The 55,010-nt window shown below is 68.1% G+C and carries 59 protein-coding genes (1 of these 59 cut by a window edge); 29 read left to right on the forward strand and 30 right to left on the reverse strand.

Annotation, left to right across the window (positions count from 1 at the left end; translation table 11 throughout):
- The first annotated feature begins 96 nt into the window (after positions 1–96).
- Together phoU and E0H92_RS41415 are read left to right on the forward strand one after the other, a co-directional pair.
- Complete coding sequence (gene phoU / locus E0H92_RS41410; RefSeq protein ID WP_131500165.1) at positions 97–804, forward strand: phosphate signaling complex protein PhoU; 708 nt, start codon at positions 97–99, stop codon at positions 802–804.
- Positions 805–901: 97 nt separating this feature from the next.
- A complete protein-coding gene (locus E0H92_RS41415; RefSeq protein ID WP_131500166.1) occupies positions 902–1,135 on the forward strand; it encodes a hypothetical protein in 234 nt (77 codons plus the stop codon).
- A 170-nt stretch (positions 1,136–1,305) separates the two neighbouring features.
- Here the strand turns inward: E0H92_RS41415 and E0H92_RS41420 are convergent, their stop codons facing one another.
- The 4 genes from E0H92_RS41420 to E0H92_RS41435 all read right to left on the reverse strand — a co-directional run bounded on the left by E0H92_RS41420 (position 1,306) and on the right by E0H92_RS41435 (position 5,074).
- The gene (locus E0H92_RS41420; RefSeq protein ID WP_131500167.1) at positions 1,306–2,052 is read right to left on the reverse strand and encodes a phosphoglyceromutase; all 747 of its coding nucleotides are present in this window, start codon (positions 2,050–2,052) and stop codon (positions 1,306–1,308) included.
- Positions 2,053–2,061: 9 nt separating this feature from the next.
- A complete protein-coding gene (locus tag E0H92_RS41425; RefSeq protein ID WP_131294132.1) occupies positions 2,062–2,550 on the reverse strand; it encodes a type III secretion system chaperone family protein in 489 nt (162 codons plus the stop codon).
- Positions 2,547–3,797, reverse strand: a complete 1,251-nt coding sequence (gene mshA / locus E0H92_RS41430) for a D-inositol-3-phosphate glycosyltransferase (protein WP_131460970.1) — start codon at positions 3,795–3,797, stop codon at positions 2,547–2,549. Before mshA ends, E0H92_RS41425 begins: the two co-directional genes overlap by 4 nt.
- A 77-nt stretch (positions 3,798–3,874) precedes the next feature.
- Positions 3,875–5,074 (reverse strand): metal-dependent hydrolase family protein, encoded by a 1,200-nt coding sequence (locus E0H92_RS41435; RefSeq protein ID WP_131460603.1) that lies wholly within the window; start codon positions 5,072–5,074, stop codon positions 3,875–3,877.
- 94 nt (positions 5,075–5,168) lie between these two features.
- Between E0H92_RS41435 and E0H92_RS41440 the strand changes: the two genes are divergently transcribed.
- From E0H92_RS41440 to E0H92_RS41460, 5 genes are all read left to right on the forward strand, one after another.
- A complete protein-coding gene (locus tag E0H92_RS41440) occupies positions 5,169–6,164 on the forward strand; it encodes a hypothetical protein (protein WP_202874100.1) in 996 nt (331 codons plus the stop codon).
- Entirely contained in the window at positions 6,161–6,910 is a 750-nt protein-coding gene (locus E0H92_RS41445) for an SDR family NAD(P)-dependent oxidoreductase (protein WP_131460604.1), read from the forward strand. The genes E0H92_RS41440 and E0H92_RS41445 overlap by 4 nt, the downstream gene beginning before the upstream one ends.
- Positions 6,911–7,043: 133 nt before the next feature.
- Positions 7,044–7,430 (forward strand): helix-turn-helix domain-containing protein, encoded by a 387-nt coding sequence (locus E0H92_RS41450; RefSeq protein ID WP_202874101.1) that lies wholly within the window; start codon positions 7,044–7,046, stop codon positions 7,428–7,430.
- Between the two features lie 32 nt (positions 7,431–7,462).
- Positions 7,463–7,996, forward strand: a complete 534-nt coding sequence (locus tag E0H92_RS41455; RefSeq protein WP_131460605.1) for a hypothetical protein — start codon at positions 7,463–7,465, stop codon at positions 7,994–7,996.
- 114 nt (positions 7,997–8,110) lie between these two features.
- Complete coding sequence (locus E0H92_RS41460; protein WP_131460606.1) at positions 8,111–8,455, forward strand: DUF2516 family protein; 345 nt, start codon at positions 8,111–8,113, stop codon at positions 8,453–8,455.
- 2 nt (positions 8,456–8,457) lie between these two features.
- Here the strand turns inward: E0H92_RS41460 and E0H92_RS41465 are convergent, their stop codons facing one another.
- Entirely contained in the window at positions 8,458–9,249 is a 792-nt protein-coding gene (locus E0H92_RS41465) for a L,D-transpeptidase family protein (protein WP_165550266.1), read from the reverse strand.
- 89 nt (positions 9,250–9,338) lie between these two features.
- On the opposite strand from E0H92_RS41465, the gene E0H92_RS41470 reads away from it, so the two are divergent.
- A complete protein-coding gene (locus E0H92_RS41470) occupies positions 9,339–9,842 on the forward strand; it encodes a macro domain-containing protein (protein WP_131500168.1) in 504 nt (167 codons plus the stop codon).
- Between the two features lie 23 nt (positions 9,843–9,865).
- Here the strand turns inward: E0H92_RS41470 and E0H92_RS41475 are convergent, their stop codons facing one another.
- The 3 genes from E0H92_RS41475 to typA form a co-directional block, all read right to left on the reverse strand.
- A complete protein-coding gene (locus tag E0H92_RS41475) occupies positions 9,866–10,453 on the reverse strand; it encodes a L,D-transpeptidase (protein WP_131460610.1) in 588 nt (195 codons plus the stop codon).
- A 181-nt stretch (positions 10,454–10,634) separates the two neighbouring features.
- Positions 10,635–12,296, reverse strand: a complete 1,662-nt coding sequence (locus E0H92_RS41480; RefSeq protein ID WP_238152549.1) for a glutamate--tRNA ligase — start codon at positions 12,294–12,296, stop codon at positions 10,635–10,637.
- Positions 12,296–14,158 carry a translational GTPase TypA gene (gene typA / locus E0H92_RS41485; protein WP_131500169.1) on the reverse strand — a complete coding sequence of 621 codons (1,863 nt, stop codon included), beginning with the start codon at positions 14,156–14,158 and terminating at the stop codon, positions 12,296–12,298. The genes E0H92_RS41480 and typA overlap by 1 nt, the downstream gene beginning before the upstream one ends.
- A gap of 226 nt (positions 14,159–14,384) precedes the next feature.
- Between typA and E0H92_RS41490 the strand changes: the two genes are divergently transcribed.
- A complete protein-coding gene (locus E0H92_RS41490; RefSeq protein ID WP_238152550.1) occupies positions 14,385–15,074 on the forward strand; it encodes a TetR/AcrR family transcriptional regulator in 690 nt (229 codons plus the stop codon).
- Between the two features lie 43 nt (positions 15,075–15,117).
- Here E0H92_RS41490 and E0H92_RS41495 read toward each other — a convergent pair whose 3' ends face one another.
- Positions 15,118–16,263 carry an FAD-dependent monooxygenase gene (locus E0H92_RS41495; protein ID WP_131500170.1) on the reverse strand — a complete coding sequence of 382 codons (1,146 nt, stop codon included), beginning with the start codon at positions 16,261–16,263 and terminating at the stop codon, positions 15,118–15,120.
- Between the two features lie 111 nt (positions 16,264–16,374).
- Between E0H92_RS41495 and E0H92_RS41500 the strand changes: the two genes are divergently transcribed.
- A complete protein-coding gene (locus tag E0H92_RS41500) occupies positions 16,375–17,622 on the forward strand; it encodes an erythromycin esterase family protein (protein WP_131500171.1) in 1,248 nt (415 codons plus the stop codon).
- Between the two features lie 166 nt (positions 17,623–17,788).
- Here E0H92_RS41500 and tgmC read toward each other — a convergent pair whose 3' ends face one another.
- From tgmC to tgmA, 3 genes are read right to left on the reverse strand one after another with little or no spacing between them, the layout of a single operon-like run.
- Positions 17,789–19,006 carry an ATP-grasp peptide maturase system methyltransferase gene (tgmC, locus tag E0H92_RS41505; RefSeq protein WP_131460613.1) on the reverse strand — a complete coding sequence of 406 codons (1,218 nt, stop codon included), beginning with the start codon at positions 19,004–19,006 and terminating at the stop codon, positions 17,789–17,791.
- Positions 19,003–19,980 carry an ATP-grasp ribosomal peptide maturase gene (tgmB, locus tag E0H92_RS41510; RefSeq protein WP_131460614.1) on the reverse strand — a complete coding sequence of 326 codons (978 nt, stop codon included), beginning with the start codon at positions 19,978–19,980 and terminating at the stop codon, positions 19,003–19,005. The genes tgmC and tgmB overlap by 4 nt, the downstream gene beginning before the upstream one ends.
- A 7-nt stretch (positions 19,981–19,987) precedes the next feature.
- A complete protein-coding gene (tgmA, locus tag E0H92_RS41515; protein WP_131460615.1) occupies positions 19,988–20,302 on the reverse strand; it encodes a putative ATP-grasp-modified RiPP in 315 nt (104 codons plus the stop codon).
- 629 nt (positions 20,303–20,931) lie between these two features.
- On the opposite strand from tgmA, the gene E0H92_RS41520 reads away from it, so the two are divergent.
- Both E0H92_RS41520 and E0H92_RS41525 read left to right on the forward strand, forming a co-directional pair.
- A complete protein-coding gene (locus E0H92_RS41520; protein ID WP_131500172.1) occupies positions 20,932–21,795 on the forward strand; it encodes a GntR family transcriptional regulator in 864 nt (287 codons plus the stop codon).
- Positions 21,792–22,697, forward strand: coding sequence for a GNAT family N-acetyltransferase (locus tag E0H92_RS41525; RefSeq protein WP_165550267.1), 906 nt, complete (start codon positions 21,792–21,794; stop codon positions 22,695–22,697). Before E0H92_RS41520 ends, E0H92_RS41525 begins: the two co-directional genes overlap by 4 nt.
- Positions 22,698–22,710: 13 nt before the next feature.
- Here E0H92_RS41525 and E0H92_RS41530 read toward each other — a convergent pair whose 3' ends face one another.
- Positions 22,711–23,712 carry an asparaginase gene (locus E0H92_RS41530; protein WP_131460618.1) on the reverse strand — a complete coding sequence of 334 codons (1,002 nt, stop codon included), beginning with the start codon at positions 23,710–23,712 and terminating at the stop codon, positions 22,711–22,713.
- A 198-nt stretch (positions 23,713–23,910) separates the two neighbouring features.
- Between E0H92_RS41530 and E0H92_RS41535 the strand changes: the two genes are divergently transcribed.
- From E0H92_RS41535 to E0H92_RS41555, 5 genes are read left to right on the forward strand one after another with little or no spacing between them, the layout of a single operon-like run.
- A complete protein-coding gene (locus tag E0H92_RS41535; protein WP_131460619.1) occupies positions 23,911–25,212 on the forward strand; it encodes an ABC transporter substrate-binding protein in 1,302 nt (433 codons plus the stop codon).
- Positions 25,212–26,099, forward strand: coding sequence for a carbohydrate ABC transporter permease (locus tag E0H92_RS41540; RefSeq protein ID WP_131500173.1), 888 nt, complete (start codon positions 25,212–25,214; stop codon positions 26,097–26,099). Before E0H92_RS41535 ends, E0H92_RS41540 begins: the two co-directional genes overlap by 1 nt.
- On the forward strand, positions 26,099–27,007 hold the full coding sequence (locus E0H92_RS44855; protein WP_131500174.1) for a carbohydrate ABC transporter permease: 909 nt from the start codon (positions 26,099–26,101) through the stop codon (positions 27,005–27,007). The genes E0H92_RS41540 and E0H92_RS44855 overlap by 1 nt, the downstream gene beginning before the upstream one ends.
- Positions 27,004–29,448, forward strand: coding sequence for a beta-galactosidase (locus E0H92_RS41550; RefSeq protein ID WP_202874103.1), 2,445 nt, complete (start codon positions 27,004–27,006; stop codon positions 29,446–29,448). The genes E0H92_RS44855 and E0H92_RS41550 overlap by 4 nt, the downstream gene beginning before the upstream one ends.
- A gap of 9 nt (positions 29,449–29,457) precedes the next feature.
- On the forward strand, positions 29,458–30,705 hold the full coding sequence (locus E0H92_RS41555; RefSeq protein WP_131460623.1) for an ROK family transcriptional regulator: 1,248 nt from the start codon (positions 29,458–29,460) through the stop codon (positions 30,703–30,705).
- Position 30,706: 1 nt separating this feature from the next.
- On the opposite strand, the gene ygfZ is transcribed toward E0H92_RS41555, so the two are convergent.
- Positions 30,707–31,699, reverse strand: a complete 993-nt coding sequence (gene ygfZ / locus E0H92_RS41560) for a CAF17-like 4Fe-4S cluster assembly/insertion protein YgfZ (protein ID WP_131500176.1) — start codon at positions 31,697–31,699, stop codon at positions 30,707–30,709.
- A gap of 110 nt (positions 31,700–31,809) precedes the next feature.
- Here ygfZ and E0H92_RS41565 point away from each other — a divergent pair, with 110 nt between their 5' ends.
- Entirely contained in the window at positions 31,810–32,631 is an 822-nt protein-coding gene (locus E0H92_RS41565; protein WP_131500177.1) for an LLM class flavin-dependent oxidoreductase, read from the forward strand.
- 166 nt (positions 32,632–32,797) lie between these two features.
- Here E0H92_RS41565 and E0H92_RS41570 read toward each other — a convergent pair whose 3' ends face one another.
- On the reverse strand, positions 32,798–34,165 hold the full coding sequence (locus tag E0H92_RS41570) for a cation:dicarboxylate symporter family transporter (protein WP_131500178.1): 1,368 nt from the start codon (positions 34,163–34,165) through the stop codon (positions 32,798–32,800).
- A 123-nt stretch (positions 34,166–34,288) separates the two neighbouring features.
- Here E0H92_RS41570 and E0H92_RS41575 point away from each other — a divergent pair, with 123 nt between their 5' ends.
- Entirely contained in the window at positions 34,289–35,545 is a 1,257-nt protein-coding gene (locus E0H92_RS41575; RefSeq protein WP_131500179.1) for a sensor histidine kinase, read from the forward strand.
- A complete protein-coding gene (locus E0H92_RS41580) occupies positions 35,538–36,215 on the forward strand; it encodes a response regulator (RefSeq protein ID WP_131500180.1) in 678 nt (225 codons plus the stop codon). Before E0H92_RS41575 ends, E0H92_RS41580 begins: the two co-directional genes overlap by 8 nt.
- Here the strand turns inward: E0H92_RS41580 and E0H92_RS41585 are convergent.
- A complete protein-coding gene (locus tag E0H92_RS41585; protein WP_131460629.1) occupies positions 36,212–36,706 on the reverse strand; it encodes a heme-binding beta-barrel domain-containing protein in 495 nt (164 codons plus the stop codon). The two genes, E0H92_RS41580 and E0H92_RS41585, sit on opposite strands and share 4 nt — an antisense overlap.
- A 211-nt stretch (positions 36,707–36,917) precedes the next feature.
- On the opposite strand from E0H92_RS41585, the gene E0H92_RS41590 reads away from it, so the two are divergent.
- On the forward strand, positions 36,918–37,280 hold the full coding sequence (locus E0H92_RS41590; RefSeq protein ID WP_131500181.1) for a DsrE family protein: 363 nt from the start codon (positions 36,918–36,920) through the stop codon (positions 37,278–37,280).
- A gap of 294 nt (positions 37,281–37,574) precedes the next feature.
- Here the strand turns inward: E0H92_RS41590 and E0H92_RS41595 are convergent, their stop codons facing one another.
- Together E0H92_RS41595 and E0H92_RS41600 are read right to left on the reverse strand one after the other, a co-directional pair.
- Positions 37,575–39,488 carry a coiled-coil domain-containing protein gene (locus tag E0H92_RS41595; RefSeq protein ID WP_131500182.1) on the reverse strand — a complete coding sequence of 638 codons (1,914 nt, stop codon included), beginning with the start codon at positions 39,486–39,488 and terminating at the stop codon, positions 37,575–37,577.
- Positions 39,488–40,045: a nucleoside hydrolase gene (locus E0H92_RS41600; RefSeq protein ID WP_238152552.1), complete on the reverse strand. Its 558-nt coding sequence runs from the start codon at positions 40,043–40,045 to the stop codon at positions 39,488–39,490. The genes E0H92_RS41595 and E0H92_RS41600 overlap by 1 nt, the downstream gene beginning before the upstream one ends.
- Positions 40,046–40,210: 165 nt before the next feature.
- Between E0H92_RS41600 and E0H92_RS41605 the strand changes: the two genes are divergently transcribed.
- Together E0H92_RS41605 and E0H92_RS41610 are read left to right on the forward strand one after the other, a co-directional pair.
- A complete protein-coding gene (locus E0H92_RS41605) occupies positions 40,211–41,362 on the forward strand; it encodes a molybdopterin-dependent oxidoreductase (protein ID WP_131500183.1) in 1,152 nt (383 codons plus the stop codon).
- A complete protein-coding gene (locus E0H92_RS41610; RefSeq protein WP_131500184.1) occupies positions 41,359–41,799 on the forward strand; it encodes a hypothetical protein in 441 nt (146 codons plus the stop codon). Before E0H92_RS41605 ends, E0H92_RS41610 begins: the two co-directional genes overlap by 4 nt.
- On the opposite strand, the gene E0H92_RS41615 is transcribed toward E0H92_RS41610, so the two are convergent.
- A complete protein-coding gene (locus E0H92_RS41615; RefSeq protein ID WP_131500185.1) occupies positions 41,742–42,566 on the reverse strand; it encodes a beta-keto acid cleavage family enzyme in 825 nt (274 codons plus the stop codon). The two genes, E0H92_RS41610 and E0H92_RS41615, sit on opposite strands and share 58 nt — an antisense overlap.
- Before the next feature lie 93 nt (positions 42,567–42,659).
- Between E0H92_RS41615 and dtd the strand changes: the two genes are divergently transcribed.
- Positions 42,660–43,085, forward strand: coding sequence for a D-aminoacyl-tRNA deacylase (gene dtd / locus E0H92_RS41620; RefSeq protein WP_131500186.1), 426 nt, complete (start codon positions 42,660–42,662; stop codon positions 43,083–43,085).
- Positions 43,086–43,169: 84 nt separating this feature from the next.
- Here dtd and E0H92_RS41625 read toward each other — a convergent pair whose 3' ends face one another.
- The 7 genes from E0H92_RS41625 to E0H92_RS41655 all read right to left on the reverse strand — a co-directional run bounded on the left by E0H92_RS41625 (position 43,170) and on the right by E0H92_RS41655 (position 48,376).
- Positions 43,170–44,336, reverse strand: coding sequence for a choice-of-anchor P family protein (locus E0H92_RS41625; RefSeq protein ID WP_238152553.1), 1,167 nt, complete (start codon positions 44,334–44,336; stop codon positions 43,170–43,172).
- Positions 44,337–44,698: 362 nt separating this feature from the next.
- A complete protein-coding gene (locus E0H92_RS41630; RefSeq protein ID WP_131460637.1) occupies positions 44,699–44,995 on the reverse strand; it encodes a DUF1416 domain-containing protein in 297 nt (98 codons plus the stop codon).
- 3 nt (positions 44,996–44,998) lie between these two features.
- Positions 44,999–45,847 carry a sulfurtransferase gene (locus E0H92_RS41635; protein WP_131294192.1) on the reverse strand — a complete coding sequence of 283 codons (849 nt, stop codon included), beginning with the start codon at positions 45,845–45,847 and terminating at the stop codon, positions 44,999–45,001.
- A 15-nt stretch (positions 45,848–45,862) separates the two neighbouring features.
- Positions 45,863–46,303 (reverse strand): DUF4395 domain-containing protein, encoded by a 441-nt coding sequence (locus tag E0H92_RS41640; protein ID WP_131500187.1) that lies wholly within the window; start codon positions 46,301–46,303, stop codon positions 45,863–45,865.
- A gap of 279 nt (positions 46,304–46,582) precedes the next feature.
- Positions 46,583–47,425 carry an RDD family protein gene (locus E0H92_RS41645; protein ID WP_165550268.1) on the reverse strand — a complete coding sequence of 281 codons (843 nt, stop codon included), beginning with the start codon at positions 47,423–47,425 and terminating at the stop codon, positions 46,583–46,585.
- A gap of 60 nt (positions 47,426–47,485) precedes the next feature.
- On the reverse strand, positions 47,486–47,917 hold the full coding sequence (locus E0H92_RS41650) for a TlpA family protein disulfide reductase (RefSeq protein ID WP_131294198.1): 432 nt from the start codon (positions 47,915–47,917) through the stop codon (positions 47,486–47,488).
- A 45-nt stretch (positions 47,918–47,962) separates the two neighbouring features.
- Positions 47,963–48,376, reverse strand: coding sequence for an HIT family protein (locus E0H92_RS41655; protein WP_131460639.1), 414 nt, complete (start codon positions 48,374–48,376; stop codon positions 47,963–47,965).
- A gap of 85 nt (positions 48,377–48,461) precedes the next feature.
- Here E0H92_RS41655 and arfB point away from each other — a divergent pair, with 85 nt between their 5' ends.
- The 4 genes from arfB to E0H92_RS41675 are packed head-to-tail and all read left to right on the forward strand — an operon-like array spanning position 48,462 to position 50,644.
- Positions 48,462–48,833 (forward strand): alternative ribosome rescue aminoacyl-tRNA hydrolase ArfB, encoded by a 372-nt coding sequence (arfB, locus tag E0H92_RS41660; RefSeq protein ID WP_238173835.1) that lies wholly within the window; start codon positions 48,462–48,464, stop codon positions 48,831–48,833.
- A gap of 31 nt (positions 48,834–48,864) precedes the next feature.
- The gene (locus E0H92_RS41665) at positions 48,865–49,485 is read left to right on the forward strand and encodes a hypothetical protein (RefSeq protein WP_131500190.1); all 621 of its coding nucleotides are present in this window, start codon (positions 48,865–48,867) and stop codon (positions 49,483–49,485) included.
- Positions 49,482–50,048: a DUF4352 domain-containing protein gene (locus E0H92_RS41670; RefSeq protein ID WP_131500191.1), complete on the forward strand. Its 567-nt coding sequence runs from the start codon at positions 49,482–49,484 to the stop codon at positions 50,046–50,048. Before E0H92_RS41665 ends, E0H92_RS41670 begins: the two co-directional genes overlap by 4 nt.
- Positions 50,045–50,644 carry a hypothetical protein gene (locus E0H92_RS41675; RefSeq protein WP_131500192.1) on the forward strand — a complete coding sequence of 200 codons (600 nt, stop codon included), beginning with the start codon at positions 50,045–50,047 and terminating at the stop codon, positions 50,642–50,644. Before E0H92_RS41670 ends, E0H92_RS41675 begins: the two co-directional genes overlap by 4 nt.
- Here the strand turns inward: E0H92_RS41675 and E0H92_RS41680 are convergent.
- Together E0H92_RS41680 and E0H92_RS41685 are read right to left on the reverse strand one after the other, a co-directional pair.
- On the reverse strand, positions 50,607–51,971 hold the full coding sequence (locus E0H92_RS41680) for a hypothetical protein (protein WP_238152583.1): 1,365 nt from the start codon (positions 51,969–51,971) through the stop codon (positions 50,607–50,609). The two genes, E0H92_RS41675 and E0H92_RS41680, sit on opposite strands and share 38 nt — an antisense overlap.
- 63 nt (positions 51,972–52,034) lie before the next feature.
- On the reverse strand, positions 52,035–52,274 hold the full coding sequence (locus E0H92_RS41685) for a MoaD/ThiS family protein (RefSeq protein WP_131345109.1): 240 nt from the start codon (positions 52,272–52,274) through the stop codon (positions 52,035–52,037).
- 160 nt (positions 52,275–52,434) lie between these two features.
- On the opposite strand from E0H92_RS41685, the gene E0H92_RS41690 reads away from it, so the two are divergent.
- On the forward strand, positions 52,435–53,148 hold the full coding sequence (locus tag E0H92_RS41690) for a response regulator transcription factor (protein WP_131500193.1): 714 nt from the start codon (positions 52,435–52,437) through the stop codon (positions 53,146–53,148).
- Here the strand turns inward: E0H92_RS41690 and E0H92_RS41695 are convergent.
- Entirely contained in the window at positions 53,145–53,453 is a 309-nt protein-coding gene (locus E0H92_RS41695) for a hypothetical protein (protein WP_131294214.1), read from the reverse strand. The genes E0H92_RS41690 and E0H92_RS41695 overlap by 4 nt on opposite strands.
- Before the next feature lie 161 nt (positions 53,454–53,614).
- Positions 53,615–55,010, reverse strand: partial view of a bifunctional metallophosphatase/5'-nucleotidase gene (locus E0H92_RS41700; RefSeq protein ID WP_131500194.1) — the 3' portion only. The gene runs 437 nt beyond the window's last position; only the last 1,396 of its 1,833 coding nucleotides appear in the window; its start codon lies off the right edge, out of view; it ends in the stop codon at positions 53,615–53,617.

The raw sequence follows: 55,010 nt of genomic DNA on the forward strand, positions 1-55,010 counted from the left end.
CGTCCGGCAACCTCGACGCCGTACGGTCACCGATGAGCGGGGTACCGTGCTGGTCTCCTCCGCGGCACCGGACACCACAGATCGGAATCGAACACCATGCGTGACACGTACCACGAGCAGCTCGACGACATCCTCGCCGAGCTGGAGCGGATGACGCGGACGGTGTCCACCGCCGTACGCCGGTCGACGTCGGCCCTGCTGGAGGCGGACATCCGCAAGGCCGAGGAGGTCATCGCGGCCGATATCCAGCTCGACGCCGCCGGTGAAGGTGTCGAGGAGAAGGTCTTCGAGCTGATGGCGCGGCAGTCGCCGGTCGCCAACGAGCTGCGGATGCTGGTCGCCGCGCTGCGGATGGTCGCCGACCTGGAGCGGATGGGCGACCTGGCCGCGCACGTGTCGAAGATCGCCCGGATGCGGTACCCGGCGCCGGCGATCCCGGCCGAGCTGCACGACGTGATCGAGGCGATGGGGTCCGTGGCCGGCAAGATGGTCGACGCCGCCGGTGACGTGATCGCGTCCCGCGACGTCGAGGCGGCCGGGCGGCTCGAGGCCAGCGACGACGAGATGGACAAGCTGCGCACCAACCAGTTCCGCCTGATGATGGACGACACCTGGCCGCACGGCGTCGAGGTCGCCGTCGACATGGCGCTGCTCAGCCGCTACTACGAGCGCATCTCCGACCACGCGGTCGCCATGGCCCGCCGCGTCGTCTACCTCGTCACCGGCGAACTCCCAGTAGCCATCGGCGGCACCGCCGCCGGCTCCGGCGCCGGCGCCTCAACCCCCAACCCCAACGGCAACTGACCCAACCCAACAACGGCGCTCCCGGCAGAAGTTGCCGGGGGCGCCTTTCGCTTGCGCGGCAACCCGGTACTCGGGTGGGGCGGATAGGTTCAGCGGTATGAGCGACGAATCCGAGACCGACCGGCTGATCAACACCGACGTGTCGGCTCTGAGCGGGCCCGAGATGCGGGAGCATCTGGACGCGGTCGAGCGGCGGATGAAGGAGCTGCTGCGGGCCGAGCTCGAGCTCCTCGAGGGCAGCGCGCAGGTGCTTGCGGACCGGCCTGAGCTGCAGGCCAGGCTCGACTACCTCCGGAGCGTGGACCTCAACAACCCGCCGTCGCCAACCTGACGAAAGCCAGTGCTCGGGAAAGGGCGGGGTTGAACAGCAAATAGCCTGTTCAACCCCACCGCAACGCCGGCTCTGGCGCCAGAGCGTGCACGCAACAGACCATCCCGCGCCCCCGGCGGAGCCGGCAATAAGGCAGGCGCGCCGGAGGCGTGGCGTTTGCAGGTGCGGAGTTAGCGGCCCTGGTTTTTGACGGCTTCGATGGCTTCTTTGGCTGCTTGGGGGTCGAGGTATTCGCCGCCGGGGGTGAGGGGCTCGAAGTTGTCGTTGAGTTCGTAGTAGAGGGGGATGCCGGTCGGGATGTTGAGGCCGACGACGGTCTGCTCGTCGAGGTGGTCGAGGTGCTTGACCAGGGCGCGGAGCGAGTTGCCGTGGGCGGTGACCAGCACCGTCTTGCCGTCCCGCAGGTCCGGCACGATCGCGTCGTACCAGTAGGGCAGCATCCGCTCGACGACGTCCTTCAGGCACTCGGTCGCGGGCAGGATCTCCGGCGGGAGGGCGGCGTACCGCGGGTCGCCGGCCTGGTCGAACTCGGAGCCGCGCTCGATCGCCGGCGGCGGCGTGTCGTACGAACGGCGGAACAGCATGAACTGCTCCTCGCCGAGCTCCTCCAGGGTCTGCTTCTTGTCCTTGCCCTGCAGGCCGCCGTAGTGCCGCTCGTTCAGCCGCCAGGAGCGCCGTACGTCGATCCACTGGCGCCCGGCCTCCTCGAGCGCGATGTTCGCGGTGCGGATCGCGCGGCGCAGCACCGAGGTGTGCAGTACGTCGGGGAGCAGGTCACGCTCGAGCAGCAACTGACCGCCGCGATGCGCCTCCTCGACGCCCTGGGCGTTCAGGTCGACGTCGACCCAGCCGGTGAAGAGGTTCTTGGCGTTCCAGTCGCTGTGGCCGTGGCGGAGCAGGATCAGGCGATAGGTCATACCCGCATGCTATCGAGGCTCCAGCCAGCCCTTGAACGCGTCCAGGTTTCGGGTCGACTCGCCGCGTGCCACCCGCCAGTCGTACTCGCGCCGGATGGACGACGCGAAGCCCAGTTCGAGGATCGTGTTGAACGACGAGTCGGCGTACTCGAGCACCGCGCCGAGCAGCCGGTCGACCTCACCAGGTGTGATCGCGTGCAGCGGAACCCGTCCGTCCAGGTGGATGTCGCCCAGGTGGTCGACGGCGAACGCGACGCCGTACATCTTCAGGTTCCGCTCCAGCAGCCACCGGTACACGGCCGCGTGGTTCTCGTCCGGGTGCCGCGCGACGAACGCGTGCACCTGGACCGCCTGCGCGCCGACCGTCAGCGAGACCGTGGTCTTCAGCTTCCGCTCCCCCGGCAGGTCCGCGCTGAAGACACCCGGCTCACTCTCGGTGAACTCGAGCTCGTTCTCGGTCAGCACCTGGCGGATCACGTCCGCCGCTGAAACTCTCACCCGGCTACCTCCGCGGCGATCTCCGCCGCCATCGTCGTCGCGGCGGTCCGGTACGCCGCCAGCGTGTTCCGCGCGGTCAGCTCCCAGCCGAACCCCCGTGCGTGCCCGACCGCCGCGTGGCTCATGCTCTCGCGGACGGCCGGATCCGTCGCGATCCGCGCCAGCGCGTCGGCGAAGTCGTCGACCGCGTGCCCGCGGACCAGGAACCCGGTCCGCCCGTCCAGCACCGCCGTACTCAGGCCGCCGACGGCCGCCGCGACCACCGGCGTACCGCAGGCCTGGGCCTCCAGCGCGACCAGCCCGAAGGACTCCGAGTACGACGGAACGCACACGACGGACGCCGCGCGGTACCAAGAAGAGAGCCGAGAACGCTCCATCGGCTTCACGAATCTCGTCACGTCGGAGATCCCGAGCGCCCGCGCCAGCTCGGCGTGCGACTCGGGGTGCTCCATGCCGTTGCCGGACGGCCCGCCGATGATCGCGACCACCAGCCGCGACCGCAGCGACGGGTCCCGCTCGAGCATCCGCGCCGCCGCCCGGATCAGCAGATCGGGCGCCTTCAACGGCTGGATCCGACCGACGAACGCCAGTACGACGGCATCCTCGGGCAACCCGACCTCACGCCGCGCCAGGGCCTGATCCGCGGGATGGAACAGCTCCAAGTCGACCCCCGGGTTCACCACGCCGACCTTCGCCGGCTGGGCGCCGTACAGGTCGATCAGCTCGCGGGCCTCGTCGCCGGTGTTGGCCAGCAGGCGATCCGCGGCCTCGACGACCTGCTCCTCACCGATCAGCCGCGCGGGCGGTTCGGGTACGTCGTCGTCCGCGAGGCTGGCGTTCTTCACCTTGGCCATCGTGTGCATGGTGTGAACCAGTGGGACCGCCCAACGGTCGCGGGCGAGCAGGCCGACCTGCCCGGACAACCAGTAGTGCGAGTGGATCACGTCGTACCAGCCGGGCTCGTGGATCGCCTCGGCGCGCAGGACGGCGCGCGCGAACGTGCACAGCTGGGCCGGGAGCTCGTTCTTCGTCAGGCCCTCGTACGGGCCGGCGGCGACGTTGCGGACGGTCACGCCGGGCATCAGCTCGACCCGGGCCGGCAGCGCCGACGCGGTCGCCCGGGTGAAGACGTCGACCTCGATCCCCAGGCCGGCCAGCTGTTTGGACAGCTCCACGACGTACACGTTCATCCCGCCGGCGTCCCCGGTCCCCGGCTGGTCGAGCGGTGACGTGTGCAGGCTGATCATCGCGACCCGCCGGAGGGGAGATTCGATCACCCGGTCAGCGTAACTCCGCACCGTCAGCCGGGAATCGGGACTTCTCCCTATCCCCCGGGCGTGACCTCCCAGCCGGCGAGGTAGACGACTGTCGGGCGGGCCAGCGTGGTGATGTCGCGGGTCGGGTCGCCTGGTACGACGAGGAGGTCCGCATCCGCACCGGGCCGGATGCGGCCCTTGTTCACGCGGAGCGCGTCCGCGGCGGAGGAGGTGCCTGCGACGAGCGCGGCTGTGGGCGGAAGGCCGGCCTCCACGTACTCGGCGAGGGTGGCGGGGAGCAGCCCGTGCGGTTTCGCGGGACCGATACCGCCGTCCGATCCGGCGATGATCCGAACCCCGCCGTCGTACAGCCGGCGCACCGCCTGCTGCAGGCCGGCTTCGCTGATACCGGCTTTCGCCACCATCTCCAGGATGTGCGGCGGTACGACGATCGACCGGTCGGAGCCGAGCGTGCCACACACGGCGATTCCGTCGAGCGCGGTCAGCAGCTCGTTGTCGATGACGACGCCGTCGGGCGTGAGGCACGTGCAGTGCTCGATCCCGTCGACGCCCATTTCCGCCGCCTGACGGACGGCCGCGAGGGCGTGTGCGTGCGCCGTGATGGGCAGACCGATCGCGCGTGCCTCGGCGACTGCGGCCGCCAGTTCGTCGTCGGTGAACTGCGGGCTCATCGTGTCGGTGCCCGGTGTGAACGCGCCGCCGCTCGCCATGATCTTGATGACGTCCGCGCCGTTCTCGGCCCTTGCGCGCACGGCGGCCCGGATCTCGTCGACGCCGGTGACTTCGCCGCCGAGTGACCAGCAGTGCCCGCCTTTTCTGGTGAGCGGCGTACCGGATGCGACGACCGCCGGGAGGCTGGCCGGTGCCTGCTTGCGCCATTTGAGGACGGCGTCAAACGGGTCGCCGAGGTCGCGGACGGTGGTGACGCCGGCCGCGAGGTGGCGGCGCAGCGACTGCTCGATGGTTGCGGCGAGGGCGCGCCTGGTCGCGGCCAGCCCGGCGGTCTCGGCGGCGATGCGCAGGCTGCCGAGGCGGTCGAGTGCGCCCGGTCCGGCATCGGCCGTGAGGTGGACGTGGGCGTCGATCAGGCCCGGGAGGATCGTCGTACCGGGCAGGTCACGCACCGGCACGTCCGGTGGGACGTCGTCGCGAGTGACGGCGACGACCTTGCAGTCGTCCAGCAGTACGACGTTCTCGTCGAGGAGCTGTTCGCCGTCGAAGATCCGGTCCGCCCGCAACGCGATCATGTCCCGCAGTCTCTCTCAGGGTGGGTCTACGTCCACCCCAGGAGGCGGATTCGCACCACTGCTTCGCGCGCTGCTCCCGGACAGCATGAATCACATGCGTACAGTCCTCGAAGAAGTCAGGTCCTGGCACCGCCCGTTGATGCTGATGGTGCTCGCCATGTCGGGTCTCGTCCTGACCGCCGGCGTCGGTCTCGCGCTCGACGGCCGGGAGATCCTCAACGAGTCCGTGTGGCTCAAACCGTTCAAGTTCGGCCTGTCGTTCGTCCTGTACGGAGCGACGCTCGCGTGGCTGCTTTCCAAGCTGCGGAAGGCGAAACGCTTCGGCTGGTGGACCGGGACCGTGTTCGCGGTCACCGGGATCGTCGACGTCGGGTTCATCGCCGTCCAGGCCGCGCGCGGGACGTTCAGCCACTTCAACGCGAACACCGACACCTTCAACCAGGTCGGGCAGCAGGTGTTCATGTCCGGCGTCATGGGGCTGTTCGGGGCGAGTCTGGTGATCGCGATCATGCTGCTGTTCCAGCGGATCGGCGACGCGCCGCTGAACCGGGCGATCCGGGTCGGCATCGGGCTGGCGGTCGCCGGGATGGCGCTCGCGTTCTACCTGGTGGGTTCGAACGGTGCGCGGCAGGAGGTCACGGACGCCTACGGCCACCCGGTCACGCTCGGCGGCAGCCACGGGATCGGCGTCGAGGCGGGCGGTCCGGGGATGCCGCTGACGAATTGGAGTACGGTCGGCGGCGACCTGCGGATCCCGCACTTCGTCGGGCTGCACGCGATCCACTTCCTGCTGCTGACGGTCCTCGCGCTGAGCCTGCTCGCCGCGCGGGTCGAGTGGCTGCGTCCGGAGCGTGTCCGGCACCGCCTGGTCGGCGTCGCGGCCTTCGGGTACACCGGCGTGATGATCACCGTGACCGTCCAGGCGTTCCGCGGGCAGGCGCTGATCCACCCCGACGTACAGACGCTGGGTCTCCTGGGCGGATTCCTGGCCGTGAGCCTGGTTGCGCTGGCCGGTGTGATCACGGCGGCACGGCGACCCGTGAGACGGCCCGTCGAGCGCGCCGAGGGCTTTGAGAAACTTGGGGTATGACTTCGAGCGATCGTCCTCTGGCAGTGGTGACCGGTGCTAGCAGTGGGATCGGGGCCGCATCGGCGCGGTACCTCGCCCGCGAGGGGTTCGAGGTGATCTGCGCCGCCCGGCGGCTGGACCGGATCGAGGCGCTGGCCAAGGAGATCGACGGCCGCGCGGTGCAGTGCGACGTCACGTCCGCCGAGGACGTCGCCGCACTCAGCGCGGCGGTCGGCGACGAGTTGCAGGTGCTGGTGAACAACGCCGGTGGGGCGTTCGGTTTCGAGCCGGTGGCCGACGCCGATCTGGATGCCTGGCGGCGGATGTACGAGGTGAACGTGATCGCGGTCGCCGCAGTCACGAAGTCGTTGCTTCCGGCACTGATCGCCGGGCACGGCACGATCATCGTGATGGGGTCGACGGCCGGCCAGGTCGCGTACGAGGGCGGCGGCGGGTACGTCGCCGCGAAACACGGCGCGAAGGCCGTCGTCGACACGCTCCGCCTGGAGCTGTACGACCAGCCGGTCCGGGTCAGCGAGATCGCGCCCGGGATGGTCCAGAGCGAAGGCTTCGCCCTGACCCGCTTCGGCGGCGACCAGTCCAAGGCCGACGCCGTGTACGCCGGTGTCCGCGAACCGCTCACGTCCGACGACGTCGCCGACATCGTCGCCTGGATCGCCACCCGCCCCGCCCACGTCAACATCGACCGCATCACCGTCCGCCCCCGAGCCCAGGCCGCCCAGCACAAGGTCCACCGCGAGCAGTAGTCCCCGCCGACTTTGTGCACCACGTCCGCACCGCGGGCGCCACGTCGTACGGATCTGATGCACAAAGTGGGGGGTGAGCGGGGTCACGGGTGGGGTGCTTGCAATTGCAAGCAGCTGCTAGCAGACTGGGGGTGTGGCCAAGTTGAGTGATCGGGCAGCGGGGGCGGTGGGCTCCGTCGGGGAGTACCTCGCCGAGCAGCGGCGGAACGCGCAGCTGTCGTTGCGGCAGTTGTCCGACCTGGCCGGAGTGTCGAACCCGTACCTGAGCCAGATCGAGCGCGGTCTGCGGAAGCCGTCGGCCGACGTACTGCAGCAGCTCGCGAAGGCGTTGCGGATCTCCGCGGAGACCCTCTACGTACGGGCCGGCATTCTCGATCCGGACGAGAGCCAGGAGGGCAAACAGCCCTCCGGTGTGGTCGACGCCGTCCTGCTCGACCCGGCGCTGAACGAACGGCAGAAGCGTGTACTGCTGGACGTCTACGCGTCGTTCGTCCGCGAGAACACCCCATCTGCTGACTAGCACCTGCTGAAAACACCCCGAGGAGAAGCCTGATGGCTACCCGTACGCCTGTTACCCCGTTCTACGCGATCGCCGGCGCCGGCGACCTCGCGGTCGAGAAGGTCCGCGCCGTCGGCGAGGACGTGACCGCCCGGTTCGCGAAGCTCGACCAGAAGAACCTGCAGACCGAGCTCACCAAGGAGCTCACCAAGGCGCAGGCCGAGCTGACCAAGCGCTTCGAGGCGATCGTCGCCGACGCGCGCACCGCCCCGGCGAAGCTGCGTGAGCTGCCGAAGACCGCGCAGGCCGGTTTCACCGTCGTTCTCGGCCAGGCCGAGGAGACCTACGAGGACCTGGCCGGCCGCGGCAAGGACCTGGTCGAGCGGATCCGCCACCAGCAGGCGACCGAGGACCTGGTCAGCACCGCCAAGACCACGGTGAGCAAGGCCAAGGCCACCCGCACCACCGCGAAGAAGACCGCCACGAGCGCCACCCGCAACGTCAAGGCGACCGCGACCAGCGCCCGCAAGACCGCGAAGGCCGCCGCCAAGGCCGCCGAGTCCGCGGCCGACAAGGTCGGCGACTGATCACACCACAGACGGTGACGATTCACCCCACTCCGGGTGAATCCTGGGACCGGGCGGTCCACAGCTGCGACCGAGCAGAGGTGGGCCGCCCGTTCTGTCGGTTAGGCTCGTAGCATGATCACCTTCCGGAGCCTGATCCCCGGGTTCGACGATCCGCTGTCGGTCATCTGGTGGGTGCTGCTTGCGATCAAGCTGGTCGCGCTCGCCGACGCGGTCTTCCGGCCACGGGCGGTGTTCATCGCCGCCGACAAGCTCACCAAGCCCGGCTGGGTGCTGATCCTGGTCGTGTTCACGCTGAGTCAGGTGTTCCAGGGCTGGCTGAGCTTCTTCGGCCTGATCGGCATCGTCGCGTCCGCCGTGTACCTCGTGGACGCCCGCCCGGCCCTGCGCGCCGCCACCGGCCGTGGCCGCGGCGGCTGGGGAGCGATCCGCCGGCGGCGGGGCCCGCGCCCGCTGTAAACCTACGAGCGGTAGACGATCACCTTGTCGCCGACGTGGATCTGGTCGAACAGCACCTTGATCTTGGCCAGGTCGCGGACATTCACGCAGCCGTGGGACGCGCCGTTGTAACCGCGGGCCGCGAAGTCCGACGAGTAGTGCACCGCCTGGCCGCCGCTGAAGAACATCGCGTACGGCATCTTCGAGTCGTACAGCTTCGAGACGTGGTTCCGGCTCTTCCAGCCGACCGTGAAGCTGCCTTCCCGGGTCGCGGTCTTCACCGCACCGAACCGGACGTCCATCTGCATCTTCACCACGCCGTCGACGACGTACCGCAGCTTGCGGGTGGTCTTGTCGATGCACAGCGCGACACCGGTCGCGCAGCGGGCGTCGAGCTTCTTGCCGTTCACCACCGGCACCGGCGGGAACAGCTCGGTCTGGGTCGGCTCGTGGGTGACCTTCACCAGCTGGTTCCAGGTGTTCTGGTCGATGTACCCGAGCTGGGGAATCCCGTGAGACTTCTGGAACTTCTTCACCGCGGACCGGGTCATGGTGCCGAACTCGTTGTCCAGGTAGCGCTTCTCGAGCAGCTTCAGCTGCACCAGCCGCGCCTCGACCTTGCGGACGTTGGTCCCGCTGGACCCGTTCTTCCAGAGCGCCTTCGGGTAGATCGGCAGCTCACCGCTGACCTCGAACGGCACCGTCTTCAGGTCCTGCGGGGCCGCGGTCGCGCTCGTTCCGGTACTCAGGAGTGCCGCAATCGCGCCCCCGACCACCAGCCCGCTCAGCAACTTGCGAATCAACAGCCCGCGCATCGGACACCCCTCACATAGACCCCGTCCCTACACTTGTAGGACGTCCTCACCGGCCATCTGGTTGGCTCAGCGTACCGGAGGAGCTGCGCATGGAGATCCTGCTGAGCGCGGCGGACATCACCACGGTGCCCGCGGACGCGATCGTGAACGCCGCCCATCACGCGTTACGCGGCGGTGGCGGCGTCGACGGCGCGATCCATCGGGTGGGCGGGCGCGAGATCCTCGCGGAGCTCATCGAGCGGTACCCGAACGGCACTCCCACCGGTACGGCGGTATGGACCACGGCCGGCGCACTACCGGCGTCGTACGTGATCCACGTGGTCGGGCCGAACTTCACCGCGGGGCAGCGAGATCCGACGCTGCTCGAGTCCTGCTACCGCAACGCGTTGCGGATCGCGGACGAGCTCGACGTACGCACGATGACCTTGCCCGCGGTCTCGGCCGGGATCTACGGCTGGCCGGCGCAGTCCGCCGCGGACATCGCCGTACAGACGCTGCGCCGTACGCCGACGAACATCACCAAGGCCACCTTCTGCCTGGTGGAACCACGGCTCTACAAGGCGTTCGGAAACGCAACAGCGGCCGGGGAGTAGGCTCCCCGGCCGCTGCGCTCAGATCACTTGCTGTAGACGACGACGCGGTCGCCGACCTTCACCCGGGCGAAGACCCAGGCGATCTTCTTCTTGTCGCGGATGTTCGCGCAGCCGTGCGAGGCGCCGTTGTAGCCGCGGGCCTTGAAGTCCGAGGAGTAGTGCACCGCCTGGCCGCCGCTGAAGAACATCGCGTACGGCATCTTGGTGTGGTACAGCGACGACACGTGGTTCTTCGACTTGCGGTAGACGCGGAAGACGCCGTTGCGCGTCGGGGTCCGGCTGGAGCCGAACCGGACGTCCATCACCTGCACCGGCTTGCCGTTCACCATGTAGACCAGCTTGCGGGTCTTCTTGTTGATGCACAGCACGCGACCCTTGGTCATGCAGCGGCGGTCGATGCGGTACTTGGCGATCAGCTTGCTGTTCGAGGTCGCCTTCTTCGCCGTGGCGGCCTTCGGCGGCTGACCGACCGGACGCGGCGCCGTCGTCGAATTCTGCGCCGACGTCACAACCTGAGGCGCGGCCTCGGCCGAAGTGGTCGCCGACAGTGCGCCGACGCCCACGAACGCGGCGGCCGTCAGGGTAGCGCCGAACTTACGCAGAATGCCCATGTTTCCCTTGTCCTTCCCCCAAAGAGTGCTTCCACAAGACAGACGTCGCTACTTCACGTCTGGTTGGTAACGAATCAAAACTTTCTTCCCCCGCCACTGCCCCACCAGTGGCCGAGAAAGTGTGTATCACACCGACGGAGGCGGAGGCACGCTCCGTCAACCACCGTGTCCAGTTCGTGCCCTAGGACGTCAGTGCACGCAGCCGGCGCAGTACTTCGGACGCGCCCAGGGCCTGCGCGGTTGCGTGCAGGTCGGGGCTGCGGGTGGCGCCGGTGATCGCGACGCGAACGAGCTGCGAGGCCTCGCGGATCGAGCCGACGTACGCGTCCGGATTCTTCTTGTATTCCTTGGCGTTCGGCGCGAACCGGTGCTTGCCGGCGAGCGCGCGGATCTGGTCGAACCACTCCTGCGGGTCGTCGAGATGCTCGTACTGAGCCACCAGGTCCGCGGCGAACGCGGTGACGACCTCCGGCGCGACACCGAGCGGAACCAGCCGCTCGTCCGCCGGCCCGTCCACCGGGACGAACAGCTCGGTGAAGAAGAACCCGTACGCCGGCCGGAAGTCCGACCACTTGCGCAGGTCCTTGCGGGGGTTCTCGACACCGTCGCGCTCGACCGCGAGCGCCCGCAGCGCGAGGTCCTTCTCGTTGTCGAGCACGGGAACGAGCTCAGCGTCGTACTCCACGGCCCAGGCACGCACCGCGTCGAGGATCTGCTGCCCGCTCAGCGTCGCGATGTGGTCGGCGCTGAGGTCCTCCAGCTTCACCAGGTCGACCAGCGGGCCGGCGACACCGCACAGGCTCAGGTCGATCGGTGTCGCCAGCGCCTCGGCCAGCGGCACCTCCGCGAGCCGGCCGTTCGCCAGGCCGCGCAGGTAGTACAGAACCGCATCGGCCGGGTAACCCGCGCCGATGTAGAAGTCCACGCCGGCCTCAGGGTCCTTGCGCTTCGAGAGTTTCCGCTTGCCGCCCGGGATCTGCTTCATCAACGGCGCGATGTGCGCGTACGTGATCGGCTCGAACTCGAGCGCCGCGAACAGCTGCTGGTGCAACGGCACCGACGAGATCCACTCGTCGCCGCGGATCACCAGGTTCACCCGCATCAGATGGTCGTCGACCGCATGCGCGAAGTGGTACGTCGGGAGCCGCGGCGACTGGTCCGACGACTTCAGGATCACGGCGTCGTTGCGGTTCGCCTCGTGCTCGAGCCGGCCGCGGATCGCGTCCACGAAGCTGGTCCGCGTCTCGCCTTCAGGTGCCCGGAAACGCACGACGTACGGCGTTCCCTCGGCCAGCTTGGCGGCGACGTCGGACGGGTCCGCGTCGCGCCAGATCGCCCACTTGCCGTAGTACCCGGTGGGGACCTTCGAGGCCTGCTGGCGGGCGGTGATGTCGGCGAGCTCGTCCTTCGTCGCGAAGCACAGGTACGCCTTGCCCTGCCGGAGCAGGTGCCGCACGTAGGTGAGGTAGATCTGCTCGCGCTCGGACTGCAGGTACGGCCCGTACGAGCCGCGGTTGCGGTCCTCGTCGGAGCTGATGTGGAAGTACTCGAAGGCGCGGTCGAACTGCTCCAGCGCCCCCTCGACCTCACGTGCCTGGTCGGTGTCCTCGATCCGCACCACGTACACGCCGCCGGAATCGGCCGCGACGTCCCGGTCGATCATCCCGACGTAGATACCGCCGATGTGGATGAAACCGGTCGGCGACGGGCCGATCCGCGTGACCTTCGCACCCTCCGGCAGATCCCGTGCCGGATACCGCTCTTCCCAGTGCCCCGGCTCCGGGAGATCCGCCGGGAAGAGCCCGTCTACCACCGCGCGGTCGATCATCAGCTCGTCGACCATCAGCTCTTCGACTTGCGGCCGAGCTTGGCGCGCTCGATCTGGGTGAGGGCGACCTTGCGCATCCGGATCGCGTCCGGCGTCACCTCCACGCACTCGTCCTCGCGGCAGAACTCCAGCGACTGCTCGAGCGACAGCTTGCGGGCCGGCACCAGCTTCTCGAACTCGTCCGCGTTCGAGCGGACGTTGGTCATCTTCTTTTCCTTGGTGATGTTGACGTCCATGTCGTCGGAGCGCGAGTTCTCGCCGACGATCATGCCCTCGTACACCTCGGTGGCCGGCTCCACGAACATCGTGCCGCGCTCCTGCAGGTTGATCATCGCGTACGACGTGGCCGCGCCGGCCCGGTCGGACACGAGCGAACCGGACGGCCGCGTGCGCAGCTCGCCGAACCACGGCTCGTACCCCTCGAAGACGTGGTGCGCGATACCGGTACCGCGGGTGTCGGTGAGGAACTCGGTACGGAACCCGATCAGCCCGCGGGCCGGGACCAGGAACTCCATCCGGACCCAGCCGGTGCCGTGGTTCGTCATCTGCTCCATCCGGCCCTTGCGGACCGCGAGCAACTGGGTGACCGTGCCGAGGTACTCCTCGGGGCAGTCGATCGTCAGCCGCTCGACCGGCTCGTGCCGCTTGCCGTCGATCTCGCGGGTGACCACCTGCGGCTTGCCGACGGTCAGCTCGTAGCCCTCGCGACGCATCTGCTCGACCAGGATGGCCAGCGCCAGCTCACCACGGCCCTGCACCTCCCAGGCGTCCGGGCGCTCGGTCGGGAGCACCTTCAGCGACACGTTGCCGACCAGTTCGCGGTCGAGCCGGTCCTTGACCAGCCGCGCGGTCACCTTGGTGCCCTTGGTCCGGCCGGCCAGCGGCGAGGTGTTGGTGCCGATCGTCATCGAGATGGCCGGCTCGTCCACGGTGATCAGCGGCAGCGGCTTGGGGTTGTCCGGGTCGGTCAGGGTGTCGCCGATCATGATCTCGGGAATGCCCGCGATCGCGACGATGTCACCCGGGCCGGCCGAGTCGCCGGGGACGCGCTCGAGCGCCTCGGTGACCAGCAGTTCGGTGATCTTGACCTTCTGGATCGAGCCGTCGTGGCGGCACCACGCGACCTGCGAGCCCTTCTTCAGGGTGCCTTCGTGCACGCGGACCAGCGCGAGCCGGCCGAGGAACGGCGAGGCGTCGAGGTTCGTGACGTGGGCCTGCAGCGGTGCGTCCTCGGTGTACTCCGGGGCCGGAACGTTGTTCAGGATCGTCTCGAACAGCGGCTCGAGGTCCTCCGAGTCCGGCATCCCGCCGTCGGCGGGCTGGGTCAGCGAGGCGCGGCCGGCCCGGGCCGAGGCGTAGACGACCGGGAAGTCCAGCGCGGACTGGTCCGCGTCGTGGTCGAGCAGGTCGAGGAACAGCTCGTACGTCTCGTCGACGACCTCGGAGATCCGGGCGTCCGGACGGTCGACCTTGTTCACCACCAGGATCACCGGCATCTGCCGGGCCAGCGCCTTGCGGAGCACGAACCGGGTCTGCGGCAGCGGGCCCTCGGAGGCGTCCACCAGCAGCACGATCGCGTCCACCATCGACAGGCCGCGCTCGACCTCGCCGCCGAAGTCGGCGTGCCCGGGGGTGTCGATGATGTTGATCGTCATCTGCTCGCCGTTGGCCATCTTGTGCCGTACGGCGGTGTTCTTGGCGAGGATCGTGATGCCCTTCTCACGTTCCAGGTCGCCGGAGTCCATGGCCCGCTCGTCCACGTGCTGATGGGCTCCGAAGGCGCCGGACTGCCACAGCATCGCGTCGACGAGGGTGGTCTTCCCGTGGTCGACGTGGGCCACGATCGCGACGTTGCGCAGGTCGTTACGGACAGGCATGAGGAAGCGCTCCAAGCAATGAGAGGGATCTGGCGGTGGCTACGGCGGTTTCACGTGCCACTCGACACAGGGCGCAGCCCTTTCAGTCTACCCGTCACCGCTCGTGTCCAGAAAACGGGAAGGTCCTTGACGTTTGTTGACTGGACGTCCAGTCTATAGACGGCGCCTGGGGAGGGGCCGAAACCACGGGGGGTCAGCCCGAGGCGCCGGGCACGAGGATGGGGGGTTGCCCGGCGCTTCAGGCTTCGACCGGAAGAAGGAGTCCGTGCCGCGATCGGCGACCGTCAATCAGGAACTGCGGGAGCGGTCCCGCGAACGCATCCTGGCCGCGGCGCTCGAGACCTTCGCCGCCAAGGGGTACGAGGCGGCGTCGATCTCCGACATCACCGCCGCGGCCGGCGTCTCCCGCGGCCTGGTCTCGTACTACTTCGCGACCAAGGAGCACCTGGCGGCCGAGCTGCTGGACCGCTGGCTGGACGGCATCTCCGGCCTGTTGTCCATCCAGGGAACTCCTGATGAACGTTTGGCCGGCATCATCGACGGCGCCCTGATGGCGGCCGCGACCACGCTCCCGATCCAGCGGCTCGCGATCACGCTGATGATGCAGCCGACCACCCACGACGTGTTCGCCCGCGTCGAGCAGGCCAAGTCCGGCCGCCTGTCGCTGGTCGAGGACGCGATCCGCGACGTGTTCGCGGCCCGCGGCGCCGCCGACCCGGCCGTCGAGGAAATGTTGCTCAGAGCAACCTTGGAGGGCGTGACCGTCAAACTCGCGATCTACCGCGAGACCTTCCCCCTGGAAGCGATCCGCACCCGCCTCTACGCCGGCTACGCCCTCCCCCCACCCCCTGCGCCCCTCCCGATCCCATCCCCCGCCGCCAGCCGCCTACGAGCCGTCCCCGCGCCAACTTTGTGAACCCACCAACCATTTTTCGGCACGGTTTTTGGTTGGTGGGTTCTCAAAGTTGGCTGGACGCTCGTGGCGGGGTCCAGTTGAAGATTCGGGCGCCGTTTCTTAGGGCGGCTCGTGGTGGGGTGATGCGGAGCATCGCGTTCCGCAGCCACTGACCGCGTGCGCCGACCTCCGCTCCGGTCCGTCCCATCCACGCCGACCGGCTGACGATTCGCTGCGTACGTCGGTAGCGCTGCGACTCGTACTCGCCCAGCCCAGCTGCCAGCTCGCGGTCGGCCGGGATCACCAGCCCGAGCGTCACCGCGTCCTCGAGCGCCGAGTTCGCGCCCTGCCCCAGCGTCGGCAGCATCGGATGCGCCGCGTCCCCGATCAGCACGGTCCGCCCAATCGTGTAGCGCGGTAGCGGCCGGTCCAGCACCCACACGTCGTGCCGGATCACCTCGTCCGTCGCCGCGATCAACGCCCGTACGTCAGGAGCCCACGCAGCGAAGTACTCACGGACCGCCCGTACCTCGTCGTCGATCGGCCGGCCGCTCGGCATCGCGACGTACCCGTACCAGTAGACCTCGTCGGCGCTGATCCGCAGCGCACCGAACTCGGCGTTCGGCCCCCAGGTCATCGCGAACCGGTCGTCGACCGTGGTGTCCGGTATCGCGGCCCGCCAGCAACTGAAGCCGCTGTACTTCAATTCGCTGGAGAACAGGCTGTTGCGCGTGACGCTCCGGATCCCGTCCGCTCCGACGACGAGGTCGGCCCGCGCACTGTGTGTCCCGTCCGCCGACTCCCAGGTCACCCGGGCCTGCTCACCACCCACCGCCCCGGGTTCGACCTGGCTGACGCGGGCGCCCGTCACCAGATCGGCGTCCTGCGCCTCGACCAGGGCCTGGTGCAGCCGGCGCCGGTGAATCCCGATCATCCCGGTACCGTCGGCATCAGGTGCCTTGAGCAACCATTTCCCGTCCCACCGCCTGGTGCCGGCCGCGCGTACGCCGTACCCGTTCCGCCGGATCCGCTCGAGTGCTCCGAGCTCTGCGGCCGCCCGTTGTCCGTTGACGGTCACCACGAGCCCCGCCCCGACCTCCCCCAATTCCGGCGCGCTCTCCAGGACCCGGACCCGCCAGCCGCCGCGCTCCAACGCGGCAGCTGCCGCCAGCCCGCCGATCCCGGCCCCGATCACGATCGCCTCGTCCATGCCCTTCACCTTAGGAACGCGGAGGGCTCAGCGCGTACGACGGACGGCGTATCTGCGAAGCCTTCCGGTGGAGGATGCCCGGACCGGGCCTGAACGACAGGGTGAGATGGCATGGAACCCATCTCTCGCAGAACGCTGCTGGCCGGCTCGGCACTCGCCGCCGTCAGCCTGGGCAGCCCCACCGCCACCGCGACAGGCGATCCGATCACCCGCTGGATCGCCCAGAACGCCAAGCCGATCACCGAACTGAAGCCGGGAAACGCGCAGATCGTCGGTCTCGGCGAGGCCGTCCACGGGACCGCCGAGATCACCCGCCTCAAGCTCCGCGTCGTCCGCAACCTCGTCGAGCAGCACGGCTTCCGGGCGATCGCGTTCGAGGACGACTGGTCGCTCGGTACCCAGTTGAACGACTACATCGTCACCGGTCGCGGCGATCTGCACGCGTTGATGAGAGGGCTGAGCTCCGAAGCCCGTACGCACGAGATCGCCGAGCTCTTCGAGTACCTCCGTGCGTACAACGCCACGCATCGCGACAAGGTCCGGTTCGCCGGTACGGAGTACTTCTCGACCCGGCGCCTCTCGTACGACGCCGTCGCCGAGTACGTCGCCCGCCGCGCACCGCACCGGCTGGCCGAACTGCACCGCAACCTCGACCCGATCCGCCCGACCACCGACGACATGGGCGCGTACGTCCGGTGGTACTGGCAGGAGGTCAAGGACAAAGCGCCGTACGTGGCGAAGGCCCGCGCCGTCTACTCGCTGGTGCGCGACCTACCGCACCGGCCCAACGACCGCGACTACGCGATCACCGAGCACCACGCGCGCCAGATCCGCTCGTTCTACACGGCATTCAGCCTGCCGGACGACCAGAACTGGGCGTACCGCGACGCCCGCGCAGCCGAGAACGTCCGCTGGTGGCACAGCTTCACCCGCAACAAGGTCATCTACTGGGCAGCCAGCGCCCACACCGCCAACGCCCCACACCTACGAGCCAGCGAACCACCCATCGGCTTCCGCAGCGCCGGCTCCTACCTCCGCACCTGGTACGGCAACCGCTACCGCTCCATCACCTGCACCTTCGACCACGGCACAACGCTAGGCCCCATCACCATGCCCCCCGCCCCCACCGACTGGTTCGAACACCAACTAACAGCAACAGGCCTGGACAACTTCCTCCTAGACCTCCACACCCACCCACAACCCCCAGCCGTCCGCACCTGGTTGCACCAGACCGCCAAGACCCGCGGTCTCCCCGAAGCAGGCCCAACCTCCTGCCTAACAGGCGACCCCCTATCCGCCTGGTTCGACACCATCCTCCACACCCAAACAGTCACCCCAACCCACCCACTAACCAACTGAGATACGTAAAGAGGAGGTATGAAGGAAACGCAAGAGAGAAGAGAAAGGATTGAAGAAAAGACCAAGGAAAGAAGAGATTTAGAGTGGTGGCTGGCTTCGGCGGGCAACCTAGACTCTGAAGATTCCTCAAAGAAGCAAGAACTTATGGTGAGTTGGTGCGGCCGGGTCAGGTTCGGAGCGGCAGCGAACCAAGAGGCCGGTCGCCGACTCCGGTCAGGCTGATCGTCTGGACATCGGGCCTGATGTCGATGTGAAACGAGTCGAGCGACGGCTGCCCTGCGGCTCGCCAAGTTTCGAGGATCCTCTCCACTCGTGCCCAAAGATCGACTGGACCAGCCGTTCTGACTCGCCAGGAGCGGTCCGACTGCGGAATCAGGGCCGCGAATGCTTGTCGTCCCCCGTCGATGAGATAAGTGATCATTGGCCCGTCGCCTTCGCTGATGCCAATGGGCTGGGCGCCGGGTACTGCCAACTGTGCGAGGTATGCGGCAGTCCAATCGACCGTCTGCTCGAGAACCTCAGGCCCGATCGCTGTCGCACGTTCCTTGCCGGAGGTTTCGCCGAGCCAGTCGAAGAGATCGTCCGGCAGTGCGGGCCGGTCGTGCGGCCGTGCAGGCATGAATGAGTCCGTCGTACCGAGGAACGTCCCCTTTGCACGACCCTGCCCAGTGACTTCTAGGCGTACGAGTCCCGCCGAAGCATCAAGCCAGCCCGTCAGCGTCGTGAGGATCGACCCACCAGGGCGCGTCTGTTCGATCCACGCCGCAGGAACATGCCGCACCGAGCAGGTCGCGATAACCCGGTCGAAGAGCGCTGTGGCCGGGTGACCATCAAGGCCGTCGCCGACCACCAGGTTGGGGGTATAACCGGCGGTGCCTAGGGCGAGTGCGGCGCGTCGGGCCACAGCAGAGTCGTATTCGATCGAGGTCACGAACTCACCACCCAGGCGCTCGCTGAGCAGAGCCGTCGAGTAGCCCGTACCCGTGCCGATTTCCAAGACCTTCGCGCCATCCTCGACCCGAAGTTCTTCGAGCATTCGCACGACTAGACCCGGCATCGTCGACGACGACGTTGGAACACCCGTGACCGGGCGCTCTGTCTGTTTCGGATCGAGTTGCCCGTCGAGCTGAGTGACCCAGGTTTCATCCTGGTACGCCAACTCCAGCCATTCCGACTCATCAATCAGATCCGCGGTCACCGGCATCCAGAGGGTCTCGGCCGGCCCGTCGACCGGGCGGAAGAACGTGGGGATGAACACTTCACGCGGGACCGCCTGTATCGCGTCTCGCCATGGCCGAGTGCGTAAGTCACCGGTCTCCGTCAAGGCATCGACCAAGTGGCGTCGAAGGTGAACCGATCGACCGCGTGAATCAGCAGCACTCATCGGGCAACTCCCTGTAGCAGGTCTGCCATCGCGGCGACCATCGGTTCACCGGTCTCATCTTCCAACCAAGCCCACTGTCCGTTGGGATTGCATTCGAGGAACACCGGCTCGCCTGCCTTCGTCAATGCGAAGTCAAAGCAGCCGAAGACCAATCCGAAGCGCTTCAGGTATGCCTGCATGGAGTTGACCAGGCCCGCGGGAGGCCGGGTCACGCTGTAGCTGAGCTGGTCATAGTCGTATCGCCAGTCGACCTGTGTTGCATCCGCAGTCTCGATACGGACGCAGAATGCTTTGTCGCCGATCACCGTAACCCGAAGGTCGGCCAGCTTCTCGACTCGCGCTTGGAACAGATGCATCGTCGAGGCGACCGAGTCGTCAAGCTCCGCAGCGGTGACCTCGCGGACCCAGATCGACGCAGGTTGCCCGTCGTCGGTCGCATACTCGCCGACATACAACGGCTTGTAGATCGTTGGCTGCTGCGCAACAAACTCTCGCGCGTCGGTCAGGTCGTTGGTAATCAGCGTTGAAGGGATATCGAAGCCCACACCGACGGCAGCCGCAAGCTGCGCCGGCTTGTACTCCGCGTCTGCGATCGCGTGCGGATGATTCACGTAGCGGCAACCCGGGAGTCGGGCCAGAACACCTCCCAAGCCGAAGCGAGCCTGTGCGGCGGCGAACCGCTCAGCTTGCGGCTCCAGATGAGCGAACGAGAAAGAGGTCGGCCGTCGATAGTACAGCGATCTGACGGCCCCGAGCGCCACTACTCGGCTCGGAGTCGTCATCCAGCCCAGGAACCCGCTGAGGTCGTCCTGACCGTCGATATACGCGGACATGGTCAACCGGTCGGGAAAATCGCAGGGGTCGAAACGAGCCACGGGCACGTCGCGCTCGACAAGCTCTGCGATCACCAGATCCGCATGTGCATCATCAAGCTCGGTGACAATCACAACCGGGCGCGGGTCCTTGTCTGTCATGGGCTGGTCAGTCCAGCTTGGTGTCTTGCTCATGGTCGGTGTCGCCGCCCGGCCGCGATCCGTCCCTGCGGTTGCCCGTCTTGGTGCCCTTCTCCGTGCCACGCCGTGACCTCGAGTGCTTTCCTGGGGCCATCGTGATCACTCCATCGGCACCGACGTACCGGCCCAGCTGCGTCTTCGGATCCAGGCCGACCGCCGTCTCATCCATCTGATCGACGGACATGAACGGCTCAAGCCGTGATAGCCCCCACGGTCGCGGACAAGCCGCCGACCGCCGATCAATTGCCGCCGCAAGCGGGATGCGATCTGCATATCGATACATCTCAGATTCCTTTCCTCGTAAGGTCTCAATCGTTGTCGGCGACAAACGATCCGATGTCGGCACACCGATCGTCAGCCGCCGTCTCCTCGCCCTGCCGCGCTTCTGGCCGCACGGTCAGACGTTGGCGCAACCGCGTAAACGCTGACCCCTGTCCGCTCCCGGATGGTCCGGACACGCATCTCCGGACAAGGACCCAGATGCTCGAAGGTGGGCACAACCACACCGGCGGCCTCATACCTCACGATTGCCTGAAGCAACGACTCGAACGCGCTGTTCCCAGACTGCTCCCGATAGGTCGCACCGAGCACATAACCCTCCCGGTGGGCCCAGCCCGCCATCCGCCCAGTCAGTTCGATCTCAGCGGTCGCACAGCCGCTCACCCGCACGAACCCCAGCATCAGGGGCCGCATGAGCGACACCAGACGTAGTCAATTGGCCGTACCCACTCGTCTGCAATCACAGAAACTCTCCGTTCACTGACTGTCAGATCCGGAACGCTCAGTGCAACTGTGCCTTCATTCAGACCTTGTGTCAACCAAGCAATCAACTCTCCTGGTTCACCCAAGCTGTACTGTGAGAGTGAGAGGAATCAAGCCCCTGAGCGTTGAGCACGTAGGAGGATCCATCCCGTGGCACACGCGTATCAGCAGGTGCTGGAGGATCTGACCCGCGCGATCTACGCCGGCAGGTACCAGCCAGGCGACTTCCTGCCGACAGTTCGCGACCTGGCCGACGAATACGGGATCTCACCATCGACCGGCCGCCAGGCCGTCAACGAACTGCAGCGGATGGGACTCGCGTACTCCGGATACGTCAACGGGAAGCGCGGCGTGATCGTTCGGTCGCGTGGCCGCACCGACTTTCACGCCACCGACGCGCTACGTCCAGGCCGGGCGGGATCTGGCACTGACGCGTTCACCGAGAACGCCCGCAAGACGCATCGGGTCCCGGCGAAACGGTTCACGATGGTTATGCGCGTACCGCCTGCGCACGTTGCCCGGCGTCTGGGGCTACCTGCCGACACGATCGTCGTCGAGCGCACGACACTCCAGTTGCTCGACGGCGAGCCGTGGTCGCGTGAACGTAGCTGGTACGCACCCGACCTCGCGGCGAAGACCGGCCTCGACTCCCCGCACGACATCGAAGAGGGGACCATTCGGCGCCTGGCTGAGCAGGGCTTTCGAGAGACCGCCCATCGTGACGAGGTAACCGATGCGGCCGCCAACGAGGAAGACTCGGCAGACCTGGGCGTCATTCTCGGCGCGCCATTGCTGGTGCAGACACGAACCGCAGCCACCGACACCCGCGTCACACGCGTTACGCAGACAGTGCGACTGGGCGGACGAAACCGGCTGATCTGGGAGACCGGTAACGAGGAAGGTATCGACGCGATCCGGCGCCAGCTCGCCGAAGGATCCAAACTGGCCGACACCGTGGACGATGAAGCACCTACCGACGGATATCGCGAGTCGACCGAGGGATCCGAGTTGTGACATTCAGTCTCATCAGAGCGACTTCCGGCGACTCACCGATCGTCGCCGAGTTGCTGACCGAGCGCGCCGCCTGGCTCGCCCGACGCGGGATCGCTCAGTGGTCCAAGAAAGATCCCGCGCGCGACACCGCAGCAACCGTAGGAACCGGTGAGACGTGGTTGCTGATCGACGACACCCGCCGCGCCGTCGGAACGATCACCCTCAGCACCCGCGCCGACCACGATTTCTGGAGCCGGTCCGAGCGCGCCGCTCCGGCTCTCTATGCGTCGAAGATCGCCACGCGGACCGACTGCACCGGCCAGGGACTCGGACGACTACTGCTGCACGCGGGCTTCATGTACGCACGCCGCCGCGGTCTCTCCGTTTTGCGGTGGGACGTTTGGCGTACCAACGAACAACTGCAGACCTACTACCGTTCGCTCGGCGCGACTCTCCTCCGAGTCGTCGTCGTACCAGGCCGGTCCAGCGGCGCCTTGTTCGAGTGGAAAGCGATGGATCGCGCCGTATGGGCCGCAGGGTCACCACACCTCGTTGCGGTCGAGGCACCTGAGGGCGAACTCCGCCAGATCGATGCGCTCACCGAACAGAGCGTCGTACGGCTCGGCGCGGATGAGCGGGACCGTCTTCAGCCCTCTGAAGCCAATCATGTTCACCGGATGCTCGATCTGAAGTACCTGGCATCGCAGGAGCCGCTTGCCGTTGGCCCCACTGACGTCGCGCCGTCGATCCTCTACCACGCCGGAGACGCTTGGCGGGTCGGGCAGCTTGTCGTGATCGGTTCGGCTCTCGGTGGCCTGCGACCCGGTCTTGTTTACCGGATCGCTCATGCCGGGGTCGAACCCAGTTGCCGGGTCGCACTCAGAGGCGATCTGGTCCAGGCACCGCAGGGCGCCTCGGTCTGACGCGTGCCGCGGGCTAGCCGAACAGCGTCGGGTTGGGGCGGACTTCGCCGACTCGAACACCGCCGCCGAACAGCGGGAAGGTGGTCTGCTTCTCGATCACCTCGTGCTCGAGACCAAGCCGACGTACGGCAGCCGCGATCACCACGGACGATGCCCTCGAAGCGCCGTCCTCAACCTTGACGGCGATACCGCGGCCGTCTGCGAGTCCGACGGCGTACACGCCCTCAGCGCCGATCTTGCACAACAGGCCAGGTACTGCTCGCATCAGCGCGGCCTCGTCGCGCCTACTCCCGCTGGCGTACTCGGGGTACTCCCGGAAGGCGGTCGCGATGCGGCCCTCGTGGGTGTCTGCCGGGGCGGCCGCGAAGAGGCCGAAGGAGCGTGCGAGGCCAGCGAGACTGATCGCCAACAGCGGCGCTCCGCAGCCGTCGACCGCGACGTGCGCGACCTTCTCGCCGGCGCTGTCTTCGATCGCCACGCGAATCGCTTGCTGCAGCGGGTGGTCCGGAGAGCGGTAGTCGTCCTGTCCCCAAACGCCGTCCGGACTCTTCTCCCTGGCCGGGTCGTGGATCGGCCAGCCGTTCTGCACGCAGGTCGCGACCATGGCTGCGTGTTTGCCGGAGCAGTTCATCGTGATCTGCTCGGGCGCGTGACCTGATCGGACCCACTCGTCGCGGCTCTGATCGTCATAGGGGTACGACGCCGGCGTGCGCAACGCAGTCTCATCGAGGCCGACGCTCGCGAGGATCCGCCGTACGCCGTCCACGTGGAACTGCTCGCCCGAGTGCGAGGCACCGGCCAGCGCGAGCAGCTCATCCGTCAGCGGGAGGCCGTTGCGGAGCATGCCCAGGGCCTGCATGGGCTTGTTGGAGGAGCGCGGGAACATCGGCTGGTCCACGATGCCGGCGGACCAGGCGACGGTGCCGTCGGGGTTGGTCACGACGACGGAGCCGCGGTGGTGGCCTTCGACGAAGTCGCTGCGGACCACGTCCGCCAGGATCACAGGTTCGGTCACGGCTGAACTGTACAGGTGCAAAACCCACAGTTGCGAATGAAACCTAGGGCCTGTCGGGCCCGGCGGCTGGTCACGGTTTGGACTCTCGGGGGACCAGGTCTTGTCAACGGTTATTCCAATGGTTAGTTTAACCGCCACCCAAATCCCTCAGGGACGAACAGAAACCCCCAGGGTTCAACACGCAGGAGGGTCAGCACGATGACGATGGACAGCTCGCGGCTTTCGCGCCGTGGATTTCTCGGGATGGGACTCGCCGCCGGCGTCATCACGTTGACGGCCTGCGGATCGGACAACGACAAGGCTTCGTCGTCCGGCGACGCCACCGCCGCCAACCTGGTGATGACGGTGTGGGGCGGCGAGTCCGACAAGACGGCGTACCAGAAGCGGATCGACCTGCTGGTCAAGAAGTTCCCCGAACTGAAGGTGACCCTGCAGCTGATCCCGAACGACGGGTACGCGCAGAAGGTCCAGACGATGATCGCCGGCGGCAAGGGCCCGGACATCATGCAGGTGGCCGAGAGCGTCAACGTCTACTCCAGCAAGAACCAGATCCAGCCGCTCGACGAACTGGCGAGCAAGGCCGGGATCGATCTGGAGAAGCGGTTCGGCTCGATCGGCAAGCTGTACTCGTACCAGGACAAGGTCTACGCGATCCCGGACCGGTCCGGCGCCATGATCGTGTTCTACAACAAGACGCTGTTCGCGGCGAAGGGCATCAAGGCGCCGAGTGCGGACTGGACCTGGGACGACGCGCTGTCGGCGTTCAAGGAGCTGACCGTCCCGGGCAAGCAGTGGGGCTACGCGGGCTCGGGCTGGTGGGCCCAGTGGTGGAGCTTCGTGTACCAGAACGGCGGCAAGATCATCGACGACAGCGGCAAGCCCGCGGTCGCCACCGACGAGGTGATCGAGGCCCTGCAGTGGGCCGGTGACCTGATCTTCAAGCACGGCGTCGTACCGACCCAGAAGCAGTACGCCGACATGGGCGCCGATGTCGGCGGTGACGCGGCGTTCGCGAACGGCAAGGTCGCGGTCAACACCACCGGGTTCTGGGGTATCAGCGGCCTGACCAAGAGCAAGATCGACTGGGACATCGCGCCGCTGTGGAAGGGCAAGCAGCAAGCGGTGACCGCGTTCGGCAGCGGCCTGGCAGTCTCCCGGACCGCGAAGAACCCGGCCGCCGCGCTCAAGGCGATCGACTTCCTCACCTCGCCCGAGGCGCAGCAGCAGATCATCGCCACCGGTCAGGACGTGCCGGCCAACATCGAGGTGCAGAAGAGCGAGGCGTTCCTGAAGCCCGCCTGGATGACGAAGCCGGTGAACATGAACGTCTTCGGTGACTCCAGCGGCTTTGTGTACCGGGCGCCGTTCATCCCGCAGTGGAACGAAATGCAGAAGGCGTTCGACGACGGGCTGGCGGACTTCTGGCTTGGCAAGCAGGACGCGCGGACCTCGCTGACCGCGATCCAGAAGCGGCTCGAGACCATCGTCAAGCCGGCCTGATGTCGAGGTTGCGCCGCCGCGAGGCGCTCTGGTTCTACCTGTTCGCGTCGCCGTGGATCATCGGCTTCGTGGTCTTCCTGCTGGGGCCGATGATCGCGTCGATCTACATCTCGCTGACCGACTGGGACTCGTTCACCCCGCCGAAGTGGGTCGGGCTGCAGAACTACACCCGGCTGCTCACCGACGACCCGGTGTTCTGGAAGGCGTTGTGGAACACGTTCTACTACGCGGCGATCTCGGTCCCGCTCGGGCTGGTGATCGGTTTGTGGCTCGCGAACCTGCTGAACAAGCAGGTTCGCGCCCGCAAGGTGTTCCGGACGCTGATCTACCTACCGACCCTGGTCCCGCTGGTCGCCACCGCGATGATCTTCAAGATGGTGCTGGCGCCGTCCGGACCGCTGAACGACGTACTGGGGATCTTCCACCTCCCCGGTCCGTCGTGGCTGCTGGAGGCGGTGTGGGTGAAGCCGGCGCTGATCCTGCTGTCCGTCTGGGGCGCCGGCGGCGCGACCGTACTGTTGCTCGCGGCAATGAAAGGCATTCCCCGGGAGCTCTACGAGGCGGCCGAGGTGGACGGTGCGTCGGCGATCCGGCAGTTCTGGAGCATCACCGTCCCGCAGCTCACCCCGATCATCTTCTTCAACCTGATCATGGGGCTGATCGGCGCGTTCCAGGTGTTCTCGCAGGTCTACATCCTGACCAAGGGCGGCCCGAACAACGCCAGCCAGATGATGGTGCCGATGCTGTTCGACGAGGCGTTCAACTTCTACCACATGGGGTACGCCTCGGCGATCTCGTGGCTGTTGTTCGCGGTGATCCTGGTGTTCACCCTGCTGGCCTTCCGCACCGCCCGGCGCTGGGTGTTCTACGAGACCGAGGTGAAGTGATGGCAACCGCACTCTCCACAGCGACTCCGGCCCGGGAGCGCAGTACGAGCAAGGAGCGCGTCGTCGGCGTGTTCCGGGCGTCGCCGTTCACGTACGCGACGCTGATCATCGTGTCCGCGGTGCTCTGTGTGCCGCTGGTCTTCGTGGTGTCGATCGCGCTGTCGAGTGACCAGACGGTCAACGCGAACACGTTCACGATCCTGCCGCGCGAGTTCCACTGGGACAACTTCACCCGGGTGTTCGGCACGGACCTGCCGATGCAGCGGTTCCTGCTGAACTCGATGATCATCTCGGCCGGCGCGGTGATCGGCCAAGTGCTGTCCAGCGGCCTGGTCGGGTACGCGTTCGCACGGTTGCGCGCACCGGGCAAGAACGCGCTGTTCATCATCGTGCTCGCGACCATGATGATCCCGGCGCAGATCACGATGATCCCGCAGTTCATCCTGTTCAAGGAACTCGGCTGGGTGAACACCTACCTGCCGCTGATCGTGCCGAACTTCTTCTCGAACGCCTTCAACGTGTTCCTGGTCCGGCAGTTCGTGTCCCGGCTGCCGAGCGAGATCGACGAGGCCGCGATGGTCGACGGCCTCGGCTTCTTCGGGATCTACCGCCGGATCATGCTGCCGATGCTCGCCCCGGTACTGATCGCGATCGGCATCTTCACGCTGACCGCCACCTGGGGCGACTTCATGGGCCCGTTGATCTACCTGAACGACGAGTCCAAGATGCCGCTCGCACTCGGCGTGCAGTACATCACCAGTACGTCGGCCGCGCTGCAGGCGCCACCGTGGAACCTGGTCATGGTCGGGTCGATCCTGCTCACCCTGCCGATGATCCTGGTGTACTACCTGGGACAGCGGTACCTGTACGAAATGGACATCAGCGGCGGGAGTGCGGGGGTCAAGTGACAGTCGAAGTGGACGCGCGAGGGATCCGGATCGACGGTGACGCGCAGGTGGTGTTGTGCGCGTCGCTGTTCTACTTCCGGTTGCCGCGCGAGCAGTGGCGGGAGCGGCTCGAGCAGGTTCGCCGGTCCGGGTACACCTGTGTCGACGTGTACCTGCCGTGGAACTTCCACGAGGTCTCCCCCGGCCAGTGGTCGTTCGAGGGCCGTCGGGATGTCGCCGCGTTCCTGGATCTCGCGTTCGAGCTGGGTCTGCACGTGATCGCCAGACCGGGTCCGTACATCTGCTCGGAGTGGGACGGCGGCGCGCTGCCGGCCTGGCTCGGGCTGGACCCGGCGCTGGGCGTCCGCCAGAACGAGCCGCAGTACCTCGCCCAGGTGACGGCCTGGTTCGACCAGGTGCTACCGATCATCGCCGCCCGTCAGCAGGGTGCGGGCGGCGCGGTGATCATGGTTCAGCTCGAGAACGAGTTGGACTTCTTCGACTGCGCCGACCGGCCCGGGTACCTCTCCGCGTTGCGCGATCAGGCGGTTGCCCACGGCATCGACGTACCGCTGATCGCGTGTTCCGGGCAGGGCGATCTCTTCGGCGCCACGGGCAACGTCGAGGGCGTCGTACCGGCGTGCAACTTCTATCCGAACGACGATTCGCCGTTCGTCGAGGAAGAGGTACGGCGGTACGCCCAGCTGCTCGCGGAGCGCGGGCTGCCACTGCTCATCACGGAGACGAACCGGCGGCACCGGACGTTGCGGCGGATGCTGGCGAGTGGGGCCTCGCTGCTCGCGCCGTACCTGCAGTCCTCCGGATGGAACTTCGGCTACACCCCGTCGAGCGGGAACTGGGGCCGGCCCGGGAACTTCATGAGCCACGGGTACGACTTCAATGGATACGTGTCGTCGACAGGAGTGGAACGACCCGAGTACGCCGAAGCGCAGGTGCTGGCGTGGGTGCTGGCGGCGCTCGGACCACGGCTCGCGTCGGCGACTCCGGGCGAGTCGATCGAGGTGGTCACCGACTTCCCGACCAGCTCGTCGCACTCGGTACTCGAACTGGACGGCGGTGGGCGACTGGTCGCCGTACCGAACCTGGGCAGCGACGACGGACAGGCGATCGTCGCCGGGATCCCGGTTGCGGTCGCCGCGGACTCGTGCCCGTTGATGCTGCTCGATCTGCCGCTCGGCGAGACCACGCTCCGGCTGGCGTCGGCCGACCTGATGGACTCGCGGCAAGGCCTGCTGTTCTGCTCGTCCGTTCCGGTCACCGTTGCCATCGGCAACACCACGGAGGAGATCCCGGTCGGGTCCTCGCGGACGGTCGAAGGTGTCGTGGTCACCGTGGAGCCGCCACCGGAGGTCGACACGCCGGAGGCCACCGACGTACAGCACGGGACCGTACGGCGACGTACGTCGGCGGCACCCTCGACACCGGCGGGCACCCATGAACTCGCCCCGACGCTGGAATCCCTCGGCGCGTACCGCGGACGGGGCACGTACACGGCCACCACCGACCTGACCGACGAACTGCTGGTCGTCGGCGCGGCCGACATCGTGGACCTGTCGATCGGCGGCCGCGTCCACACGCTGGCGGGGTTCGGCGCGACCGAGCGCATCGATGTCCGCGGGCTCACCGGCGAACTCCGGGCGACCGTCGAGATCTGGGGCCACGCGAACTTCGACGACACTCGGCTGCCGTCCCTGCGACTCGGCGCCCTCCGCGGCCTCGGCTCGGTGTGGAACGTCGTCGAGACGCACGACCTCTCCGCACTCTGGACGGTCGACGGTCACTGGGCCGGCGACCCGGCGCCGCTGCGCAGCCTCACCGGCTGGAGCAGCACCCGCATCGGTACGCCGATCACCTATTCGCGCGCCATCGCACCCGACAGACCGGCCGCCCTGCACCTGGACGGCGTACGCGAGCCCGTCGCGGTGACGGTCGACGACGGGCAGCCGGTCACCGTCCACGCCGAGAACCCGTGGGTGATGCTGCCCGCGGGAACGAAGCAACTCTCGGTGACGGCCCCCCACCATCCGACCAGCGGCGGGCTGCGGGCGGAGCTGCTCACGCTCAGCCCGATCCTGGACTGGACGTGCGCCGTCCAGGACGACGAACTGCTCACCGCGTTCGCGGTTCGCCGCGAATCCGGGACCGAGATCGAGCTCCCGCTGACGCTGGCGCCGGGCGCGGAGACCTGGCTCGACGTGGAGCTTCCAACGTTGGAGAATGGTCTGCTGATCCGGCCGGACGGCGCTCAGGTCCGGATCACCGGTTGGGCCTCCGGGGAGTGTCTCGGACGCGTCTGGCTCGGAGACCGGCCGGCGTTCTCCGGCGGCGATCCGGACGTACTGTGGATTCCGCCGGGCTGGTCCGGACTGACGCTGCTGGTCCAGGGCGTCGCCGGTCCGGCCACACCGGAGCTTCGTACGATCGGGATCGAGACTACCTAGGGGGAGACCGTGCCGCGGCAGACGTCTCGGGATCTGCGCAACGAGAGCCGGTTCGAGGTGCTGCACGCGCTGTTCACGCTGGGCCCGTCGACCCGGCAGGAGATCGCCAGACACACCGGTCTGAGTACGGCGACGGTCGCGACCCTCGTCACGCAGTTCCTGGCGGAGGGCGTCCTGCGGATCGCGACGGTCGAGCAGAACACGGTCGGCCGCCCGTACGAGCGGCTCACCATCGACCCCGACCGCGGCCGCATCCTCGGCATCGACGTGGCCGAGACGTACGTCGACGCGACCGTGTACGACGTACGTCTCGAGCCCCTCGGCCAGAGCCAGGTCGCGCTCGACGAGCACCAGAACGGCGAGGCGTACGTCGTCGACGGCATCGTCCGCGCCATCGACGCCGCGGTCTCGGCCAGCGGCACCACGCGGGACCGGATCATCGGGGCCGGGGTGAGCATGCCCGGCCAGGTCCGGCCGGACGCCGGCGTCTCGGTGTTCGCGCCGAACTGGGACTGGCACGACGTCAGGATCGAGGCCCTGCTCGAGGAGCGCCTCGGCCTGCCGGTGTACGTCGACAACCCGCTGAAGGCCGTCGCGCTGTCGGAGCTGTGGTTCGGGGTCGGCCGGACGGCGAAGAGCATGGCCGTGATCAATCTCGGTACCGGGGTCGGCGCCGGGATCGTGATCAACCGGTCCCTGCTGCGCGGCGAGGCGAACAACGCCGGCGAGTGGGGGCACACCCTGCTCCAGCTCGACGGCCGGCCGTGCCGGTGCGGCCGGCTCGGGTGCGTCGAGGCGTACTTGGGGGTGGAAGGGCTGCAGGCCACGCTGGCCGAGATCGCGCCGGACCATCCCGCGCTGCAGGAGCCGCAGCAACGCGGATTCGTGGACGCCGTCGCCGACGGGCTGACGCGTGACGACACCGCGCTGGCCGAGCTAGCCCGTCGTACCGCTCACTACCTCGCGGCGTCGCTCGGCGACCTGGTGAACCTGCTGAACATCCCGCAGATCACGCTCACCGGCTGGACGACCGAGGCCCTGGGCGACTGGCTGATCCCCGCGGTCCGTTCCGAGCTGCCCGATCACGTCCTGCCGGGCTCCCGGCTGAACCTCACCGTCGAGGCATCTGGTGTTCCGGGCAACCCGGTTGCGCTCGGTATGGCGGCGTTCAGCCTCGAACGCTTCCTCGGCACCCTGGGCCTGGCCAGCCGGACCAGCCTTCCGGCAACCGGCCGCCGGCTCCGCTCTCCCGCCTAGCTCAGAGCCGGGACCGGACGTGCAGGCCGACCTCAGGGTCGACCAGGAGGTCCTGCGTAGCGGTCACCGTGGGCTGGTCCTCCGCCACGATCTCCAGTACGGCGGAGGGGTCGACGTTGCGCTTGACCAGGGCGAGGGCGACCGGGCCGAGCTCGTGGTGGCGGGCCGCGGAGCCGATGACGCCGACCTGCTTGTCGCCCGCGCGAACGGCGTACCCGTGCGCCGGCAGGTGGTCGACAGAACCGTCGAGCAGCAGGCGAACGATGCGGCGCGGCGGGCGGCCGAGGTTGTGGACCCGCGCGACGGTCTCCTGGCCGCGGTAGCAGCCCTTGTTGAGGTGGACGCCGACGCCGAGCCAGCCGAGCTCGTTCGGGATGGCGCGCTCATCCGTGTCGAGCCCGAACCGCGGCGCCCCCGCCTCGATCCGGAGCGCCTCGTACGCCCAGATCCCGGCCGCAGGGCCTTCCAGCCCAGCCAGCTCCGCCCGCGGCAGGAACACCTCGTGCCCACCCAGCGAATCATCACCGCTACGGCTCAGGTGCTCACCTTCGGCAGTTCCAGGGCGCCAGATGATCGCGTAGTCGTCGGTCACGTCCGCGATCTCGACGCGGGACATGAACACCATCTTCTGCAGCCACTCCACCAACGCCGCCGCGGCGCCCGGCTCCGTGTGCAGCCAGAACGTCTCGCCGTCGTCGACGCCGTACATCACGTGCTCGACATGCCCGGTCGGGGACAGCAGCAGCGCGGTCGTCGACGTACCCGGCTTGAGGCCTTCGAAGTACTGCGTGGTCAGTGCGTGCAGCCAGGTCAACCGGTCCGGGCCGGTGATCGTGACCACGTCACGGTGCGACAGGTCGACGAACGCCGTACCCGCGACCAGGGCCCGCTGCTCGCGCAGATCCGAGCCGTAGTGCGCCGCGACACCGGCGTCGGGTCCGTCGGCCTCGACCGCGCCGGGCCGGTCCAGCAGAGGGCTGCGCATACGTGACATGTCACCAGAGTACGTCGGCCGGCGTACGGCGAACGCCTCCCCTCGTGGGATGTGGACAGACCTCGCCGGTTGCGAGTCTGGAGACATCAAACGACGGAGGGAGCAGGACGATGAACGCGAGGCAGTTCCGGTTCGGTGTGGCGGGAAGTCCGACGACCGGCGACGAGTGGATGAAGACGGTCCGGCAGGCGGCGGATCTCGGGTTCGCGACCGTGCTGATGCCGGACGGGCTGCAGCTCCCCGCGCCGTTCTCCTCGCTGGCGATGGCGGCCGCGGTCGCCGACATCCGGGTCGGTACCTTCGTCGCGGCCGCGCCGCTGCGGACGCCGCGACAGGCCGCCTGGGAAGCGCACACCCTGACCGTGCTCACCGATGGGCGGTTCGAGTTCGGTATCGGCACCGGACGTCCGGTCGCGGAGCAGCAGACGGCCGAGGTCGGCCTGAAGTGGGGAACGGCCCGGGAGCGCCGGGAGCAGGTCATCGAGACCCTCGACCTGCTGCGCGAGCTCGACGGTGAACGCCGTACGCCGGTCATGCTGGCCGCCGGCGGGCCGAAGGCGCTCGCACTGGCGGCTGAGCGGGCCGACATCGTCTCGCTGGCGAAGGACGCGACCACTCCTCGTGCTGAGGTCGCGGCGGTGGCTCGTGAGCTGCGAGCACTGGCCGGCTCCCGCGCCGACGACATCGAGCTGGCGATGAACCTGCTCGCGGCGGGCACCCGCCCGCTGCCGCCGTGGACCAAGCGCGCCTCCGGCGTCGACCCCGACGAGCTCGAAGCGATGGACTCGCTGATGCTGCTCCGCGGTACGCCGCGGGAGATGGCCGACGAACTCCTCCGCCGCCGCGACCAGATCGGCGCCAGCTACATCAGCGTCAACTCCGGCTACCTCGAAGACTTCGCCTCCGTCATCGAACTCCTCGACGGCCACTGACGCGCTGCCCTCCGACTTTGAGCACCGATCAACCAAAAATCCGGTTCGGAAATGGTTGGTGGGTGCTCAAAGAAGCCGGCTGGTGGTTGATCGGGGCACAAAGTACAACAGCGCTGCCCGCCGGTCTGTGGTCCGGCGGGCAGCGCTTGAGGGGTGGGAAGGTGGTTCAGGCGTCCGTGGGACGGGTCGTGACGGCGGCCGGGGCGTCGCCGCCGTGGGTGTCGCCGGCGGCGAAGGCGACCTCGTCGAACGGGTCGTTGCCGGCGAAGACCTGCTCGGCCTGGTTCTTGTCGAACTCGCCGACCCAGTGGCCGACCAGGACGGTCGCGACCGCGTTGCCGGCGAAGTTCGTCAGCGCCCGGGCCTCGGACATGAACCGGTCGATACCGACGATCAGACCGACGCCGTCGACCAGCTCCGGCCGGTGCGACTGCAGACCGCCGGCCAAGGTCGCCAGGCCCGCGCCGGTGACACCGGCCGCGCCCTTCGAGGCGACGATCATGAACAGCAGCAGCGAGATCTGCTGGCCGAGCGAGAACGGCGTGTCCATCGCCTCCGCGATGAACAGCGACGCCATCGTCAGGTAGATCGCCGTACCGTCGAGGTTGAACGAGTACCCGGTCGGGACGGTGATACCGACGACGGACTTGTCGACGCCGAGATGCTCCATCTTGCCGATCAGCCGGGGCAGGGCGGTCTCCGACGACGAGCTGGACACGATCAGCAGGAACTCGCGACCGAGATAGCGGAGCAGCTGGAAGATCGAGATCCCGGTGACCATCCGCAGAATGGTGCCCAGGACAACGATCACGAACAGCAGGCAGGTCAGGTAGAAGGCCAGCATGATCTTCAGCAGGCTGACCAGCGCGGTCGAACCGGCCGCGCCGACGACCGCCGCGATCGCGCCGAACGCACCGATCGGCGCCGTCCACATGATCATCGACAGGATCTTGAACACCAGCCGCTGGATGTGGCCGATGCCGACCAGGATCGGCTGACCTTTCGAGCCCATCGCCTGCAGCGCGAAGCCGACGAGCAGCGCGACCAGCACGGTCTGCAGGACCTGGCCCTCGGTGAGCGAGGAGAGCAACGACTTCGGGATGATGCCGAGGATGAAGTCCGTCGTACTCGTGTGCGCCCCGGCGGCCTGTTTCTGGCCGGCCTCGCGGAGCTTGTCGGTCAGGTTCAGGCCCGAGCCCGGCTGCACGATGTTGCCGACCAGCAGGCCGATGGCGAGCGCGACCGTCGACATCACCAGGAAGTAGACGAGCGCGAGACCGCCGACCTTGCCGACGCTGGCGGCCTGCCGGACCGAGCCGATGCCGAGCACCAGCGTGCAGAAGATGATCGGGCTGATCAGCATCTTGATCAGGTTCACGAAGCCGGTGCCGATCGGTTTCAGCTCGGTCGCGAAGTCGGGGAACAGGAACCCGACACCGATGCCGAGCAGAACGGCGACGATGACGGCGATGTAGAGGAAATGGGTCCGGTCGTTGCGCACCGGAGTCGGGCGGGGTTCGGTCGGGCTCGACATGGTCGGGACTCCCTGTATCGGCCTGGCGGAGGGGTATTGGGGGTAACTGTGACGTGACGCACAGGAGAAGCGCGCATTTCGTTCATATCGTTCGCCGCGCACATTCGGTGCAGACTGTTCGGCATGTTGCATCGGCCGTGGGAACTGCGCCGCCAGGTCCTCTGGTTGCAGACCGTCACGGTCACAGTACTCATCGCGATGGTCTGGGTCGTGATGGTCAGCCGCTCGCGCGCCCAGGCGCTGCGGGACCAGGCCGCGAGCGGGATCGCCGCGCCGAGCTGGTGGGAGCTGGCCCGGCTGGACCTGCGCTCGATGCTCGGCATCGCCAGCCTGATGCTCGGGGTCGCGATCGCGGGCAACGCACTCGTCACCTGGCGGGTCCGCCGGGCCACGCGCGGCGTCGGGACCCAGTCGCTGGCCCGGATGCTCGACTTCTATGAGGGCGTACTGCACGCGGCGCGCGAAGGGCTGCTCCTGCTCGACCTCGACGGCCGGGTCCAGCTCGCGAACGACGAGGCGCTGACCCTGCTCGGACTGAACTCCGTTGCTCCAGGTACGCCGCTGGAGGAGCTTCACCTCGGCGCTCCGCTCGCCGAACTGCTCGCGACCGGGCGGACGGCGTACGACGAACTGCACCTTGGCGCGCGTGGTGTCGTGGTCGTGAACCAGCAGCCGTCCGGGCGCGGGCGAATCGTCACGCTGCGGGATCACACGCAGTTGCAACGGCTGCTCGGCGAGCTGGACGCCGTACGGAGTTTGGCGGAATCGCTGCAGGCACAGAATCATGAGGCGTCGAATCGGCTGCACACCGTGGTCAGCCTGATCGAGATCGGGAAACCGGAACGGGCACGGGAGTTCGCGGTGTCGGAACTGCAGTTCGCACAGGCGATGACGGATCGGGTCGTCGGCACGGTCGGCGACCCGGTGCTCGCGTCGCTGCTGCTCGCGAAGTTGTCACAGGCCCAGGAGCGGGGCGTCGTACTGACGCTCGATCTCGGGCACGAGACGCTGAGTACCCGGCTGCCGGCGCAGGACGTGGTCACCGTCGTCGGGAACCTGCTGGACAACGCGATCGAGGCCGCACGCGGCGGTACGGCGCCGCGGAAGGTCGAGTTCCGCGCGGCGACGACCGCGGACGCGGTGGACCTGGTCGTGACCAACACGGGTGCCGAATTGGGGTCGGTGGAGTTGGCGCACATGTTCGAGCGCGGGTGGACGACGAAGGCCGAACCGGGACACGGGCTGGGGCTCGTGCTGGTGCGGAGCACGGTCGAGCGGTGGCAGGGTTCGCTGATGGTCGATCCGGATTCCGAGCTGGACGAAGTACCGGCGCTGACCGTGCGCGTGCGGCTGCCGCGGGCGGTGGGTACGAGTGCCTGACCTCCGCGTACTCGTCGTCGAGGACGATCCCGTCGCCGCCGAAGCCCACCGCACGTACGTCGAACGCCTGCCCGGCTTCACCTGCGCCGGAATCGCCGGTACGGCGGGGCGCGCACTGCAGGTGCTTGCGCGCGGCAACATCGACGTCGTCCTGCTCGACATGAACCTGCCGGACGGGCACGGGCTGGACGTCGTCCGCCGGATGCGGGCCCTTGGCAACCAAACGGATGTGGTCGCGGTGACGTCGGCGCGCGAGGTCGCGGCGGTGCAGGCGGCCGCGCGGATCGGGGTCGTGCAGTACGTGCTGAAGCCGTTCGCGTTCGAGACGTTACGCGACCGACTGTCGGCGTACGCCCGCCAGCGCCGGGCCGCGGCTCTGGGTGAAGTCGTGGCCGATCAGGACGAGGTGGACCGGCTGTTGCATCCGGCAACCGTCTCGTCGGTCCCGAAAGGCCTCGCCGGCGGCGTCCTCGACCGCGTCGTACAGCTCCTCGCCAACCGCGAGGGCTGGACCGCGGAGGAGGTGGCGACCTCGCTCGGCACCTCGAGAATCACCGCCCGCCGCTACCTCGAACACCTAGCCGACCAAGGCCAAGCCCTCCGAACCCAACGCTACGACGGCCGCAGCGGCCGCCCAAAAGTCGAGTACTCCTGGGTATCGGAGAGTTAGGAACGGACGAGCGTCGCCCAGAGGTGGGGTTGGAGGGGCTGGCCTTCGGCGGCCATGTCGTAGGCCCAGAGGAGTTCGCCGTTGACGAGGCCGTAGAGGCGGTGGCCGGCGGTGACTTCCTTGGCCGAGACGGTGCGGGCCACCACGTCGGTCTGGAGCTCGACCTTGGCGCCGTCGATGTCGCCGTACCAGATCTCGGCGAAGCCGGTCGGGTGGGCGAGGATCACCTCGACCTTGTTGTCCGGCTGCGGGCGCCAGAACCCGGTCTCGACGGCGAGCGGACGCTCCTTGGTGCCGTCCTCGCCGACCACGAACGTCTGGCTGACGTAGTGCAGGTACGGCTTGCCGTTGTGGGTGAAGTCGATCTGCTGCCCGAACTCGAACTTCTCGATCGTCGGGTAGTCACCGTGCCCGCGGCCCTCCCAGCGACCCAGCAGCCACGCGAGCGGGATCAGGTCCGGGTGCAGGTTCTGCGGGATCTCGAACGCCATGGGGTCACTCAGTTCGCACTACGGCCGCGATACAGCCGGTAGACGACGAACGCCGAGAACCAGCCCATGAAGACACAGACCAGGACCAGCAGCGTGGTGAAGACGACGTGCAGCACGTTGGTCAGTCTAGAGGATGGGTACGGCGGCCTTCCGCCGCCACCACGTGACATCCCGCACGCCGCGGATCCCGGCGACCGGCTACCTTGGCGGCATGTCCCGCACGCTGGTGATCAAACTGACCGCAGGCGCCGAGGAACCCGAACGCGCCAACCAGGCCTTCACCGTCGCCGCCACCGCGGTCACGGCCGGCGCCACCGTCTCGCTGTGGCTGACCGGCGAGGCCGTCTGGTTCGCCGTCCCCGGGCGCGCCGAATCCTTCGACCTCCCGCACGCGGCCCCGCTCGCCGACCTCCTCACCGCGGTCCTCGAAGGCGGTCAACTCACCGTCTGCACCCAGTGCGCCAAACGCCGCAACCTCACCGAACCCAACCTCCGCCCCGGCACCCGCCTGGCCGGCGCCCCCACCTTCACCGAAGAAATCCTCACCGAAAACACCCAGGCAATCGTCTACTAACCCCTCCCACCTGGGCGACCCACCACTCACCGCCCGCTCCACGCGCTCCCCCGTCTTCCGCATTTGATGGGTCAGCCAGCCAAATCGGGGGTTTGTGACCTGTAACCAGGGTGTAGAACCCCGCACTTCGCTGGTCAACCCACCAAATGCGATCGGGCGGCTGGGTGCGGGTGGGCTGGGTGCGGGTGGGCGGGGTGCGGGTGGGCGGTGGACCCGCGCTGGGCGGTAACGCGGACCGGCGCCCGCTGGTGACGGGCGCCGGTCGGTTGGGGCGTGTTGGTTGTGTTGGGGTCGTTAGCGTTCGCGGCCGGAGTCGTTGCCTCGGCCGTCGTTTCCGCGGCCGCCTGTGCCCCGGCCGGTCTCCTGGGCGCGCTGCAGGTCGCGGCCCGAGCGTCCGTTCACGCTGGCGTCGACGCTCTCGGCGCTCACGGAGGTCAGGGGTTGCTGGTCCTGCCGGATGTTGTCGAACTGCGCCTTCTCGTGGGACGGAAGGTCCTGCCCACGTCCGGTCTGCTTGCCGTTCTGCTGGCCCTTGGCCTCGGCGATCGCCGGGTCCTCGGCGGCCTGCTCCGGCGGACGCCACTGCGAGCCCTGCGCTTGGCTGGTCGGGCGGCTCTCGGCTTGGGCGCCTGGGCTCTGGCCGTCGTCCTGGCCAAGTCCCGCGGTCTCGTCGACGGCCGTCTGCGAGGCGTCGGCGAGCTGCTGCGTGTTCGGCCCCTTCGGCTGCGGGGGCTGCGCACCGTCCTGTCCGGCCTCCGCCCCCTGCCCAGACGCCTGCACCTGCTGCGTATCAGCCTGCGGCGCATCAACCTGCTGCGGGTCAACCTGCTGACCGTTCACCTGCTGGCCGTCGACCTGCTGCGTATCGAGCTGCGGTGAGTCCACCTGTCGCGGGTCGACCTGCTGGTCGTCCTGTCCCAGATCGTCGCCGTCCTGCGCCAGGTCGTTGTCGACGCCGGTTTCCTCGGCGACGTACGGGTTCACCCCGTCCTGCTCCGCGTCCGCCCGAGTCTCTTGCCCGGTTTCCTCGGCGACGTACGGGTTGACGCCGTCCTGTTCCGCGCTGGCGTCGGTGTGCTGCTCCGACTCGTCCAGCCCTGGGCCGTCCAGCTCGTCCCCGTCGAGTGCCGAGTCCTGCTGCTGACCGTCTTGATCGAAGTTGTCCTGCTGGAAGCGCTCGTCGTTGTCGAGCGCACCCTCCTCGGCCACGTACGGGTTAACACCTTCCTGCTCAGCAGCAGGGTCCGTCTGACGCTCGTTGTCCGCCTCGGCCGACCGGTCATCCACGGCGTTGTCGGCGTCGACCGTCGACTCGTTGTCCGCGTCGAGCGCGGGGTCCTGCTGCTGACCGTCCTGATCGAGGTTGTCCTGCTGGAGGCGCTCGTCGTTGTCGAGCGCACCCTCCTCGGCCACGTACGGATTGACGCCCTCCTGCTCAGCAGCAGGGTCCGTCTGACGCTCGTTGTCCGCCTCGGCCGACCGGTCATCCACGGCGTTGTCGGCGTCTACCGTCGACTCGTTGTCCGCCTCAACCTCGTCCTGACGGTCCTCCGCGTTGTTCTGCTCGTCCTGTTCGTCGGCGATCTCCGCGGCCGCGGCTCCCGCGCCGGCGGCCGTCGCGGCGGTGGCCGGGTCGATGCCGTCCCCGCGGTCCTTCTGGCTGTCGCGCTCTTCCTGCTTACGCTTCTCCGCGTCCTGCTCGTCCCGGGCTTCCTCGCGGCGCTCGACAGCGTCGTCCACGCCGTCGCCGTCGCGGTCGTTCGCGTCGTCGAGCTCGTCGGCGGCCTCGTCCCGGCGCTCGGTGGCGTCGTCGCGGTGGTCCTGGTCGAAGTCGGTCCGGTTCTCGACCCGATCGTCGATCCCGTCCCGGTCCCGGTCGTTGTTCAGGTTCGCGTCCGCTTCCCGGTTCTCCTCCTGCAGCCGGTCGACCTGGCCGCGCAGGTTCTCGTTCCGCGTCTCGAGTTCCCGGACGCGCGCCTGGGCCCGCTCGGCGTTGCGCTCGTACTCGCGGGTGCGGTCGATCACGCCTTCGTTCGAGTGCGGGTCGGGGCCCCAGCGATCCCGGATGACTCCCGATTCGATCCCGATCCGGCGCCGCTTCGACGACGTCAGCCGGTCCCAGACGTTCTTCCCGAGGCCCTTGACGCGGTGGTAGGCGGCGACGAGGTGCTGAAGGAGGTCTTCCGCTTCCAGTTGATCTCCTGCCATCAGGCCACCTCGCTCGCATAGACGGAGTATCCGAAGCCGGCCGCGTTGTCCTCCGGCCCCGGCTGGGACGCATACAGGTGGAACTCGGCTCCCGGGCGGAGCCAGACCGCCAGGTGCCGGCGGCGGCCGCGCCATTCCGGTGGGATGCGCAGGTCGTCTCCGGGCCCGACGTACACCGGCGGGCCCCAGTAGCGGCGGGCGACCTCGAGCTGGGCCGGCCAGTGCTCATCGAGGCCGTCCTCGGCCTGCGACAGCTCCGACGCACCGATCTCGTACGCCGACCAGCCGCTGCGCGGCGACTCCGGCAGTACGGCGTCCGGCAGCACGAGCATCACTGTCTCGCGCTGGGTCACCAGGCCCCAGGTGTACCGATCGGGATCGATGTTCCCCGGCGCCCAGGGCATCCAGCCGGTGGCGTCCGTGACGCGGTTGACCAGGGCACGGATCGCGTCCATGCCGGTGGCCGGCGGCCCCCAGATCGGTCGCCAGTCGACGACCTCGGCCAGATCGGCCATCGCCCGCTCGTCATCGTCGAACGACCGCTCCTGCGTCTTCACTCCGCCACCACTCCTTCCATCAAGTTTGCCCAGAGTATGCCCCGACCGGTGCCACCAACTCGGGTACAGACGCAGACCTGTGGATAACTGGTTCCGGGTACGCCGTTCGCGAGCAGTAACCGCCGTACGCCGTTCAGACGTCTCCAGCTGCGTTGTAGTGGAAACATGAAGCTCCCAGCTCCTCCGACGGAGAAGTCGTTCCCGTCGCCGCTGCACCATCCGCGGGTGGCGACGGTCATCGGGCGCTGGCTCGCAGCCGCCGTGACGATCTGCTTCCTGACCGGCCTCTACAGCCACTTCTTGCAGGACACCCCGGGTTGGCTACCTGTCCCGAGCCGCCCGGCGAACCTGTACCGCGTGACTCAGGGCCTGCACGTGCTCAGCGGGATCGTGGCGGTCCCGCTGCTGCTGGCGAAGTTGTGGACGGTCTACCCGAAGCTGTTCGCGAAGCCGCCGTGGCCGCCGAGCCGGCAGGCGCTCGCGACGATGCTCGAGCGCGCGTCGATCCTGGTCCTGGTCTCCGCGATGGCACTCGAGCTCTTCATCGGCTTCGTCAACACCCTGCAGTGGTACCCGTGGCCCTTCCCGTTCCGGCAGACCCACTACGCGCTGGCGTGGATCATCGTCGGCGCCCTCCTGGTCCACCTCGCCGTCAAGCTCCCGCTGATCCGCGCGAACTGGCGGCGTACGGCCGAGAAGGCGCCTGACTCTTTGCCGCCGGCAATCACCGGGCTCACCCGGCGCGGGCTGTTCCGGACCGTCGCCGGCGCCGCGACACTCGTCGGCATCACGTCGGTCGGCCAATCGGCCCCGGCGTTCGGCCCCCTCGCCGTACTGGCGCCGCGGAAGCCGAACATCGGACCGCAAGGCCTGCCGGTGAACCGTACGGCGGAAGCCGCCGGCGTCACCGGAATCGACGAGAACTGGCGCTTCCTGATCATGGGGCCGCAGCAACTGTCCTACTCACTGGACCAACTGCGCGCACTGCCGCAGAGCCGCGCCGAGTTGCCGATCGCCTGCGTGGAGGGCTGGAGCCAAGGAGCACGGTGGGAGGGCATCCGGATCCGGGATCTGCTCGAACTGGCCGGCGCCCCGGCGCAGTCACGGGTCCGCGTGGTCTCGATGGAGAAGGGCGGCTTCTACGCGACCAGCGAGTTGCCGGAGGAGTTCGCCGCCGATCCGCTCACGTTGCTGGCGCTCCGCCTCAACGGCGGTGAACTGGCTCTGGACCATGGGTTCCCGGCGCGGATCATCGCCCCCAACCGGCCCGGGGTGTTGCAGACCAAGTGGGTGCACCGACTGGAGGTCATCACGTGAAGACCAGAATCGGGCTGGCCGGCGTCGGAGTCGGCGTCGGCCTGTGGGGCCTCTGGCTGCTGCTCGGCGCCCTGGAACCGCCGGCGCTGGTCCGGCTGCCGATCTGGCTGGGTGGGGCCGTGCTGGCCGACGACTTCGTCCTCGTACCGCTGACCGTGGGCGTCGGTTCGCTCGTCGCTCGCTGGTCAGCGGGACCCGATCGGCACCGAACAGTCGGCGCGGTGCGCACGTCCCTTCTGTACGTCGGGATCACCAGCCTGATCGCCGTGCCGCTACTGCTGCGGCAGGGCAAGGGCGTGAACCCGACGGTTCTCCCCCGCGACTACCTCCGCGACTGGTTATTGCTTGAGGCAACGATCATCGCGGGCGGCGTCATCGGCTACTTCTTCACCTGGAGAAGGTCTCGGGCCTCGTCCGGGGACATCGGCGGCCGCTGAGCGAGGGTCGCCAGCGCGGCGGCGCGTTCGACGAGCTCGGCGTTGTGCGTGACCGGGTGGCCCTTCGCGAGCGTCAGGGTGTCCTCCATACCGACGCGAAGGTTGCCGCCCTTCGCCAGTGCGGCCAGCGCGACCGTCAACGACGTACGGCCGATGCCCGTGGCGGACCAGGACGTGACGGCGTCGGGGAGCGCGTTGACGGCGGCGACGAGTGCGTCCGCCGTACCGGGCATGCCACCGGGGACGCCCATCACCAGGTCGCAGTGCACGCGACCGCCGTACGGCAGGCCGTACTTGCCGAGGAGCCGGTGCAGTGCGGCGACGTGCCCGAGGTCGAACAGCTCGAACTCCGGAACGACCTCGCGCTCCTGAGTGAGCTGGAAGAGCTGCGTGACGAACGGCCACGGGTTCATGAACACGTCGTCGCCGAAGTTGACCGTGCCCATGGTGAGCGAGCAGGAGTCGGGTGCCGCGTCGAGCACCCGGAGACGATCCGCCAAAGGATCGGTCACAGCCCCGCCGGTGGAGAGCTGGACGATCAGTGCGGTGTTCTCGCGGACGGCAGCGACGGTCTCGGTCAGCCGGCCGAGGTCCAGCGTCGGCTTGTGCTCGCCGTCGCGGATGTGGAGGTGGATCATCGCCGCTCCCGCGGCCTCGCAGCGCTTCGCGGTCTCGACCAGCTCGTCGAGCGTGGTCGGCAACGCCGGGCAGTCCGCCTTCGCGGTCTCGGCACCGGTGGGAGCAACAGTGATCAGAGTCGACGCCATGGACGAATCCTGCCAGATCGCGCCTCGAAACGGATATTTGCCGGTCGGAGGGTCCGATGACCGGACGATCTCCCGCACGAGAAGATGGATCTCATGAGAGCCGTAGTACAGCGAGTCAGTCAGGCGTCGGTCACCGTGGACGGCGAGGTGGTCGGGGCGATCGACGGGCCCGGGCTGGTGGTCCTGCTCGGCGTCACCCACGACGACACCCCCGAGAAGGCCGCCGCGCTGGCCGCGAAGATCTGGACCCTCCGCATCCTCCACGACGAACGCTCCGCGGCCGACGAACAGGCCCCGATCCTCGCGATCAGCCAGTTCACCCTGTACGCCGACACTCGCAAGGGCCGCCGCCCCTCCTGGAGCGCCGCCGCCCCCGGCCCGATCTCCGAACCGCTCTACGACTCCTTCTGCACCGCCCTCGAAGCCCTCGGCGCCAAGGTGGAGCGCGGGATCTTCGGGGCCCACATGGACGTTGCCCTGACCAACGACGGGCCCGTCACCCTCATTCTCGACGCATAAGACAACCGGCCCCCGGATCCGTGCGGGATCCGGGGGCCGGGGTTCTGGGTCGGTGAGGTTCGACTCAGAGAGTGTCTGCTGTGATCAGCTGACGACGCCGGCGGCCGAGTGGGCCACGACGACCTTGGTGTTGAGGCCAGGAACCTCGACGACCAGCGCGTTCACCGAGATGTAGCGCGCCTGCCGCATGACCTGGTTGAAGGTCAGCTTGGCGACACCCGGGATGACCAGCGTCTTGTTCTCGCCGGTCGGGACGGCGTAGGACTTGCCGCCGACCCGGATCGACGCGATGGTCGAGGACGAGCTCACGCCGGCCTTGTTGTCCTTGGTCTTCCACGCGGACGCGGAGGACTCGATCGCGCCGATGGACAGGTTGCCCACCTTCACGCCCGCGACGTGCGAGGTGAAGTTGATGTAGGACTTGCCCTCGCCGATGGCGCCGTTCTTGGTGGTGTAGACACCGCCGACGTAGGCGACCTTCGGGATGTTCAGCTCGCCGACCGCGACCCGGACCGTCTTGCCCTCAGTACCCTGGCAGGTGGTCTGGAGCGAGGTGGCGTCGGAGACGACCAGCTTGTCGGCCGTGGCCTTGGTGCCGTAGGCGTCACCGATGACCAGCGCGGTCGCCGGCTTCGAGATCTCCGCGCGGGTCTTCAGCACCGCGACGTCGACGCCCTGCGGGATGTACTGGTTCTTCACCGTCGCGTGCAGCACGACCGCCTGCGCGTACGAGTAGATGCCGGACGCGGTCTTCACGCCGCCGACGCGGTTCAGAACGATGTAGCCCAGGCCCGGTACGGCGACCTTGGTGTTCGGCTTCGGGTTCAGCAGCGACGGCACCGAGATCGCGCCGATCCGCACGCCCGCGAAGGTGGTGCTGCCGGTGTAGGACAGCTGGCCCTTCGAGTACTTCGACGTGGTGGTGGTCTTCACGCCGGTCAGCGTGAGCAGGCTCCCGACGCGGACGTCGGCGGCCGTCGCGGTGCTGGTGACGCCCGTTCCGCTCTTGTTGTTGAACGCGTGGGTGTCGGTCTTCACCGAGCGTGCGATCGCCTGGTTGTTCACGTTCGCCGTGGACAGGTCGTTCTTGTCGTGCTTGGTGGCGTCCGTGGTGCAACCGAACTTGCTGATCACCTGCGGGCCACTGTTCGCCAGCCCGGATTGAACATCGGTCCCGTACGAGTAACCGCTGTAGCCGAAAACCGGCGAAGCGGACGCGGAACCCGACGTCAGCGCAATCGTAGAAGCCACGCCGACAACCGCCGCAACACCGACGGCAGCGAGCTTCTTGTATCCGATGCGGGGTCGCATTGACCCCTCCTCCCTGAGTGATGACGTGACCCGAAGTGCGGGTCAGGACACAGACACAACTCAGTCGATTGCGGTAGGTGACGAGCCGACCGCTGTCCGAGACCAAACCGTTACCTTGCCGCTCGTTCCACGAGATTTCCCGGTCTGACCCGTAACCCGGCTGCGATGACCCGGAAACCCTGCACGGTAAGCGATCCAGGCATGCCGAAGGGCCCGGACGCGCAAGGTCCGGGCCCCTCGGTGCTTACTTCAGGGTGGGCCACCGTCGGGTGGTGGTGGCACCTTCTGTAACGAACGACCGGTCAGACGGTGACGGCCACTTCCGCAACCTCGCCGTACTGCGCGACCACCTGACGGTCGACCGGGTCGGCCTTCGGGGCCAGCGTGCGCAGCGTCCAGCTGCCCGGCGCCGCGAAGAACCGGAAGTGCCCGGTCGCCGAGGTCGGTACCTCGGCGGTGAACTCACCGGTGGCGTCCAGCAGCCGCACGTACGCGCCGCCGACCGGCTCCTCGCCGCGCAGCACCTGGCCCTGGATGACTGCTTCCTTGTCGACGTCGACGCCCTTGAGGTCGAGGCCGCCCTGCTTAGCTCCGCACATGTGTCACGCCTTTCCGGGCTCGTCGCCGAGGGCAACGGGTACGCCGACCAGCGAACCCCACTCGGTCCAGGATCCGTCGTAGTTCTTCACGTTCGCCTGGCCGAGGATCTCGTGCAGCACGAACCAGGTGTGCGCCGAGCGCTCGCCGATCCGGCAGTACGCGATGGTGTCCTTGCCGAAGTCCACACCGGCGTCGGCGTACAGGGTCTTCAGCTCGTCGTCGGCGCGGAAGGTGCCGTCGTCGTTGGCCGCCTTGCTCCACGGAATGCTGGCCGCGGTCGGGATGTGACCCGCACGCTGCGCCTGCTCCTGCGGCAGGTGGGCCGGGGCGAGCAGCCGGCCGGCGTACTCGTCGGGGCTGCGCACGTCGACCAGGTTCTTCACGCCGATGGCGTCCTTGACCTCGTCGCGGAAGGCGCGGATCTCCAGGTTCTGCGGCTGCGCGGTGTACTGGGTGGCCTCGCGCTTCACGACCTCGTCGGTCAGCTCGCGGCTGTCCAGCTCCCAGCGCTTGCGGCCGCCGTCGAGCAGGCGGACGTCACCGTGGCCGTAGAGCTTGAAGTACCAGTACGCGTACGCCGCGAACCAGTTGTTGTTGCCGCCGTACAGCACGACCGTGTCCTCGTTCTTGACACCACGGTCGGACAGCAGCGCCTCGAACTGCTCCTTGCTGACGAAGTCCCGGCGGACCGGGTCCTGCAGGTCGTCCTGCCAGTCGATCTTGATCGCACCGGCGATGTGGCCGGCGTCGTACGCCGAGACGTCTTCGTCGACCTCGATCAGGACGACCCCGGCGTCGTTCTTGTGCTCCTCGACCCAGTCGGCCGAGACGAGCGCGGATTCCCTGCTCATGTGTGCTGCCTCTTCTCAGTTGGTAGCGGTGGATGGCGTACGAATGCGGTGGATCAGCAGATAGGCCTCGCAGCCGAGGCAGAGCCCGACGGCCGCGTTCACGAACGCGGCGACCAGGGCGAATCCGGTGGCGACCACTCCCAGAACGGTCACGCCGGTCAGGTACCCGACAAGACCGGCGACCGCGAAGACGAGGCCGACCAGTTGGGCGAACCGCGGCGGCGCCGCGTCCTCCAGCTCCTTCGGCGGGCCCAGCCGGGGCCGGACCAGCCGCTTGAACAGCAACCCGTACGGCGACGCGCCGACGCCGAACGCGACCGAGATCGCGAACACCACGGCCTGCACCGCCAGCGGCCACGGGTTGTTCAGGACGAGCGTCAGCGCCAGGACGACGGTGGTCACGCCGGCAGCGAACCGGAGCCCGCGCGGATCCACCTTGGCTGTCACTTCGGACATGACGACTCCCGGTGAAGGAGGGTGTCGAGCCGGACCCCGCCCGAGTGTGCGGGAGGCGACGTACGCGGAACCGTGCTCAGCGACCGGTTCCGCAGCGCTCGGGACGCCGCCTGGTCAGCGGCGACGACACAGCGACGAGCGGACGCGGCAGTTGTCCACTGCGCGTCGCTTCGTCAGCCAAGTCGTGTACACCACGCAACGAGACTACGGAACCTGGGAGGGTGCACCACCCGTGGTCCCATCACGTGAGACAACTGATCAAATTGCGGACAAGCAGGCTCAGACGCGGACCACGTTGGTACCGGCGACCTTGTCGTGCAGCGCCTGCTTCTTGTCGTCCCAGAGCGGCCACAGGTAGTTGAGCAGCAGCGCGAGGGAGGCGAAGAGGCCGACGACCGGGACCGAGCCGGCCAGGGTCAGGGCCAGGATGAGGCCGGTGCGCTTCGCCGCGGCGGCGCGCGGCGGCTTGCCCGGGGCCTCCCGCAGCCGGACCGCGATGCCGGTCGCCATCTTGCCGGGCGTCCGGCCCTTCGCAACCAGGAACAGGTACTCGTAGACGAAAAAGACCAGGGCCCCCAGCAGGGACGCCGGGATGGCCCACTTGTACACCTCGGACGGCATCGCGGTCGGGGTCGAGCTACCGGCCCGGGCAGCGTCCAGGACCTCCTCGATCCACGAGTTCATCACCTTGCTGGACTGGTAGTAGAAGTAGCCCGTCAGCGGCAACGCGATGAACCAGGCGATGATCGAGTCGATGATCCGCGCGAAAACCCGGCGCCACCAGCCGGACAGCATCTGCCCGTCCGGAGTCATGCCGGAGTTCTGCCCCTGGTAGGCGAAACCCTGTCCGCTCTGCGGGTACGCCGGGTAGCCGCCCTGTTGCGGGGCCTGCTGGCCGAACTGCGGCGACTGCGCCGGCCCGCCACCGCCGTACACCTGTCCGTGCTCCGCGGTCTGCCCGTACTTCGGCAGGTCCTGCGTCTTGGACTGACCGAACTGCCCCTGGAACGGCGGTGGGCCCTCCTGTGGCCGACGCTGATCCGTCCAGGCGTTGCCGTCCCAGTACCGCTGCTGGGTCGGGTCCTCAGGGTCGTCGTACCAACCTGCTACTTGAGAGCTCACCCGCAGAGTCTTGCCTACGTCGCGGTTCATTGGCCATCCGGTGGCGTGTACCGGACACAGTCAGCTCGGCTGACGGTCGATCGCGACGGCCAGCGCGGCGATCACATCCGGCTTCCGCGGCGCTCCGCTGGCGCGCTTCACCACCGCTCCGGTGCTGTCGAGCACCAGCGTGGTCGGCGTACGGAGGATGTCCAGCCGGCGCACCAGCTCGAGGTGGGACTCGGCGTCCAGCTCCACGTGGCGTACACCGTCGACCATGCCCTCGACCTCGGCCAGCGTCCGCCGCGTGACCCGGCAGGGCGCGCAGAACGCTGACGAGAACTGCAGCAGCGTCGCCCGCTCGCCCAGCTCCCCACCCAGCTCCGCGGGCGTCACTCGCTCCACGTCGTCCTCGCTCTTCCCGCGAAACCGCCCGTCGATCCAGGCCTTGAGCACACTCAGCCCCACGCCGGCTACGACCGCCGCGACGAGTACCCACAGCCCCAGACTCACAGTTACCCACGGTACGACGCGCTGTTCATGATTCAACCGCCCGTTTCACGTGCTGAGAAGCACCTGCGGATCCACAGCGAGGCGGTGGCGCGAACGCCCGGTCGGCCAGGGCAGGCTGTCCTCACCGTCCCCCGGGTACCGCGGGACCACGTGCAGGTGCAGGTGGTCGACACTGCGGCCGGAGCCGGGCCCACTGGCGTTCAGCAGGCAGACACCGGTCGCCCCGAGCCTCTCCACCATCTTCTGCGCGATGCGCTGCGCCAGGTCCATCACCAGCGTCAGGTCACCCGGCTGCGCGTCCAGGAGACCTGCGGTGGTGTGACGGCGCGGCACGACCAGTGTGTGTCCCGGGGCGATCTCCTCACCGGGCAGCGGGAGGAACGCGACCGCCGCGTCCTCCTTGGCGATCCAGCGGGCCGAGTCGGCGGAGATCAGGCCGCAGAAGACGCAGGCATCCATCTGCCGATTCTCCTCCGGTCTAATAGGTGCTGTGGAGAGCGGAGTGACTGTGCGGTCCGGGGTGGTGATTCCCGAGGCGGAGCTCATGTGGCGGTTCTCACGGTCGAGCGGACCGGGCGGGCAGTCCGTGAACACCACGGACAGCCGCGTCGAGCTCAGCTTCGACGTGGCGAGTACGTCGGCGTTGAGCGACGTACTGAAGACGCGGGCGCTGGAGCGGCTCCAGTCGCGGCTGGTCGACGGGGTGGTGACGATCGCCGCGTCGGAGTACAAGTCGCAGTGGCGCAACCGGGAGGCCGCGCGGGAACGGCTCGCCGTCCTGGTCCGGGAGGCGATCGCTCCGCCGCCCCGGAAGCGACGGCCGACCAAGCCGAGCAAGGGGTCCGTACGGCGCCGGCTGGACGACAAGAAGCGCCGCGGCGAGACCAAGCGGCTCCGGGGTCGACCGGACGACTGACTCGGCCCTCTGGCTGGATACGCTTGCCCGCGTGCAGGAAACGGGGAGCGGGGGGCAGGAGCCGGAGGAGCTCCCGGAGTTTCAGGATCTCAAGGTGCGGGGCCGCTCGGTCCGGACGTGGGCGATCAGCGCCGGCGCCGTACTGCTGGTGGTCTCGGCGGCCTTCGGGGGCCTGAAGAAGGCCGGCGACGAGACTCCGCAGGTGGACGCCGGCACCGCGATCGACGCCGGCCAGTTCGAGGTCACCGTCCAGCGGGTCGTCACCGTGAAGGACCTGAAGCCGCTGTTCACCCCGGACGACGGCGGGGTGCTGATCGCGGTCGTGACGAAGCTGAAGGTCACCGACGACACCGGCACGACGCCGCCGTCGGACCTGATCCGGCTGATCGGAGTACCCGGGGTCAAGGACACCGACCCGCCACTCGGCACCACGAACCTGCGCGACGCGACCATGAACCCGGTCCTCACACCGGACGCGGCCGAGGACATCGCGTACGTCTGGAAGCTGCCGAAGGCGAGCCAGTTCCCGACCGAGGTCAAGCTGACCGTGCAGGGCTACGAGCACGTGGACGAATCGCTACTCGACCACCACGAGAAGTGGCTGCCGGACGAGATCGCCGCGGAAGGCACGATCGCGGTGAAGGCCAAATGAGTCGCCGGACACTGCTCAACATCGGGCTCACGCTCGCAGTGCTGGTCGCGATCGTCGGGCTGTACCGGTTGACGCCGACCCAGCAGGACATCCAGCAGCCGACCCCGGTCAAGGGCATCGTCGGGCGCGCGGTGCAGACGCCGCGGTTCGATCTGACCGTCGACGACGTACGGGTCGGCACGAAGCTGCGGATCCCGCGGTCCACGCCGGACCGGGACTCGCTGACCGCCTTCGTGGTCGTCGACGCCAGTGTCACCGCCAAACGGGAGCCGATGCACATCTTCGGCGTCAAGATCCGGTCCGCCGACGGCATCACGTACCTCGGCGCCAACCGCAGCGGTCTCGACCGGGTCGACCTGACCGGGACCGAGTTCGCGCCGGACATCCCGGTCCGCGGCTCGTTCGTGGTCGAGATGCCGGCCGACAAGGTGCCCGGGGCAACGTTGCTGGTGATGGAGAAGTCGATCCTGAACGACCTCGAACCGCAGGTCACCGTGCCACTCGGCGAGGACGCCCCTCAGGTGCAGGACGTCGTCGCCCTGACCGCTGCGAGCGACACGTGAGCGGCGCACGCCGGGCCCGCCGCGGCTGGTTCCGGAAGAACACGGTCGCGCTCGCGACGCTGGTGGTGGCCATCCCGCTCGCCGGGTGGTGGACCACACGCAGCGACTACAAGTCCTGGTACAACAACGAGCCCCGCGATCCCATATCGGTGGCGGCGGGCGGTACGTCGTACAACGGTGCCACCTGGTACGCCGCCAACGTCGAGGAGAACCCTGCTTCGACCGAGAAAGGGCCCTCGCTCCCCGAAGGCACCACACGGATCCGGGTGTACTTCCGGCTGCAGGTGGACAACCTGTCCGCGCTCGAAGGGCTCGGCGGCTGCCAGGTCCACCTCCGGGCGCCGGACGGCCGGATCTGGGACGAGGACGCGCTCGCGGACGACTACCAGGACCGTCCGACCGGCTGCAGCGGCGGCTCCGACAACCAGCCGTCGAGCTGGCGTGGCACCGCGGCGCCGTACTACCTGAAGCCGGTGGCCGGGAAGCCGTTCGAGACGGTCGCGGTGTTCGTCGTACCGTCGTCCGTCGCCGGCAGCGTGCAGCCGACGATCACGTGGGCTACGAAGCTCCCTCAGTACTTGGCATTCCCGAGGTAGCCGCGCTGAGGTCGGTGACACCGTGGTCGCCGGCCGACTGCTCGTGCACCGCACGGGTCCGCGGGGTCAGGTAGCCGGCCAGGCCGCCGATCATCCGGTCGTACGCGGCAGCGAGCAGGCTGACCTGCAGCATGATCTTCAGGCCGTCGGTGACCAGGTTCAGCGGCTCGTCGATGACCTGCCAGAACTGCAGCGAGTGCGGTCCGAGCACCCACACCTTCAGGGCGATCCACACGCCGCTCGCGGCGAACGTGACGACCGCCCAGGCCAGGAAGTACCCGAGCATCGGCCGCAGGCCGGAGCGGACCACCAGCCGGAATGCCTCCAGGACAGGGGTCCACCGGTCCTTCCAGTCGGCCATCACCGAGTTCCCGGCGACACGGACGATCCGCGGCGTCTGCTGCCAGCGGTTCGTGATCCGGTCGAACCGCCAGCGCGGCTTGTCGAGCTTCTGCACGACGCGGCCGTAGATGATCGCGGTCATGGTGATCCACATCAGCGGGAGCACAGCGGCGTTCCAGAGGTCCCCGATACCGGCGGTGAGGAACCCGGTGACCGCGTCCCACACCTCACGGACCTGGCTGACGCCCAGCACGTGGTCGAGCACCCACGTGTAACCGTCGTGCAGCCACTGCCAGACCTGGCGCTCCTTCAGCCACGTCTTCGGCGACGGGATGTACGAGGACGCCTGATAGATGACCACGAAGATCCAGAGCGCCTCGAGGTACGTGACGAACAGCTTGCGGACCGCGCCCTCTCGTTCCTTCTTCCACTTCTTGAACACGAACCGGAGCAGGTACGCCGTGGCGCCGAGCCCGATGAACAACCAGGTGGACAGCGACTGCAATCCCGTGGACTGCGGTGCGACGCTGCCACCGGTGAGGATCGTCGCGGCCGTCTCGTTCACCTTGTGGACGGCCAACTGGTACTCGTAGTCGAGCGCCTCGTTCTGCAGGAACTTGTAGGCGGCGTAGAAGGCCAGGAACGGCAGGAGCGCGGCTGCTACCGCATCGATCGGCCCGTGCTCTCGTCCGGGCTCCATACCGTCCGGAGCAAGCGTGCCCTCGGCAACCGCTCTGCGGTGGAACGGCAGCTCGCCGCGGAGGACCAGGAACATGGTCACGTACATCGCCAGCGAGACCACTACGAGCAACGCCAGTACGGCGATGCCGGCCGCCTCAGCTTTGGCGCCTGCCTGGACCGCTACCCACTGCAGTCCGCGGTGCACCAGTTGGGCCACCAGAAACACCGCCAGAAGGCGCGGCCACGCCTTCCCGAACAGGACCCCCGCGCGACCCACCGTAGTGAGCAGCGTCCCCGACTCCATCGCCACGGCGACGAATGTACCTGGCGGGGAGGCCTACTGCGTGCCCCTGCTCAGCCTGGCTGGTCAGCCACCCGCGAAGGGCGGGAGCGCGTCCACCAGAGCACCCTGGGTGAGCGGTGTGCCCGGCTCGGCGCGCTCGCCGTCCAGGAGGAACGTGCAGATCGACAGCACCCGCGCCAGCTCCGGCCGATCGGTCGAAACGGTCGTCACCAGGTCACGGATCGAGCCCGCCTCGGCGGTCGCCGACGACTCCCCGGCGGCCGAGCGTGCGGCAGCGAAGTACCTGATGGTCACTTCCGGCATCTGGTCCGCGCCTCACTAATCGGTTAAGTCTCGGCTATTATGTCAGCTTGCTGTTAGACCCAGTGTGTCCCAGGCCCCCGGCAACGACGCCGTCGGGGCCTGACGCGCACGAGGACCGGATCGCGGCCACCGGATCCGATGATCAGCACAAGGAGACAGCGTGAGCACGTTGCTTCTGCTGACGAACGCACTGCAGGCCTCCACCGAGGTCCTGCCGTCGCTCGCCCTGCTCCCCCACCAGATCCGCATCCTCCCCGCGGAGGTCTCCGCGCTGGTCGATGCCCCGGATGCCGACGCCGTGCTGCTCGACGCCCGCCGCGACCTGGTCGCGGTCCGGAGCGCCTCGCGGCTGATCCGCACGACCGGCATCGACGTACCGCTGATCCTGGTCGTCACCGAGGGCGGCCTGACCGCGGTCAACGCCGACTGGGGCGCGGACGACGTACTGCTCGACACCGCCGGCCCGGCCGAGATCGAGGCCCGGCTGCGGCTCGTCATCGGCCGCCTCGCCGCGACCCGCAACGACGAGCCCGAGTCCACGCTGATCCGCAGCGGCGACGTCGTGATCGACGAGGCGTCGTACACCGCGAAGCTCAACGGGCGGGCGCTCGACCTGACGTACAAGGAGTTCGAGCTCTTCAAGTTCCTCGCGCAGCACCCGGGCCGGGTGTTCACGCGCGAGCAGCTGCTCCAGGAGGTCTGGGGCTACGACTACTTCGGCGGTACGCGGACGGTCGACGTGCACGTACGGCGTCTACGCGCGAAGCTCGGCCCCGAGCACGAGGCGCTGATCGGCACCGTCCGGAACGTCGGCTACCGCTTCGTAGTCCCGCCGGCGCCCGCCGCGCGCGAGTCCGCCGACGTCTCTTCCTAGAAGAAGAACTTCAGCAGGGTGAACGCCAGGGCGGCCGCCGTGACGAAGGCTGCCTTCCAGGACCCGACGCCCTGCCGGACCGCCGCCACAAACACCCCGACGGTGACCGGCACCAGCATCACCAGCAGGGTGACCCCGGCCGCGTGAACGCCGACGTGCGCCTGCGCCGTCAGGATCAGCCCCACCACGAATGCCACCGTCAACCCGAGCCAGCTGGTGATCTGCACCGGCCCGTCCGCGCTGCGATGCCCGCGATGCGAAGCCCTGGGAGCCCGCCGGTGCGAGGTCGGAGCAACGTGCGCCATCGCTCACCTTCCGTAAGTGCCTGAGTACGCAAGGTACCAGGATCACTGACAAGAACGAAAAAGCAGCCGGCGGTACCGCAGGTTGTTGCGGAGCGGCCGGTACGCCGCGCTGTCAGGCGACGTACCGGCTCTCGTTCAGCTCCCGTTTCAGCCCTGCGCGGTCAGGACCCGATGGAGATGCGGTCGGTCGCGACCGGCGTGTACGGGTCGTGCGCGGTCAGGTAGTTCGCGAACGCATCGATGTCCAGCCCGCCGAAGAACTTGTTCGTCGCCGTGGTGAAGGCCGGGAAGCCGTCACCGCCGTCCGACAGGAAGTTGTTCGTGACGATGCGGTACGTCGTACCGTCGACCAGCGGCTGCCCGCCGATCTTGATCGAGCCCGCCACCACCTTCGAGCCCGCCGCGGCGGCCGGGTTCCAGGTGTAGGTGATGCCCGCGACCTGGAGCACCTTGAACTTCGGCGCGTCCGGACCGTTCACCCCGGAGAACTGCTGCTCCAGCAGGGCCTTGATCTGCGTCCCGGTCATGTCCATCGAGACCAGGAAGTTGTTGAACGGCTGCACGGTGAAGGCCTTCCCGAAGGTGACCTCACCGTTGGTGGACGCCAGGTCGGCGCGGATACCGCCCGGGTTCATGAAGGCCACGACCGGCGTCTTGCCACCGGTCACGACGCTCGGGTCGGCCAGCTGCGCGTCGGCGATCAGGTTGCCCAGCGGCGACTCGAGCGAATCGTCAGGGGTCCGCACCACCGACGGGGTGGTGATGTGCCCGATCACCTTGTTCTCGATCGGGGCGACCAGGGCCTTGTACTTCGCGATCAGGGCCGCGGTCTTCGGGTCCTGCACGACGTCCTGGGTGATGATCTGGTTGTTCGCCAGCGTGTTCACCCGGTCGACGTCGCCGGTCGCGTTGTCGATGCTCAACCGGACGTCGGTCACCAGCCGGCCGAACGACGACGCGCTGGTGACGAGCCGCGGGTTCTTGTCCTTGTCCGGCAGGGAGCAGTTGTACCCCTGGTGGGTGTGGCCCGAGATGATCGCGTCGATCTCCGGGTCCAGGTTGGCGTTGATGTCCATGATCGGGCCGGAGATGCCCGGGCAGCTGTTGTACGCCTTCGGGTCGGCCGGGAAACCGCCCTCGTGCAGCAGCACGACGATCGACTCCACGCCCTTCTTCTTCAGCACCGGGACCAGCGCGTTCGCAGTGTCGACCTCGTCCTTGAAGGTCAGCCCCTCGACGCCGGACTTGGTCACGATGTTCGGCGTGTTCTCCAGCGTCATCCCGATGAAGCCGACCTTCTTACCGTCCTTGAAGGTCTTGATCGTGTACGGCGCGAACAGGGTCTTCCGGGTGTTCTCGAAGAACACGTTCGCGGCGAGGTACTTGAACTTCGCGCCCTCGAACGGGTGCGCCGCGTCCGGGCAGGAGTTCTGGTTGTTCGCCCCGTCGCCGTCCGGCAGGCAGCCGCCGGTCTGCATCCGGAGCAGCTCGTGCCAGCCCTCGTCGAACTCGTGGTTGCCCACCGACGCAGCCTCGAGTCCCATCCCGTTCAGCGCT

Origin of the sequence: Kribbella speibonae (genome assembly GCF_004331375.1) — a bacterium.
GTDB classification, from domain to species: domain Bacteria; phylum Actinomycetota; class Actinomycetes; order Propionibacteriales; family Kribbellaceae; genus Kribbella; species Kribbella sindirgiensis.

What these genes read in the sequence shown, in the direction of transcription:
- phoU (WP_131500165.1), top strand. Translation starts at nt 97, where the DNA reads ATGCGTGACACGTACCACGAGCAGCTCGACGACATCCTCGCCGAGCTG.
- E0H92_RS41415 (WP_131500166.1), top strand. Translation starts at nt 902, where the DNA reads ATGAGCGACGAATCCGAGACCGACCGGCTGATCAACACCGACGTGTCG.
- E0H92_RS41420 (WP_131500167.1), bottom strand. Translation starts at nt 2,052, where the DNA reads ATGACCTATCGCCTGATCCTGCTCCGCCACGGCCACAGCGACTGGAAC.
- mshA (WP_131460970.1), bottom strand. Translation starts at nt 3,797, where the DNA reads ATGATCAGCCTGCACACGTCACCGCTCGACCAGCCGGGGACCGGGGAC.
- E0H92_RS41435 (WP_131460603.1), bottom strand. Translation starts at nt 5,074, where the DNA reads ATGATCGCGTTGCGGGCGGACCGGATCTTCGACGGCGAACAGCTCCTC.
- E0H92_RS41440 (WP_202874100.1), top strand. Translation starts at nt 5,169, where the DNA reads ATGCGTACAGTCCTCGAAGAAGTCAGGTCCTGGCACCGCCCGTTGATG.
- E0H92_RS41445 (WP_131460604.1), top strand. Translation starts at nt 6,161, where the DNA reads ATGACTTCGAGCGATCGTCCTCTGGCAGTGGTGACCGGTGCTAGCAGT.
- E0H92_RS41455 (WP_131460605.1), top strand. Translation starts at nt 7,463, where the DNA reads ATGGCTACCCGTACGCCTGTTACCCCGTTCTACGCGATCGCCGGCGCC.
- E0H92_RS41460 (WP_131460606.1), top strand. Translation starts at nt 8,111, where the DNA reads ATGATCACCTTCCGGAGCCTGATCCCCGGGTTCGACGATCCGCTGTCG.
- E0H92_RS41465 (WP_165550266.1), bottom strand. Translation starts at nt 9,249, where the DNA reads ATGCGCGGGCTGTTGATTCGCAAGTTGCTGAGCGGGCTGGTGGTCGGG.
- E0H92_RS41470 (WP_131500168.1), top strand. Translation starts at nt 9,339, where the DNA reads ATGGAGATCCTGCTGAGCGCGGCGGACATCACCACGGTGCCCGCGGAC.
- E0H92_RS41475 (WP_131460610.1), bottom strand. Translation starts at nt 10,453, where the DNA reads ATGGGCATTCTGCGTAAGTTCGGCGCTACCCTGACGGCCGCCGCGTTC.
- E0H92_RS41480 (WP_238152549.1), bottom strand. Translation starts at nt 12,296, where the DNA reads ATGGTCGACGAGCTGATGATCGACCGCGCGGTGGTAGACGGGCTCTTC.
- typA (WP_131500169.1), bottom strand. Translation starts at nt 14,158, where the DNA reads ATGCCTGTCCGTAACGACCTGCGCAACGTCGCGATCGTGGCCCACGTC.
- E0H92_RS41495 (WP_131500170.1), bottom strand. Translation starts at nt 16,263, where the DNA reads ATGGACGAGGCGATCGTGATCGGGGCCGGGATCGGCGGGCTGGCGGCA.
- E0H92_RS41500 (WP_131500171.1), top strand. Translation starts at nt 16,375, where the DNA reads ATGGAACCCATCTCTCGCAGAACGCTGCTGGCCGGCTCGGCACTCGCC.
- tgmC (WP_131460613.1), bottom strand. Translation starts at nt 19,006, where the DNA reads ATGAGTGCTGCTGATTCACGCGGTCGATCGGTTCACCTTCGACGCCAC.
- tgmB (WP_131460614.1), bottom strand. Translation starts at nt 19,980, where the DNA reads ATGACAGACAAGGACCCGCGCCCGGTTGTGATTGTCACCGAGCTTGAT.
- tgmA (WP_131460615.1), bottom strand. Translation starts at nt 20,302, where the DNA reads ATGTATCGATATGCAGATCGCATCCCGCTTGCGGCGGCAATTGATCGG.
- E0H92_RS41535 (WP_131460619.1), top strand. Translation starts at nt 23,911, where the DNA reads ATGACGATGGACAGCTCGCGGCTTTCGCGCCGTGGATTTCTCGGGATG.
- E0H92_RS41540 (WP_131500173.1), top strand. Translation starts at nt 25,212, where the DNA reads ATGTCGAGGTTGCGCCGCCGCGAGGCGCTCTGGTTCTACCTGTTCGCG.
- E0H92_RS44855 (WP_131500174.1), top strand. Translation starts at nt 26,099, where the DNA reads ATGGCAACCGCACTCTCCACAGCGACTCCGGCCCGGGAGCGCAGTACG.
- ygfZ (WP_131500176.1), bottom strand. Translation starts at nt 31,699, where the DNA reads ATGTCACGTATGCGCAGCCCTCTGCTGGACCGGCCCGGCGCGGTCGAG.
- E0H92_RS41565 (WP_131500177.1), top strand. Translation starts at nt 31,810, where the DNA reads ATGAACGCGAGGCAGTTCCGGTTCGGTGTGGCGGGAAGTCCGACGACC.
- E0H92_RS41570 (WP_131500178.1), bottom strand. Translation starts at nt 34,165, where the DNA reads ATGTCGAGCCCGACCGAACCCCGCCCGACTCCGGTGCGCAACGACCGG.
- E0H92_RS41575 (WP_131500179.1), top strand. Translation starts at nt 34,289, where the DNA reads ATGTTGCATCGGCCGTGGGAACTGCGCCGCCAGGTCCTCTGGTTGCAG.
- E0H92_RS41585 (WP_131460629.1), bottom strand. Translation starts at nt 36,706, where the DNA reads ATGGCGTTCGAGATCCCGCAGAACCTGCACCCGGACCTGATCCCGCTC.
- E0H92_RS41590 (WP_131500181.1), top strand. Translation starts at nt 36,918, where the DNA reads ATGTCCCGCACGCTGGTGATCAAACTGACCGCAGGCGCCGAGGAACCC.
- E0H92_RS41595 (WP_131500182.1), bottom strand. Translation starts at nt 39,488, where the DNA reads ATGGCAGGAGATCAACTGGAAGCGGAAGACCTCCTTCAGCACCTCGTC.
- E0H92_RS41605 (WP_131500183.1), top strand. Translation starts at nt 40,211, where the DNA reads ATGAAGCTCCCAGCTCCTCCGACGGAGAAGTCGTTCCCGTCGCCGCTG.
- E0H92_RS41615 (WP_131500185.1), bottom strand. Translation starts at nt 42,566, where the DNA reads ATGGCGTCGACTCTGATCACTGTTGCTCCCACCGGTGCCGAGACCGCG.
- dtd (WP_131500186.1), top strand. Translation starts at nt 42,660, where the DNA reads ATGAGAGCCGTAGTACAGCGAGTCAGTCAGGCGTCGGTCACCGTGGAC.
- E0H92_RS41630 (WP_131460637.1), bottom strand. Translation starts at nt 44,995, where the DNA reads ATGTGCGGAGCTAAGCAGGGCGGCCTCGACCTCAAGGGCGTCGACGTC.
- E0H92_RS41635 (WP_131294192.1), bottom strand. Translation starts at nt 45,847, where the DNA reads ATGAGCAGGGAATCCGCGCTCGTCTCGGCCGACTGGGTCGAGGAGCAC.
- E0H92_RS41640 (WP_131500187.1), bottom strand. Translation starts at nt 46,303, where the DNA reads ATGTCCGAAGTGACAGCCAAGGTGGATCCGCGCGGGCTCCGGTTCGCT.
- E0H92_RS41655 (WP_131460639.1), bottom strand. Translation starts at nt 48,376, where the DNA reads ATGGATGCCTGCGTCTTCTGCGGCCTGATCTCCGCCGACTCGGCCCGC.
- arfB (WP_238173835.1), top strand. Translation starts at nt 48,462, where the DNA reads ATGTGGCGGTTCTCACGGTCGAGCGGACCGGGCGGGCAGTCCGTGAAC.
- E0H92_RS41670 (WP_131500191.1), top strand. Translation starts at nt 49,482, where the DNA reads ATGAGTCGCCGGACACTGCTCAACATCGGGCTCACGCTCGCAGTGCTG.
- E0H92_RS41680 (WP_238152583.1), bottom strand. Translation starts at nt 51,971, where the DNA reads ATGGAGTCGGGGACGCTGCTCACTACGGTGGGTCGCGCGGGGGTCCTG.
- E0H92_RS41685 (WP_131345109.1), bottom strand. Translation starts at nt 52,274, where the DNA reads ATGCCGGAAGTGACCATCAGGTACTTCGCTGCCGCACGCTCGGCCGCC.
- E0H92_RS41695 (WP_131294214.1), bottom strand. Translation starts at nt 53,453, where the DNA reads ATGGCGCACGTTGCTCCGACCTCGCACCGGCGGGCTCCCAGGGCTTCG.